At 72.0% G+C, this 54,374-nt stretch carries 57 protein-coding genes and 1 pseudogene (2 of these 58 only partly in view); 14 read left to right on the forward strand and 44 right to left on the reverse strand.

Translation table 11 applies throughout. The features are described 5' to 3' along the window. Positions 1–1,311 carry the 5' portion of an MFS transporter gene (locus ACIQ6R_RS15745; protein ID WP_404221719.1) on the reverse strand. Its footprint begins 159 nt before the window's first position, so 1,311 of the gene's 1,470 nt are visible here — the first part of the coding sequence; it begins with the start codon at positions 1,309–1,311; the stop codon falls past the left edge of the window. 229 nt (positions 1,312–1,540) lie between these two features. On the opposite strand from ACIQ6R_RS15745, the gene ACIQ6R_RS15750 reads away from it, so the two are divergent. Continuing rightward, entirely contained in the window at positions 1,541–2,905 is a 1,365-nt protein-coding gene (locus tag ACIQ6R_RS15750; RefSeq protein WP_404221721.1) for an FAD-dependent oxidoreductase, read from the forward strand. Positions 2,906–2,976: 71 nt separating this feature from the next. On the opposite strand, the gene ACIQ6R_RS15755 is transcribed toward ACIQ6R_RS15750, so the two are convergent. From ACIQ6R_RS15755 to ACIQ6R_RS15770, 4 genes are read right to left on the reverse strand one after another with little or no spacing between them, the layout of a single operon-like run. Further along, positions 2,977–3,351 (reverse strand): hypothetical protein, encoded by a 375-nt coding sequence (locus tag ACIQ6R_RS15755; protein WP_404221723.1) that lies wholly within the window; start codon positions 3,349–3,351, stop codon positions 2,977–2,979. A gap of 53 nt (positions 3,352–3,404) precedes the next feature. Continuing rightward, positions 3,405–3,929 (reverse strand): roadblock/LC7 domain-containing protein, encoded by a 525-nt coding sequence (locus ACIQ6R_RS15760; protein ID WP_404221725.1) that lies wholly within the window; start codon positions 3,927–3,929, stop codon positions 3,405–3,407. 38 nt (positions 3,930–3,967) lie between these two features. Continuing rightward, positions 3,968–4,753, reverse strand: coding sequence for a hypothetical protein (locus ACIQ6R_RS15765; protein ID WP_404221727.1), 786 nt, complete (start codon positions 4,751–4,753; stop codon positions 3,968–3,970). After that, positions 4,750–5,175, reverse strand: a complete 426-nt coding sequence (locus tag ACIQ6R_RS15770) for a hypothetical protein (RefSeq protein ID WP_404221729.1) — start codon at positions 5,173–5,175, stop codon at positions 4,750–4,752. Before ACIQ6R_RS15770 ends, ACIQ6R_RS15765 begins: the two co-directional genes overlap by 4 nt. Positions 5,176–5,518: 343 nt before the next feature. On the opposite strand from ACIQ6R_RS15770, the gene ACIQ6R_RS15775 reads away from it, so the two are divergent. Next, positions 5,519–6,577, forward strand: a complete 1,059-nt coding sequence (locus ACIQ6R_RS15775) for a YihY/virulence factor BrkB family protein (RefSeq protein WP_404221731.1) — start codon at positions 5,519–5,521, stop codon at positions 6,575–6,577. A gap of 20 nt (positions 6,578–6,597) precedes the next feature. Here ACIQ6R_RS15775 and ACIQ6R_RS15780 read toward each other — a convergent pair whose 3' ends face one another. Continuing rightward, positions 6,598–7,392 carry an SDR family NAD(P)-dependent oxidoreductase gene (locus tag ACIQ6R_RS15780; RefSeq protein ID WP_404221733.1) on the reverse strand — a complete coding sequence of 265 codons (795 nt, stop codon included), beginning with the start codon at positions 7,390–7,392 and terminating at the stop codon, positions 6,598–6,600. Positions 7,393–7,592: 200 nt separating this feature from the next. Between ACIQ6R_RS15780 and ACIQ6R_RS15785 the strand changes: the two genes are divergently transcribed. Beyond that, the gene (locus ACIQ6R_RS15785; RefSeq protein ID WP_404221735.1) at positions 7,593–8,750 is read left to right on the forward strand and encodes a hypothetical protein; all 1,158 of its coding nucleotides are present in this window, start codon (positions 7,593–7,595) and stop codon (positions 8,748–8,750) included. A 54-nt stretch (positions 8,751–8,804) separates the two neighbouring features. On the opposite strand, the gene ACIQ6R_RS15790 is transcribed toward ACIQ6R_RS15785, so the two are convergent. Next, positions 8,805–9,491, reverse strand: a complete 687-nt coding sequence (locus ACIQ6R_RS15790; protein ID WP_404221738.1) for a maleylpyruvate isomerase family mycothiol-dependent enzyme — start codon at positions 9,489–9,491, stop codon at positions 8,805–8,807. A 125-nt stretch (positions 9,492–9,616) separates the two neighbouring features. Here ACIQ6R_RS15790 and ACIQ6R_RS15795 point away from each other — a divergent pair, with 125 nt between their 5' ends. From ACIQ6R_RS15795 to ACIQ6R_RS15805, 3 genes are read left to right on the forward strand one after another with little or no spacing between them, the layout of a single operon-like run. Then, entirely contained in the window at positions 9,617–10,192 is a 576-nt protein-coding gene (locus tag ACIQ6R_RS15795) for a (2Fe-2S)-binding protein (protein WP_404221740.1), read from the forward strand. Then, positions 10,189–11,181, forward strand: a complete 993-nt coding sequence (locus ACIQ6R_RS15800; RefSeq protein WP_404221742.1) for an FAD binding domain-containing protein — start codon at positions 10,189–10,191, stop codon at positions 11,179–11,181. The genes ACIQ6R_RS15795 and ACIQ6R_RS15800 overlap by 4 nt, the downstream gene beginning before the upstream one ends. A 26-nt stretch (positions 11,182–11,207) precedes the next feature. Beyond that, entirely contained in the window at positions 11,208–13,334 is a 2,127-nt protein-coding gene (locus ACIQ6R_RS15805; protein WP_404221744.1) for a xanthine dehydrogenase family protein molybdopterin-binding subunit, read from the forward strand. Between the two features lie 80 nt (positions 13,335–13,414). Here the strand turns inward: ACIQ6R_RS15805 and ACIQ6R_RS15810 are convergent, their stop codons facing one another. Beyond that, positions 13,415–14,857 carry a hypothetical protein gene (locus tag ACIQ6R_RS15810; RefSeq protein ID WP_404221746.1) on the reverse strand — a complete coding sequence of 481 codons (1,443 nt, stop codon included), beginning with the start codon at positions 14,855–14,857 and terminating at the stop codon, positions 13,415–13,417. A gap of 219 nt (positions 14,858–15,076) precedes the next feature. On the opposite strand from ACIQ6R_RS15810, the gene ACIQ6R_RS15815 reads away from it, so the two are divergent. From ACIQ6R_RS15815 to tgmB, 3 genes are all read left to right on the forward strand, one after another. Continuing rightward, entirely contained in the window at positions 15,077–15,400 is a 324-nt protein-coding gene (locus ACIQ6R_RS15815; RefSeq protein WP_404221748.1) for a YkvA family protein, read from the forward strand. 119 nt (positions 15,401–15,519) lie between these two features. After that, complete coding sequence (gene tgmA / locus ACIQ6R_RS15820; protein ID WP_404178353.1) at positions 15,520–15,711, forward strand: putative ATP-grasp-modified RiPP; 192 nt, start codon at positions 15,520–15,522, stop codon at positions 15,709–15,711. A gap of 16 nt (positions 15,712–15,727) precedes the next feature. Next, the gene (gene tgmB / locus ACIQ6R_RS15825) at positions 15,728–16,714 is read left to right on the forward strand and encodes an ATP-grasp ribosomal peptide maturase (RefSeq protein ID WP_404178350.1); all 987 of its coding nucleotides are present in this window, start codon (positions 15,728–15,730) and stop codon (positions 16,712–16,714) included. A 27-nt stretch (positions 16,715–16,741) separates the two neighbouring features. On the opposite strand, the gene ACIQ6R_RS15830 is transcribed toward tgmB, so the two are convergent. Both ACIQ6R_RS15830 and ACIQ6R_RS15835 read right to left on the reverse strand, forming a co-directional pair. Beyond that, the gene (locus ACIQ6R_RS15830) at positions 16,742–16,957 is read right to left on the reverse strand and encodes a hypothetical protein (RefSeq protein WP_404178348.1); all 216 of its coding nucleotides are present in this window, start codon (positions 16,955–16,957) and stop codon (positions 16,742–16,744) included. A gap of 108 nt (positions 16,958–17,065) precedes the next feature. Further along, positions 17,066–17,563 (reverse strand): hypothetical protein, encoded by a 498-nt coding sequence (locus ACIQ6R_RS15835; RefSeq protein ID WP_404221750.1) that lies wholly within the window; start codon positions 17,561–17,563, stop codon positions 17,066–17,068. 203 nt (positions 17,564–17,766) lie between these two features. Between ACIQ6R_RS15835 and ACIQ6R_RS15840 the strand changes: the two genes are divergently transcribed. After that, positions 17,767–18,735, forward strand: a complete 969-nt coding sequence (locus ACIQ6R_RS15840; RefSeq protein WP_404178343.1) for a GlxA family transcriptional regulator — start codon at positions 17,767–17,769, stop codon at positions 18,733–18,735. 61 nt (positions 18,736–18,796) lie between these two features. Here the strand turns inward: ACIQ6R_RS15840 and ACIQ6R_RS15845 are convergent, their stop codons facing one another. From ACIQ6R_RS15845 to ACIQ6R_RS15865, 5 genes and pseudogenes are all read right to left on the reverse strand, one after another. Continuing rightward, on the reverse strand, positions 18,797–19,060 hold the full coding sequence (locus tag ACIQ6R_RS15845) for a DUF5133 domain-containing protein (protein WP_404178340.1): 264 nt from the start codon (positions 19,058–19,060) through the stop codon (positions 18,797–18,799). A 184-nt stretch (positions 19,061–19,244) separates the two neighbouring features. Further along, positions 19,245–19,397: pseudogene (locus tag ACIQ6R_RS15850) on the reverse strand (ergot alkaloid biosynthesis protein); the annotation flags it as partial. Positions 19,398–19,496: 99 nt separating this feature from the next. After that, positions 19,497–21,266: an ABC transporter ATP-binding protein gene (locus tag ACIQ6R_RS15855; RefSeq protein ID WP_404221753.1), complete on the reverse strand. Its 1,770-nt coding sequence runs from the start codon at positions 21,264–21,266 to the stop codon at positions 19,497–19,499. 168 nt (positions 21,267–21,434) lie between these two features. Next, on the reverse strand, positions 21,435–21,983 hold the full coding sequence (locus ACIQ6R_RS15860) for a hypothetical protein (protein ID WP_404178328.1): 549 nt from the start codon (positions 21,981–21,983) through the stop codon (positions 21,435–21,437). Between the two features lie 28 nt (positions 21,984–22,011). Beyond that, positions 22,012–22,590 carry an ATP-binding protein gene (locus ACIQ6R_RS15865; protein ID WP_404178325.1) on the reverse strand — a complete coding sequence of 193 codons (579 nt, stop codon included), beginning with the start codon at positions 22,588–22,590 and terminating at the stop codon, positions 22,012–22,014. Positions 22,591–22,770: 180 nt separating this feature from the next. Between ACIQ6R_RS15865 and ACIQ6R_RS15870 the strand changes: the two genes are divergently transcribed. Continuing rightward, the gene (locus ACIQ6R_RS15870) at positions 22,771–22,998 is read left to right on the forward strand and encodes a DUF397 domain-containing protein (protein ID WP_404178322.1); all 228 of its coding nucleotides are present in this window, start codon (positions 22,771–22,773) and stop codon (positions 22,996–22,998) included. A gap of 157 nt (positions 22,999–23,155) precedes the next feature. After that, positions 23,156–24,076 (forward strand): helix-turn-helix domain-containing protein, encoded by a 921-nt coding sequence (locus ACIQ6R_RS15875; protein WP_404221755.1) that lies wholly within the window; start codon positions 23,156–23,158, stop codon positions 24,074–24,076. 68 nt (positions 24,077–24,144) lie between these two features. On the opposite strand, the gene ACIQ6R_RS15880 is transcribed toward ACIQ6R_RS15875, so the two are convergent. The 9 genes from ACIQ6R_RS15880 to ACIQ6R_RS15920 all read right to left on the reverse strand — a co-directional run bounded on the left by ACIQ6R_RS15880 (position 24,145) and on the right by ACIQ6R_RS15920 (position 36,207). Continuing rightward, entirely contained in the window at positions 24,145–24,963 is an 819-nt protein-coding gene (locus ACIQ6R_RS15880; protein WP_404221757.1) for an SAM-dependent methyltransferase, read from the reverse strand. 146 nt (positions 24,964–25,109) lie between these two features. Next, on the reverse strand, positions 25,110–26,390 hold the full coding sequence (locus tag ACIQ6R_RS15885) for an ABC transporter substrate-binding protein (RefSeq protein WP_404221759.1): 1,281 nt from the start codon (positions 26,388–26,390) through the stop codon (positions 25,110–25,112). Then, positions 26,387–27,538, reverse strand: coding sequence for a branched-chain amino acid ABC transporter permease (locus tag ACIQ6R_RS15890; protein ID WP_404221761.1), 1,152 nt, complete (start codon positions 27,536–27,538; stop codon positions 26,387–26,389). Before ACIQ6R_RS15890 ends, ACIQ6R_RS15885 begins: the two co-directional genes overlap by 4 nt. Then, a complete protein-coding gene (locus ACIQ6R_RS15895) occupies positions 27,531–28,430 on the reverse strand; it encodes a branched-chain amino acid ABC transporter permease (RefSeq protein ID WP_404178307.1) in 900 nt (299 codons plus the stop codon). Before ACIQ6R_RS15895 ends, ACIQ6R_RS15890 begins: the two co-directional genes overlap by 8 nt. After that, positions 28,427–29,227, reverse strand: coding sequence for an ABC transporter ATP-binding protein (locus tag ACIQ6R_RS15900; RefSeq protein WP_404221763.1), 801 nt, complete (start codon positions 29,225–29,227; stop codon positions 28,427–28,429). Before ACIQ6R_RS15900 ends, ACIQ6R_RS15895 begins: the two co-directional genes overlap by 4 nt. Next, entirely contained in the window at positions 29,224–30,006 is a 783-nt protein-coding gene (locus ACIQ6R_RS15905) for an ABC transporter ATP-binding protein (RefSeq protein WP_404178302.1), read from the reverse strand. The genes ACIQ6R_RS15900 and ACIQ6R_RS15905 overlap by 4 nt, the downstream gene beginning before the upstream one ends. Before the next feature lie 771 nt (positions 30,007–30,777). Further along, positions 30,778–32,064 carry a PucR family transcriptional regulator gene (locus tag ACIQ6R_RS15910; RefSeq protein ID WP_404221765.1) on the reverse strand — a complete coding sequence of 429 codons (1,287 nt, stop codon included), beginning with the start codon at positions 32,062–32,064 and terminating at the stop codon, positions 30,778–30,780. 117 nt (positions 32,065–32,181) lie between these two features. Then, positions 32,182–35,052 carry a LuxR C-terminal-related transcriptional regulator gene (locus tag ACIQ6R_RS15915; protein WP_404221767.1) on the reverse strand — a complete coding sequence of 957 codons (2,871 nt, stop codon included), beginning with the start codon at positions 35,050–35,052 and terminating at the stop codon, positions 32,182–32,184. Positions 35,053–35,271: 219 nt separating this feature from the next. Beyond that, complete coding sequence (locus ACIQ6R_RS15920; RefSeq protein WP_404221769.1) at positions 35,272–36,207, reverse strand: alpha/beta hydrolase family protein; 936 nt, start codon at positions 36,205–36,207, stop codon at positions 35,272–35,274. A gap of 804 nt (positions 36,208–37,011) precedes the next feature. Between ACIQ6R_RS15920 and ACIQ6R_RS15925 the strand changes: the two genes are divergently transcribed. Then, positions 37,012–37,245, forward strand: coding sequence for a helix-turn-helix domain-containing protein (locus ACIQ6R_RS15925; RefSeq protein ID WP_404221771.1), 234 nt, complete (start codon positions 37,012–37,014; stop codon positions 37,243–37,245). 326 nt (positions 37,246–37,571) lie between these two features. On the opposite strand, the gene ACIQ6R_RS15930 is transcribed toward ACIQ6R_RS15925, so the two are convergent. The 4 genes from ACIQ6R_RS15930 to ACIQ6R_RS15945 form a co-directional block, all read right to left on the reverse strand. Next, positions 37,572–37,907: a hypothetical protein gene (locus ACIQ6R_RS15930; protein ID WP_404221773.1), complete on the reverse strand. Its 336-nt coding sequence runs from the start codon at positions 37,905–37,907 to the stop codon at positions 37,572–37,574. Then, positions 37,904–38,248 carry a hypothetical protein gene (locus tag ACIQ6R_RS15935; RefSeq protein WP_404221775.1) on the reverse strand — a complete coding sequence of 115 codons (345 nt, stop codon included), beginning with the start codon at positions 38,246–38,248 and terminating at the stop codon, positions 37,904–37,906. Before ACIQ6R_RS15935 ends, ACIQ6R_RS15930 begins: the two co-directional genes overlap by 4 nt. A 311-nt stretch (positions 38,249–38,559) precedes the next feature. Continuing rightward, positions 38,560–39,741, reverse strand: coding sequence for a helix-turn-helix domain-containing protein (locus tag ACIQ6R_RS15940; protein WP_404221777.1), 1,182 nt, complete (start codon positions 39,739–39,741; stop codon positions 38,560–38,562). 45 nt (positions 39,742–39,786) lie between these two features. Continuing rightward, complete coding sequence (locus ACIQ6R_RS15945) at positions 39,787–40,425, reverse strand: HAD family hydrolase (RefSeq protein ID WP_404221779.1); 639 nt, start codon at positions 40,423–40,425, stop codon at positions 39,787–39,789. Positions 40,426–40,461: 36 nt separating this feature from the next. On the opposite strand from ACIQ6R_RS15945, the gene ACIQ6R_RS15950 reads away from it, so the two are divergent. Next, complete coding sequence (locus ACIQ6R_RS15950; protein ID WP_404221781.1) at positions 40,462–40,635, forward strand: hypothetical protein; 174 nt, start codon at positions 40,462–40,464, stop codon at positions 40,633–40,635. A 1-nt stretch (position 40,636) separates the two neighbouring features. On the opposite strand, the gene ACIQ6R_RS15955 is transcribed toward ACIQ6R_RS15950, so the two are convergent. The 16 genes from ACIQ6R_RS15955 to ACIQ6R_RS16030 all read right to left on the reverse strand — a co-directional run. Further along, on the reverse strand, positions 40,637–40,996 hold the full coding sequence (locus ACIQ6R_RS15955) for a hypothetical protein (RefSeq protein WP_404221783.1): 360 nt from the start codon (positions 40,994–40,996) through the stop codon (positions 40,637–40,639). A gap of 62 nt (positions 40,997–41,058) precedes the next feature. Beyond that, positions 41,059–41,265: a hypothetical protein gene (locus tag ACIQ6R_RS15960; protein WP_404221785.1), complete on the reverse strand. Its 207-nt coding sequence runs from the start codon at positions 41,263–41,265 to the stop codon at positions 41,059–41,061. Further along, positions 41,262–41,525, reverse strand: a complete 264-nt coding sequence (locus ACIQ6R_RS15965; protein WP_404221787.1) for a hypothetical protein — start codon at positions 41,523–41,525, stop codon at positions 41,262–41,264. Before ACIQ6R_RS15965 ends, ACIQ6R_RS15960 begins: the two co-directional genes overlap by 4 nt. Then, a complete protein-coding gene (locus ACIQ6R_RS15970; protein WP_404221790.1) occupies positions 41,522–41,713 on the reverse strand; it encodes a hypothetical protein in 192 nt (63 codons plus the stop codon). Before ACIQ6R_RS15970 ends, ACIQ6R_RS15965 begins: the two co-directional genes overlap by 4 nt. Positions 41,714–41,715: 2 nt before the next feature. After that, positions 41,716–42,465, reverse strand: a complete 750-nt coding sequence (locus ACIQ6R_RS15975) for a peptidoglycan recognition family protein (RefSeq protein ID WP_404221792.1) — start codon at positions 42,463–42,465, stop codon at positions 41,716–41,718. Between the two features lie 3 nt (positions 42,466–42,468). Further along, the gene (locus ACIQ6R_RS15980; protein WP_404221794.1) at positions 42,469–42,678 is read right to left on the reverse strand and encodes a hypothetical protein; all 210 of its coding nucleotides are present in this window, start codon (positions 42,676–42,678) and stop codon (positions 42,469–42,471) included. A 33-nt stretch (positions 42,679–42,711) separates the two neighbouring features. Next, entirely contained in the window at positions 42,712–43,224 is a 513-nt protein-coding gene (locus ACIQ6R_RS15985; RefSeq protein ID WP_404221796.1) for a hypothetical protein, read from the reverse strand. 9 nt (positions 43,225–43,233) lie between these two features. Then, positions 43,234–47,127: a carbohydrate binding domain-containing protein gene (locus tag ACIQ6R_RS15990; protein WP_404221798.1), complete on the reverse strand. Its 3,894-nt coding sequence runs from the start codon at positions 47,125–47,127 to the stop codon at positions 43,234–43,236. Between the two features lies 1 nt (position 47,128). Beyond that, a complete protein-coding gene (locus ACIQ6R_RS15995; RefSeq protein WP_404221800.1) occupies positions 47,129–50,329 on the reverse strand; it encodes a hypothetical protein in 3,201 nt (1,066 codons plus the stop codon). Between the two features lie 123 nt (positions 50,330–50,452). Continuing rightward, positions 50,453–50,860, reverse strand: coding sequence for a hypothetical protein (locus ACIQ6R_RS16000; RefSeq protein ID WP_404221802.1), 408 nt, complete (start codon positions 50,858–50,860; stop codon positions 50,453–50,455). Between the two features lie 15 nt (positions 50,861–50,875). Further along, a complete protein-coding gene (locus ACIQ6R_RS16005) occupies positions 50,876–51,289 on the reverse strand; it encodes a hypothetical protein (protein ID WP_404221804.1) in 414 nt (137 codons plus the stop codon). A 5-nt stretch (positions 51,290–51,294) separates the two neighbouring features. After that, positions 51,295–51,729 carry a hypothetical protein gene (locus ACIQ6R_RS16010; protein ID WP_404221806.1) on the reverse strand — a complete coding sequence of 145 codons (435 nt, stop codon included), beginning with the start codon at positions 51,727–51,729 and terminating at the stop codon, positions 51,295–51,297. Continuing rightward, positions 51,729–52,478 carry a hypothetical protein gene (locus ACIQ6R_RS16015; protein ID WP_404221808.1) on the reverse strand — a complete coding sequence of 250 codons (750 nt, stop codon included), beginning with the start codon at positions 52,476–52,478 and terminating at the stop codon, positions 51,729–51,731. The genes ACIQ6R_RS16010 and ACIQ6R_RS16015 overlap by 1 nt, the downstream gene beginning before the upstream one ends. Before the next feature lie 2 nt (positions 52,479–52,480). Beyond that, positions 52,481–52,939 carry a hypothetical protein gene (locus ACIQ6R_RS16020; protein ID WP_404221810.1) on the reverse strand — a complete coding sequence of 153 codons (459 nt, stop codon included), beginning with the start codon at positions 52,937–52,939 and terminating at the stop codon, positions 52,481–52,483. A gap of 1 nt (position 52,940) precedes the next feature. Next, positions 52,941–53,342 (reverse strand): hypothetical protein, encoded by a 402-nt coding sequence (locus ACIQ6R_RS16025; protein WP_404221812.1) that lies wholly within the window; start codon positions 53,340–53,342, stop codon positions 52,941–52,943. A gap of 3 nt (positions 53,343–53,345) precedes the next feature. Next, on the reverse strand, positions 53,346–54,374 hold the 3' portion of the coding sequence (locus ACIQ6R_RS16030) for a hypothetical protein (protein ID WP_404221814.1). It continues 357 nt past the right edge of the window; 1,029 of the gene's 1,386 nt are visible here — the last part of the coding sequence; the start codon falls outside the window, past its right edge; it ends in the stop codon at positions 53,346–53,348.

Consider the following 54,374-nt stretch of genomic DNA (forward strand, 5'->3'; position numbering starts at 1 on the left):
GTCGCCGCGGGTGGCGTTGAGCGTCAGGTAGAACAGCCCCGGCAGCGCGGCGGTGCCCACGGCGCCGCCGAGGCGCTGCCCCGTCTGCAGCGCGCCCCCGGCGGCGCCCGCCATCCGCACCGGGACGTCCCGCAGCGTCATCGTGATGTTCGGGGAGATCACACAGCCACTGCCGAGCCCGCCGACCAGCAGCGCCGGGGCCGCGATCCAGGCCGCCCGGTCGGCGGGCGCGAGCCAGAGCACCATCGCGGTCGCGCCGAGTCCCAGCATGACGGCGACGAGCCCCCAGACCGTCAGCGACCGCCCCAGCCGGTCGACCAGCCGCCCCGCCACGGCCGCGGCCAGGGCGGAGCCCACGGCGAACGGGGTCACCGCCAGGCCGGACATGAGGGGTGAGAAGCCCAGCCCGTTCTGGAAGAAGAGCGCGAACACGAGCCACACGCCGCTGAACCCGACGAAGTACAGAGCGGCCAGGCCCGCGCCCGTGACGTAGCCGCGGGTCTCGGTGAACAGCCCGGGTTCCAGCAGCGGCTGCCCGTCGCGACGGGCGACGCGGCGCTCCCACCGTACGAAGACGAACAGGACGAGCACGCCCACCGGGAACAGCCACCACACCCTGCCCACCCCGCCACCCTCGGCGAGGACCAGCGGCAGCATGAGGGCCAGGATCCCGGCCCCGAGGAGCGCCACCCCGATCGGGTCCAGCCGCCCCCGGCCGCCGGGGGCCGCCCGGGGCAGCAGGCGGAAGCCGAGCAGGAGGGCGAGAACGCCGACCGGCACGTTCACGTAGAAGATCCATCGCCAGCCCTCGGGGCCCGCCAGCGCCAGGATCACCCCTCCGATGATCGGCCCCACGGCGCTGGACACCCCCACGGTGGCTCCGAACAGCCCGAACGCGCGCCCGCGCTCCGCGCCGCGGAACATCTGCTGGATCAGTGCCGAGTTCTGCGGTGCGAGGCTGCCGGCGGCGACCCCCTGGGCGAGCCGGGCGACCACCAGCAGTTCGATGCCCGGCGCGGCCCCCGCCGCGGCGCTGCAGAGCACGAAGGCGGCCAGCGCGACGAGGAAGACGCGGCGCCTGCCGAACGTGTCACCGATCCGGCCGGCCGTCACCAGGGTCAGGGCGAAGGCGAGGGCGTAGCCGGACACGACCCACTGCACGGACGCCGCCGAGGCGTGCAGCCCTCGCTGCATGGAGGGCAGGGCGACGGCGACGATCGTCACGTCCAGCAGGGTCATGAATCCGGCGACCAGGGTCACCCAGAGGGCCCGCCACCGGTTCGGATCCGGGTGGCCGTCCGGACGGTGCACGCGGGCTCCCCTCGTGAGGCTGGACGCGGTACGCGTTCGCCGCGCCTCACGCCTGCGTCACCCGTCCCCCGGGGTTCAAACCCGGGCCGCCGGGGTCGCAAAGTCGAACCATGAGAACCCATAAGCCGCCCTTATGGCCTCATAGACCGGACCCGCGTACCGACTTAGGCTTCCCTTAGCTTAGGCTTCCCGGAGAGTCGATCTGTTGCCGCTCGAAGGGAACCTGAACATGCCCCGCCCCCTGCGGGTAGCCATCGTCGGATCCGGCCCCGCCGGAATCTACGCGGCCGACGCCCTGCTCAAGTCCGAGGTGGCCGCCGACCCCGGTGTCTCCATCGACATCTTCGAGCGCATGCCCGCCCCGTTCGGCCTGATCCGGTACGGCGTCGCCCCCGACCACCCGCGGATCAAGGGCATCATCACGGCCCTGCACCAGGTGCTCGACAAGCCGCAGATCCGTCTCTTCGGCAACGTGGACTACCCGACCGACGTCAGCCTGGACGATCTGCGCGCCTTCTACGACGGTGTGATCTTCGCCACGGGCGCCACGGCGGACCGGGCGCTCTCCGTCCCCGGCATCGAGCTCGACGGCTCGTACGGGGCCGCCGACTTCGTCGCCTGGTACGACGGCCACCCCGACTTCCCGCGCACCTGGCCGCTGGAGGCGGAGAAGGTCGCCGTGCTCGGCGTCGGCAACGTCGCCCTGGACATCGCGCGCGTCCTCGCCAAGACGGCGGACGAGCTGCTGCCGACCGAGATCCCGCCGAACGTCTACGAGGGCCTCAAGGCCAACAAGGCGCTGGAGGTCCACGTCTTCGGCCGCCGCGGCCCGGCGCAGGCGAAGTTCAGCCCGATGGAGCTGCGGGAGCTGGACCACTCCCCCAACATCGAGGTCATCGTCGACCCCGAGGACATCGACTACGACGAGGGCTCGATCGCCACCCGGCGCGGCAACAAGCAGGCCGACATGGTCGCCAAGACCCTGGAGAACTGGGCGATCCGCGACGTCGGCGACCGGCCGCACAAGCTGTTCCTGCACTTCTTCGAGTCGCCCTCGGAGATCCTCGGCGAGGACGGCAAGGTCGTCGGCCTGCGCACCGAGCGCACCGAGCTGGACGGCACCGGCAACGTCAAGGGCACCGGCGAGTTCAAGGACTGGGATGTCCAGGCGGTCTACCGGGCCGTCGGCTACCTGTCCGACCAGCTCCCCAAGCTGCCCTGGGACATCGACTCGGGCACGGTCCCGGACGAGGGCGGCCGGGTGATCCAGGAGTCCGGCGAGCACCTGCAGTCGACCTACGTCACCGGCTGGATCCGGCGCGGCCCGGTCGGTCTGATCGGCCACACCAAGGGCGACGCCAACGAGACGGTGTCCAACCTGCTGGACGACTTCGCCAACGGACGGCTGCAGACTCCCGTCTCGCCCGCTCCGGAGGCCGTGGACGCCTTCCTCGCCGAGCGGAACGTCCGCTTCACCACCTGGGACGGCTGGTACAAGCTCGACGCCGCGGAGAAGGCGCTGGGCGAGCCGCAGGGACGCGAGCGCGTGAAGCTGGTCGAGCGCGAGGACATGCTCCGGGAGAGCGGCGCCTGAGCCTCGGTGACCGGCGCGGGCCCGGCGGGAGCAACTCCCGCCGGGCCCGCGCCGGTTGTGCGGTGGCCGGTTCAGACCTCCAGCTCGGTCTCGATCCGGCGCAGTTGGTGGCGGGCCATCGCCAGGTTGGCGCGGCTCGCGTCGAGCACGAGGTAGAGGAAGAGCCCGTTGCTGCCACGGCCCTTGAGCAGGCGGATCATGTGGTACTGGGTGCTCAGGGTGATCAGGATGTCCTCGATCTCCTCCTTCAGGCCGAGGTGCTCCATCGTGCGCAGCTTGGACCGCACGACGTCGGTGTTGCCGGCGGCGGCGACTTCCAGATTGAAGTCCTTGGTGCCGCCCAGCGTGCCGAGGGCCATCCCGCTGGTGTAGTCGACCAGCGCGGCGGCTTTCGCTCCGTCGATGGAGCTGAGGCATTCCTTGAGTGAGGTCTCCAGGTTGGCCATGCGTGGGTTCCTTTCCGGACGTGATCGGTACGTGATCGGTAGTGCTCGGTTGATCAGGTCGGCCGGCGTTGGCCGCCGATCTGGGGACTCGGTCGGTGTGTGGGCCGCTGCGGGGTGCGCACCGGCAGGGTGCCGATCGGGCGGGCCGCTTCCCCGAGAGGCGTCGTGTCGTGTTCGGCGGCCGAGGGGCGGCCCCGGTCCTGGCCGATGCGGTCGACGACCAGCTCCCCGATCCGGGCGCCGCTGCGCCGGCCCTCCAGGTGCAGCCGGCCCACGTTGACCCGGCCGTCGGCGAGCAGGGTGAGCACGGCGGCCGGACCGGCCGCGTAGGTCGCGACGTAGCCGTCGGTCCCGCGCAGCAGCAGTTCCCGGAACCCGCCGCGCGAGGTGGCGTCGGCCATGCGCTGGGCGACGCCGAGGGCGGCGGCGGTGAGCGCGGCGAGGCCCTCGGGTTCGGTGCCCGGTGCGTCGTGGGCCAGCACGAGCCCGTCGACGGTGGCCGCGAGCGATCCGGTCAACTGGGGCACGCGGTTGCGCAGTCGGTGCAGTTCGTCCAGGACGTCGCTCTCGACGGCCATGAGCAGTCTCCTTTCGGCACGCTGTCGACGCGCGCGTATCACAGGGCCTCCAAGGCGTCTCGAAGCCGTCGCAGCAGGGCCGTGTCCGGGTCGTCCCACACCACGTCGCGGGGGCCCGGGCCCGGCGCGACGGGGACGTGGGCGGGCGGCGTGGCGGCGACGAGGCCGTCGGCGGCCAGGCGGCGCAGTTCGACGAGGGTGTGGTACGTGCGGCAGGCGAGCGCCGAGGCGATCTCCGCCGCGGTGCGGACACCGTCGACCTGGGTGAGGGTCCGGCTGCGCCGTACCGGCAGGCCGGCGGCGCCCGCGTCGGGCACCCGTGTGAGGGGGACGGTGTCGATGTCGGGGTCCGGCCAGATGCGGTCCAGCAGGGCGCGCCGGCGTCCGCACTCGCGGACGACGACGTCCACCGGTACGGACCGGACCGCGCCGAGCCAGTGCACCGCGCCGGGCCGGAAGCGGTGGGCGCGCGTGTCGTGGGCGAGGACGAAGTACGCGGCGTCGAACAGGGCGCCCAGGTGGCAGACCTCCAGCGCCCCGGCGGCGAGCCGGCCGCTGTCCACGAGCCGGTGTCCGACCCGGGCCTGCGTGCCGCCGCGGTCGACCGCGTCCCACCAGCCGTCCGGCGCGACGGCGCCGCTGCGGGTGAGCAGCGCGCCGAGGTCCGGGGTGAAGGCGGACTCCACGTGCACGACCCGGCCCGCCGCGAGGTAGACGATGCCCCGCTCGCCCGACAGGGCGCCGGTCGCCCCCTCTGCCGCGAGCGCGCCCAGGGCCGCCGACGTCGTCTCGTGCGTGGTCCAGGTGGTCGTCACCCTGGTCATCCGAGCACCAGACGATCCGCCATCTCGGACAGCCGGATGCGCGCCAGGGCGAGGTTTCCGTCGTTGCGGTCCAGCCACAGGTGGAGGAAGACGGTGCTGTCGAACGGAGTGCTGACGAACCTGAGCAGGTGATAGGCGTCGGCGGTGGTGGCGATCATGTCCTCGACCGGCGGTTCCTTCTCCGGCGCGACGGCGGGTCGGGGGGCGCCCGCGGTGCCGGGCGCGCCGACCGCTGCGAGGGAGCCGCTCTCCGCGACGTACCGGGCCAGTTCCGCGGTCTCCGCCGCGGTCGCCTCCCAGTCGCCGCCCGGCGCCTCGCCGACGGCGCCCAGGGCGAGCCCGCTGATCCAGTCGACCAGGGACGCGCCCCGTGCGCCGGGCAGCCGCATGGCTTCCAGCAGACTCTCGTCGATTCCGGGCACGCCGGATCCCCTCTCCCCGCACGGCTGTACCGCGAACGTGACGCCGAGACTACGGAAAGTGCACGCATCTGGTGAGCGCTTTGGCATTTTCCAGAGGAACGTGCGCGCGCTCCGGCATACTGCTGTATTTCGACCGTGCGCGGGCCCGTCGGGCGAGAGGTTGGCGCGGGCAGGCCCGCCCCGACGCGGATGGCGGGCGGGACCTGTCCGCGCCGACCAGTGTGGGGACGGCGCGCCGCCCCGGACCACGAGTGAACGGCGCGGTCTCGGGTGGCGGCCGCACACCGGGCGCGCTTCCCGCGCACGGGTGCGTGGGTACGCCGAGACGGGCAACCCGGGGTCCATGGCCCGACTGCATCTTCCCCATCGCGGGAAGCACCCGAAGGACGACACCACGGACGAGACGGCGCCCGGGGAGTACGGACCGGACGCCTCCACCGAGAGCGCCGCTCCGGACTCCCCCACCGAGTTGCCGAAGCGCTCGTGGTTCTCGCTGCTGCGGCGCGTGATCGCCGAGTTCAAGGACGACGAGCTGACCGACCGCGCCGCCGCCCTCACCTACTACGGGATCCTGTCGCTGTTCCCGGCCCTGCTGGTGCTGGTCTCCCTGCTGGGGATCGCCGGGCAGTCCGCCACCCAGCAGGTGCTCGACAACATCCAGAAGCTGGCGCCCGGGGCCGCACGGGACGTCATCACCAACGCGGTCGAACAGTTGCAGGCCAAGTCCGGGCTGGGTTCCGTGCTGGCGGTGGTCGGCCTGGTCGGCGCGATCTGGTCGGCGTCCGGCTATGTGGCCGCGTTCATCCGCGCGGCGAACGCGGTCTACGACGTGCCCGAGGGGCGCCCGGTGTGGAAGGTGCTGCCGTTGCGGGTGGCCCTGACCGTGGTGCTGCTGGTGCTCGCCGTGGTCAGCGCGCTGATCGTCGTGTTCACCGGCAGCCTGGCCCAGCAGGTGGGCACCGCGCTCGGCGTCGGTGACACCGCGCTGACCGTGTGGTCGATCGCCAAGTGGCCGGTGCTGGTCGTGCTCGTCACGTCCATGATCGCGATCCTGTACTGGGCCACCCCGAACGCCCGGGTCAAGGGCTTCAAGTGGATCTCGCCGGGCAGCTTCCTCGCCCTGCTGATCTGGCTGGTCGCCTCGGCCGGCTTCGCGTTCTACGTGGCCAATTTCGGCTCGTACAACAAGACGTACGGCACCCTGGCCGGTGTCATCATCTTCCTGGTGTGGCTGTGGGTGACGAACCTGGCCATCCTGCTAGGCCTCGAGTTCGACGCCGAACTCGCCCGCCAGCGTGTGATCGACGGCGGCCACCCGCCCGAGGACGAGCCGTACGTGGAGCCGCGCGACACCCGGGCCTGGGACGAGGCGGACCGGCGGCGCGCGGCGCCGGGAGAGTGACCACGAGCCCGGGAGAGTGACTACGGGAGAATCGAGTCCACGTACCCGCCGTCGACGCGGACGGCCGCGCCGGTCGTGGCGGACGCCTGGGGCGAACTCAGGTACACCACGAGATTGGCGATCTCCTCGGGCTCGATCAGCCGCTGGAGCAGCGACTGCGGGCGGTGTTCGCGCATGAAGGCGCGCTGTGCCTCGTCCCAGGGCAGGTCGCGGTCGACCAGCTGGTACACGAAGTCCTCGACGCCCTCGGTGTGGGTGGGTCCGGCGATGACGGAGTTCACCGTGACGCCGCTGCCCGCCGCCTCCTTGGCGAAGCCGCGGCTCACGGCGAGCAGTGCCGTCTTGGAGACGCCGTAGTGGATCATCTCGACCGGCACGACGACGGCCGAGTCACTCGCGATGTACAGCACCCGGCCCCAGCCCCGTTCCCTCATCCGAGGGAGATGGGCGCGCGTCAGCCTGACGCCCGCGAGGACGTTGATCTCGAAGTAGCGGCGCCACTCGTCGTCGCTGATCTCCAGCGCGGGCACCGCGCCGAACACGCCGAGGTTGTTCACGAGGATGTCCACGTCGGGCAGCGTCTCCAAGGCCCGCTCGGCGCCCTCCGCGGTGCCGAGGTCGGCGGCGACCGGCACGAACGCCCCGGCCGGCACCTCGGCCCGCAGTTTCCCGACGCTCTCCTCCAGGCGGTCGGCGTCGCGTCCGTTGACGCCCACCGTGGCGCCGGCCCTGGCCAGTCCGGCGGCGATCGCCGCTCCGATGCCCTGTGAGGATCCGGTCACCAGCGCGGTTCGTCCGCCGAGGTCGAGGTTCATCGGTCGCTCCTTCTCGTGCCGTACGGTCGGTCGCCGTGCTCCTGTCCACCCTCGCCCACGGCGCACCTCGTACGCCGCCCGGCCGCACCGCGAACCGTGCCGCGGCACGCCCGGTCGGCGGACCCCGGGTGCTCTCCGCTGACCTGCGGCGACGATACTTGCGTCTGTCCGTGCCCCCGCCTCTGCCTCCCGATGGACTCATGCCGACCTCTGCCACCGCACGCCCCACGACTCCGCCCACGGTGTGGGCCGCCCGCGGCCGCCACGTCGGTTCCGCGGCGGAGGACACCGTCCGGCACACCCTGCAGCGGCTGAAGGACAGCCGCGTCATCGACGACTTCCTGGAACTGCCCGCCGAGGAGCAGCCGGGCGACGAGGCCACCGCCCACCGGATCTTCGAGGCGCGCTGGAAGGCCGCAGGGGCCGTCACCGTGCGGGCCAGACTGGTCCTGGCGGCCGGTTCGGCCGGCGGGCAGGAGTGGACCCTGCTCGCGGAGGCCGAGGAGGCCTGGGATCCCGCCTGGCCCTCCCCCGCCACGATGTTCTGGCCCGACGACCCGGACGTCACCTGGGACCGCGACGCCGCCACGGGGCTGCGGCTGCGGGGCATCAACACCCTGCCCGACGACGACAAGACCCTGCGCCGGCTGCTGAAGGAGGCCGGGCGCGGCCCGTGGAACATCCACGTCGTGGTGCACGAGGCGATGACCCCCGACCATCGCGGCCGGGTGCCGCTGGCGGACCGGCTGCCTCCCGGCCTGCGGCACCGTGTGGTCGAGCACCGCGCCGCGCCGCAGCAGCTGCGGGTGGTCAACTGGGCCCTGGAAGACTTCGGCGTCCAGGTGCCGCGCGGCGGCGCCGTGGTGCTGCCCGGCTCCCCGCCCCCGGCCGGTTACGACGCATCGGACTTCTCCGTCCGCTCCGTGTTCCTGGACGGCTCCGAGCCCACCGCCCTGATCGCGGCGGTGACGGCCTTCGCCGCGCTGCCGAGGCCGCTGCCGGACGGAGCGGAGGAGGCCCTCACCGCGCTGCGGGAGGACTGGCGGCTGCTGACCATGGCGGAGGAACTGGACCGCGAGCGCAGGCTGGTGGCCATGTACGCCGAGGCGCTGGAGGCCATGACGCGGTCCCGGGACCTGTACCGGGAGGCGGCCGAACGCGCGGGCGAGGCCCTGGCCGCGTACCGGGAGTCCGCCGCGTCCGCCCCGGCCGGCCTCCCGCCCGCCGCGGCGCCACAGGTGTCGCCGCTGCGGAGTCTGACCCGCACGCTGGAGAGGTTCAGGAGCCCGGGCCGGACACCACGTCCCGAGGCCGACGGCCCGGGCACCGCTCGACAGACCGCCGCACACGACGACTGACCGCCGCCGGGCCCGGCGAGCGGCGCCGTCCGGACCGTCGGCCGGGCGGCTCGGTCAGCCGAAGAGCGGGAGGCGGTCCGCGTCGGATCCCAGGACGTGCCGTTCCCTCTCGGTGAGCGGTGTGCGGCCGGTGGCGGCGCGGGCGTAGTGCTCGTCGCTCCAGTCCAGCGGCACCGGGCGCCCCAGGAGTCCGTCGAGTGTGGCGCGGACCGCGGTCAGCCCGGCGCGTGACGGTCCCGGTGCGGTGGGCAGCGCCACGGTCAGATCGAGGTGGTGGACGGTCGCCTCGACGCCGAGGGTGGTGAGCAGGTCGGCGACGGTCAGGACGTGACCCTGGGTGCCCACTCGGCTCCGGGGCTCGGCCGTCGACGCGGCCGCGACCGTGGCCGCCGCCGTCTCCAGGTACAGGTCTTTCAGCCGGCCGAAGTCGGAGAACATGGCGGCGCAGGCCCGGTTCCAGCGCCGTCCCTGGGCCGCGCCGTCGGTATCGGGCGTCCAGTCCCGCCAGTAGGTGACGGCGTCCCGATCAGGGAGGTCGCCGGCGGGCGTGTGCAGGGCCACCAGGGCCCGCTGGGCGTCCGCGAGCAGGTGGAACACCAGATCGCGCACCGCCCATCCGGTGCAGTCGGTCGGCAGCCACGAATCGTCCTCCCCCAGCGGACGGACCACCGCCGCCAGGGCTTCGTAGGCGTCGCGCACGACGTGAGCCGGGTGTGTGCGTTCCTCGGATCCCGTGGTCATGGCGCCACCCTAGGGCGGGCCCGGCGACGGTCCGCCGACTGAGGGCACCCTCACGTGTCAGCCGGCCCGACCTGGATACGCGGACGGCACGGCAGCACGGCCCGTCCCGGAAGGTCATCGACGCCATGGACAGCCAGTACGACGAGGGCACCACCCCCGCTCCCCCACCCCAGACGTCCCAGACGTCCCGTTCGGAGACGACGCTCCGCGTCAACGGCAAACCGCACACCCTCACCGTCGACCACCGCCGGGTCCTGCTGGACCTCCTGAGGGAGGATCTCGGGCTCGCGGGCGCCAAGAAGGGCTGCGACCACGGGCAGTGCGGCGCCTGTACGGTCCTGGTCGACGGGCGGCGGGTCAACAGCTGCCTGCTGTTCGCCGTCGCCCTGGACGGCTGCGAGATCACCACCGTCGAGGGCCTCGCCGGCGACGGGGAGGAACTGCATCCGATGCAGCGGGCCTTCCTGGAGCGCGACGCCTTCCAGTGCGGGTACTGCACCCCGGGCCAGATCTGCTCCGCGGTCGGCGTGCTCGCCGAGGCCGCGGCCGGACACCCGTCCCACGTCACCGACCCGGCGACCCCCTCCGGTGAGCCCGTTCCGCTGGTCCGGGAGGAGATCCGCGAGCGGCTGAGCGGAAACATCTGCCGGTGCGGTGCGTATCCGCGCATCGCCGACGCCGTCGAGGACGTGATCCCGTGAAGCCCTTCGCCTACGTACGGGCCGGCAGCGTCGAGGAGGCCACCGACGCGTTCGCCGCCCATCCCGGCGCCCGTTACCTCGGCGGCGGCACCAACCTGGTCGACCTGATGAAGCTCGGCGTGGAGACGCCCGCCGCCCTCGTCGACGTCACCCGCCTCCCGCTGGACACGGTGGAGGAACTGCCCGACGGCGCGCTGCGGGTCGGCGCGATGGTCCGCAACAGCGACCTCGCGGCGCACCCCGCCGTCCGCGACCGCTACCCCGCGCTGTCCCAGGCCCTGCTGGCGGGCGCCTCGGGACAGCTGCGCAACGCCGCCACCACGGGCGGCAACCTGCTCCAGCGCACCCGCTGCCCCTACTTCCAGGACCTGTCCAAGCCCTGCAACAAGCGCGAGCCCGGCACCGGCTGCGGCGCGCTGGAGGGCGTGCACCGCGACCACGCGGTGCTCGGCCACTCCGAGCAGTGCATCGCCACCCACCCCTCGGACATGGCGGTGGCGCTCGCCGCCCTGGACGCGCGCGTCGAGCTGCACGGCCCCGAGGGGACGCGGAACGTACCCGCCGCCGACTTCCACCGGCTGCCGGGGCAGCACCCGGAGCGGGATACGGAGATCCACCCCGGCGAGCTGATCACCGCGGTGGTGCTGCCGTCCGCCACGGCCGGGCTGCCGTCGGCGTACCGCAAGGCCCGCGACCGGGCCTCGTACGCCTTCGCCCTGGCCTCCGTCGCCGTCGTCCTGCACCTGCGGGACGGGGTGGTGGACCGCGCCGGCATCGCCTTCGGGGCGCTGGCGCACCGGCCCTGGCGGGCGCGGCGGGCCGAGGACGCGCTGGTGGGCGCGGCGCCCACCACGGCGGCGTTCGAGCACGCCGTCGACCTGGAGCTGGCCGCCGCCGAGCCGCTGCGGGACAACGCCTACAAGGTGCCGCTGGCCCGCCGGCTGGCCCTGGACGTACTGGGCCGCCTCGCGCCGCCCGCCACCACCTGAAATCGGCGTCCACGAGGAGGACCCCCATGACCGGCACCGAAACCGTCCTGGGCGCTCCGGTCGAGCGCCGGGAGGGGCGGGAGAAGGTCACCGGCACCGCCCGGTACGCCGCCGAGTACGACGCCCCCCGCGCCCAGGCCTGGCCCGTGCCCGCGGCGGTCGCGCGGGGCCGGGTGACCGGCGTCGACCCGGCCCCCGCGCTCGCCCTGCCCGGCGTACTCGCGGTGCTCACGCACGAGAACGCGCCCCGGCTCGGGGACCCGGACGACCCCACCCTCGCCCTGCTGCAGAGCCCGCACGTCCCGCACCGGGGCTGGTTCGTGGGCCTGGTGGTGGCGGAGACCCTGGAGGCGGCGCGGGCCGGTGCCGCCGCCGTCCGCGTCACGTACGAGGCGGAGGACCACGACGTGACGCTCACCGCCTCTCATCCGCAGGCGTACGTCCCCGAGTCCGCCAACGGAGGGTTTCCGGCCGTCACCGAACACGGTGACCCCGACGGTGCCTTCGCCTCGTCGGCGACGCGGCTCGACGTCGAGTACCGGGTACCTCCGCTGCACAACCACCCGATGGAGCCGCACACCAGCACGGCGCGGTGGGACGGCGACCGGCTGACCGTGCACTCCTCCAGCCAGGGCACCAGTGCCGTGCGTGCGGAGCTGGCCAGGATGTTCGAGATGCCCGAGGACCGCATCACGGTCCTCGCCGAGCACGTGGGCGGCGGCTTCGGGTCGAAGGGTACGCCCCGCCCCGACGTGGTGCTGGCCGCGATGGCGGCACGCGAGACCGGCAGGCCGGTCACCGTCGCGCTGCCGCGCCGCTACCTGCCCGCCGTCGTCGGCCACCGCGCGCCGACCCTGCACCGGCTGCGCCTCGGCGCCGACGCGGGCGGCCGGCTCACGTCCCTCGTGCACGAGGTGACGACACACACCTCCCGGGTGAAGGAGTTCGTGGAACAGGCGGCGGTCCCCGCGCGCGTCATGTACGCCACCCCCGCCCTGCGCACGCTCCACCGCGTGGCCCGGCTCGATGTGCCCACACCGTCCTGGATGCGCGCCCCCGGCGAGTGCCCCGGCATGTACGCCCTGGAGTCCGCGGTGGACGAACTGGCCGTCGAACTGGGTATGGACCCGGTGGAGCTGCGGATCCGCAACGAGCCGGAGACCGAGCCCGACAGCGGCAAGCCGTTCAGCAGCAGGCATCTGGTGGAGTGTTTGCGCGAGGGGGCTCGCCGCTTCGGGTGGGAGGGCCGTGATCCGCGGCCGGGACCCCGCGGCACCGGTCCCCTGCTGGTCGGCAGCGGGGTGGCCGCGGCCACGTATCCGGTACTGGTGTCGCCGTGCGCGGCGTCCGCGCGGGCCCTGCCGGACGGCGGCTTCCTGGTGCGAGTCAACGCCACCGACATCGGCACGGGCGCCCGCACGGTCTGCGCCCAGGTGGCGGCCGACGCCCTCGGGGTCCCGCTGGACCGGGTCCGTATCGAAGTCGCCGACAGCGACATCGGTTTCGCGCCCATGGCCGGCGGCTCCTCGGGTACCGCCTCCTGGGGATGGGCCGTGCACGAGGCGTGTGTGCGGCTGACCGGCCGGCTGGCCGAGCATGCGGGGCCGCTGCCCGACGAGGGGATCGCGGCCGGCGCGGACACCTCCGGCACCGCAGACGCCGAGAGCCCCTACGCACGCCACGCGTTCGGCGCGCACTTCGCCGAGGTCACCGTCGACACGGTCACCGGCGAGGTCCGGGTGACGCGGCTGCTCGGTGTCTTCGCCGCGGGGCGCATCCTCAACGCCCGTACGGCGCGCTCGCAGTTCATCGGGGGCATGACGATGGGCCTGGGCATGGCGCTGACCGAGGACAGCACGGTGGACCCGGCGTTCGGTGACTTCACCGAGTCCGACCTGGCCTCGTACCACGTGCCCGCGCACGCCGACGTCGCGACGGTGGAGGCGCACTGGGTCGACGAGGAGGACGCCCACCTCAACCCCATGGGCAGCAAGGGCATCGGCGAGATCGGCATCGTCGGCTCGGCCGCGGCCGTCGGGAACGCGGTCCACCACGCCACGGGCATCCGCTTCCGGGAACTCCCGCTCACCCCGGACCGGGTGCTCACCGGCCTGCTCGAACACGAGCATCCCGCGGGCATGTTGGGGACCTGAGCGCGCACGTGGCCCGCGCCGGCTGTCCGGCGCGGACCACGTGCCGCACGGGGCGGACCGGGTGATCGGTCCGGGAGTGGTCAGTCCGCGGCGCGGCTCGCCCCGGTCATCGGGCGGGCCGACCAGCGCCTGACGGGCGCCTGCGAGGCCACCCGTACGCACAGGGCCAGAAGCGCGACCAGCGACGCGAGTACGGCGACCGCGACGGCGATCCAGGTGGGCGCCAGGGCCAGGTCCACAACCGGGGACACCCGAGCCGACGGGGTCACGCTGCCGTAGAGCTTGGCCGCGGCCAGCACCGCCGGTGCCACGACCGCCAACGCGAGCAGCGGTACGGCGGGCCGCACGGTGAGCAGCAGGGCCAGCACCAGGCAGAACGCCGACAGGCCGAGGGCGACCCCGTAGGCGCGGGCGGAGGCGTCGTTCTGGTGCAGCGGGAAGTAGGCCACCCCGCATCCGGCCAGGAGGGCGACGGTGAGCCAGGCCGGCCAGGCCGCACCCCGGGCGGCCCGGCGCCCCGTACGGTCGCGGTCACGTGAGGCAGGGTCCCGGTCACGGTCACGCGAGGCATGGTTCTGATCCCGGTGACGCGACGCGGGGTCCTGGTCGCGGTCACGCGACGCCTGCTCCTGGTCGCGGTCACGGCCCCGGCGGCGCAGGCGCGGTGTCCTGCGGCGTTCGCGGCCACCGCGGTCCGTCGCGCCGAAGGCGCCGGCCAGTCCCGCCGGGCGGGCGGCGGAATCCGGTCCGTCGTCCTCGCCGACCCCGTCCAGTGCCGCCCGCAGGTGCCGGGCGTCGGGGCGGTCCGGGCGTACCCGCCCGTCCTCGGCCAGCCGACCGATCAGCTCGACCAGCTCCTCGACGGGCCGGCCGGTGGCGGCGGCCCGGACGGCCTCCTGTCCGCAGTGCGGTTCCAGGGGTGTGCGGTGCAGCATTTCCATCAGCCGGGTGACGTCCTCGACCGAGCGGCACTCCGCCGCGGCCCGGATCGCCTCGTCCGCGCTGTCCGAATGGCGCGGCGGCCGGGTCAGCAGGCCGACCAGCCGGGTGACGTCCTCCACGGAGCGGTTCACGCCGACCGCGCGCAGGGCGTCGATCGTGGCCTGCGCGTACCGGGGGGACTGCTCCAGCATCGTGATCAGGTCGACGACCTCCTCCAGCGGCCGGTCGGCCACGGCGGCACGCACCAGGTCGCCGACGGGATCGCCGTACTCACGCACCGCTCCGTCGTGGGTGGCGGGTTCCTGGACGGAGGTCTCCTGAACGAAGGGCTCCTGCGGGACGGGTGCCGGTTCGTGAGGGACGGGTGCCGGTTGCTGGAGGACGGACGGTTGGGGGTCGGGCGGCTGAGGGGCGGGCGAGCGGGCGGCCGAGGGGTGGACGGTCGGCATCTCGGCGTCGGCCTGTGCGGCCGACGGACGCACCGGGTGCGTGCCGGTGGCCGTGGTCGTCTCCCCCGTGGGCAGGTCCACGGCGGATATGGCGTACTCGGGCGAACGAGGTGATGAAGAGCCGGTAGTCATGATCTCTCCGTGTGGTGGGGGTGCGGCCGCCCTGCGTCCCCGACATGCGACTCGCGCTGTGTGCTGACCATTACTAAGCACGTCCACCGCACCGTGCCACTGGAGTGGGCCACAGGGATGAGAGACCCTTGCGTGCGGACTTGTCGCCGCCCCGAGCGGGCATCCGGGGAGAGACGGCGTGTGCCGCGCAGCACGAGCACGCACCATGAGGAGGGGCGGGTGGATACGACCACAGTGGTGATCGTCGCGGCGGTGTTGCTCGCGGCGGTCGTCCTCGCGACGGCGGTCGGCGTCCTGGTGCGGCTGGTCCGCACCCGACGGGATCTCAGGCGGGCCGGTCTCCCCACCGGTCCGAGGTGGGTCTTCTGGGGCGCCGTCCTCTACTTGGTACTGCCGACCGACCTGGTGCCCGATCCCGTCTACCTGGACGACATCGGTGTACTGCTGCTCGCCCTGCGTTCGGCGCGCGGCTCTCTCGGCGGGCGGCGTAGCGCCCTGGAGCGGCGGGAAAGCACCGGTCCGCCCCATGACTACGCTGCGTAAGGAAACCAATCACCCGTTCGATTCGTATAAGTCTCTGGAAGCCGAAGGCAGTCGGCGGACCAGGCGACGGCACAAAGGAACCATCGCCTGCTCGGCGCAGCACCGACCAGGGAGAGACGATGAAACCGTTCGCCCTCGACTACGCACGTCCGGCGGTGGAGTTGGAAGCCACGACTCCCTACGTCTACGACTCCGGGCTGCAGTTGAACGTGCTTCTGGACGGGCGGGCGGCCGCCTGTGACCACGCGCTGCTGAGAGAACTGGGGACCACGACCTCCACCGCGGGGTCGAAGACTCACTTCGACGACTGAACACGGGCCGTCGAAAATGACCGTCCTGATCCTGACCTGTGAAGAGGACGTCACCGCGGACATGGTGGTCGTACACCTGAACGCGTCGGGAGTCCCGGTGGTCCGCCTGGACCCCGCCGACCTGACCGACTCCGTCGCGCTCTCCGGTGAGTTCGCGCACGGCTCCTTCCGGGGCCATCTGTCCTCGGGGGGCCGCCTGGTGAGCATCGGCGGTCTGCGGTCCGTCTGGGTACGCAGGCCGGGCCGCGCGGCCGCGCGGGCCGCCGAGCCCTCCGCGTGGCTGACCGAGGAGTCCGGACAGGCGCTCTACGGCATGCTCCGCGGCTGCGGGGCACGCTGGATGAACCAGCCCGACGCGGCGCACCGCGCCCGGTACAAGCCCTGGCAGCTGCGTCTCGCCCAGCAGTGCGGGCTGCCCGTGCCGGCCACGCTCATCACGACGTTCCCACGGGCGGCACGCGAGTTCGCCGAGCGCTACCCGGACCTGGTGGTCAAGCCCGTCTCGGGCGCCCATCCGCAGGACCCGCCCCTGGCGGTGCCGACCAGCAGGGTTCCGCCCGAGGCCGACTTCTCCGCCGTCGCCCACGGCCCGACCCTGCTGCAACGCCGGGTCGCCAAGCGTGCCGACATCCGCCTCACGGCCGTCGGCGACGAGTTGCTGGCCGCGCGGAAGGCGACCCTCGCGGGCTCGGACCCCGACGAGGTGGACGTCCGCTTCACGGCGTCCGCCGAGCCCTGGCGGCCCGCCGAGGTGCCGCCGCGTGTCGCCGAGGCCGTACGCGCCTACCTCCGCGCGGCGGGACTGGCCTACGGCGCCCTCGACTTCGCCGAGGACGGCGACGGAACCTGGTGGTTCCTGGAGTGCAATCAGTCGGGGCAGTTCGGCTTCGTCGAGGTGGACACGGGCCAGCCCATCGCCCGCACCATCGCCGAGTGGCTGTCCCGGCCCGGCCCCGAGGATCCGGTGGACGCGGGAGGCCCCGGCACGATGGTCGCCGGTTGAGGTGCGGTGTGCCCTGGCCGCCGGCCCTCAGTGCGGGCGCGGGCCGGGCAGCAGGGCGGTACGTTGCCAGCCGGCGCCGGGGGACGGCGGCCGTTCGGCGCCGGGCAGGTGGCCGGGTGAGCGCAGCGGGCGCATGACGACCTCCAGCTCCCTGCTCACGCGCTCGGCGTCCCGCCGCACCTGCTCGGGGACGTCACCGCGTTCGGCGACGAGTCGGTCGTAGATGGGGGAATCCTGGAACACCCGTCAACGTGCCTTTCGTGTCGTCCGCCCCCGTACGGAGGCGCGACTGAGCAGTCTAGGCGCCCGTTCACCCGGTGGTGCGCATTCCACCCACAAGGTGACGACGGCTCACGCGCCGGTGGTGGAGCCGGGCCGGACGATCATGAGGACCGTGACCGTGGCCCACAGCAGGTTGAACAGGCCGGTGAACATGGCGAGCCGGGCGGTACGGGCGGGCTCGACGGGCTGCCGGTCGGTCAGCTGCTCCAGGAGTTCCTCCTGACGGGGCAGGACGAAGGCGATCAGGAGGCCGGCGGCGGCCGCGGTCAGCGCGATGGATGTGATGAGCCAAGCGTCTCCCAGGACGCCCATCGCCGCGGCGGTGGCGAAGCCGAGGACCGGCACCGCGATGCCGAGACCGGCGTAGACCCGGCAGATGCGGTGCAGCAGCCGGACGGTGCCCACGTCCTCGGCATCGGTTCCCTCCCCCGCCCCCGCACCCGCCCCCGCAGGCACCGGCACCGTCACCCGCCGGGCGGCAGGCGGGAACATGCTGGCCGCGACGGTGACGGGCCCGATGGCGATGATGGCGGCCAGGACGTGGAGGGACAGCAGGATCTTGGTCATCGGTCGGGGCTCCGGGAGGCGGTTCGGGCGATGCGGTCGGAGCCAGGCTAGAAAGACGGCGGGCGATCGCACAGAGGCGGAAACGACAGCTTCCAACGGAATCTCGCCAACGTCTTCACCAGGGGAGATCCGGCAGAGGTAGGGGAAGTGAGGGCTGCGCCAGGGGTTCTGCCCCCGGCGGGAATCCGTCTATCGTGGCGGCCATGCACTCGGTGGCGATCCTGGTCCTCGACGACGTGGTGCCGTTCGACATGGCGGCGCCCATGCAGACGTTCGACTGGACGCGGCTGCCCGACGGGCGCAGGCCGTACCGGGTCCGGCTGTGCGCGGAGTCGTCCGAGGTGCGCACGGAGGGGCTCGCCCTCCGTATCGACCGAGGCCTGGAGGCGCTGGAGTCCGCCGACACGATCATCGTGCCGGGCCGCTCCGAGGAGCACGGCCCTCCCTCGGAGCGCGTCCTCGCGGCGCTGCGGCGGGCGGCCGGTGCCGGTACGCGGATCGCCTCGGTGTGCGTGGGCGCCTTCGTGCTCGCGGAAGCCGGGCTGCTGGACGGGCTGCGGGCCACCACCCACTGGGTCGCCGCGGCGGAACTGGCCCGCCGCTACCCGCGCGTGGAGGTGCAGCCGGACGTGCTCTACGTCGACAACGGGCAGATCCTCACGTCCGCGGGCGCCGCCGCCGGTCTGGACATGTGCCTGCACATGATCCGCCGGGATCTGGGATCGGCCGTCGCCGCGCACGCCGCCCGGATGTGTGTCGTGCCGCTGGAACGGGAGGGCGGCCAGGCCCAGTTCATCGTGCACGAGCGCCCGCCCGTGCCGCGGGGCTCGGATCTGGAGCCGCTGCTGGAGTGGATCGAGGACAACCTGGCCGGGGAGGTCACCCTCGGGGCGATGGCGGCGCGCTCGGGCATGAGCGAGCGCACCTTCAGCCGACGGTTCCGCGAACAGACGGGCACCACGCCGCTGCAGTGGCTGCTGCGGGCACGGGTGCGGCGCGCCCAGTACCTGCTGGAGAACGGCGACCACTCGATCGAACGGATCGCGCGGCAGGCAGGATTCGGCTCACCCACCGCCTTCCGGGAGCGGTTCCGCCGGGTGGTCGGCACCACTCCGTACGCCTATCGCGCCGCGTTCCACGGGAAGCGGGCCGCGTCGGCGGGCCCCGCGTAGGGCCCGCCTGGCGGATCGTCCCGGCGCCTTCGGCCCGACGCGGGCACCGGCTCGGACGGGGTCACACGGCCAGCGACAGGCCGCTCTCCCCGTCCGGGTCCGCCGCGCGGACGGCGTCCGGAGTCCGTCCCTTGGCGAGCAGCAGCGCGTCCGCCTTGGCCACCGCGTCGTGGATGCTGGTCGTCGCCGTCATCACGCAGAGCGTGTAGCTGACGTCCGCCAGCTCCCGAGCCGTCGCCGGACTCCCCCTCTCCGCCTGAGCGATCCGCAGCGACGCGTACCGCGTCAGCAACTCCCTGACGACCTTCGGGTCCGGTTCGAGCACGAAGCGCCCCTCTCTCGAGTTTCGCTGCGTATGCCCGAACCCGTCCGGAGCAATCACACCGTGCGTTCTCCTGCTCGCAATTGACGAAAATCCATCGCTTCGTGTCCGACCGTCATCGCGTGCGGGCGACGACTTGGTTGAAAAGAGACAGAACGGGAGCGCGCCCTGCCCGTTCACATGTCACTCACCGCGCACCGAACTCCCGTCCCAGCACCTCCCGAAACCCGCGCGGCGCTCGGCCGGTGACGCGCTGCACAGTGTCGGTGGTGCGGTCCTCGGCCCCCCGGGCGATGGCGCGGTCCATGTCGGCCAGCATCGCGGCGAATTCCGGCGGCACCAGTGTCCTGACACCCCGTCCGCGCCCGACACCCCGACGGTGGCCTGATGCCCCCGACCGGAGCCTGACGCCCGGGGCGCGGCCCGCCGGGCCCCGGTATCAGGCGACCTGGCCGCTGTGCAGTGCCGCGTACGCCCCTCCCCTGCCCAGCAGTTCCTCGTGGGTACCGGTCTCCTGGATCCGGCCGTCGCCCATCACCACGATCCGGTCCGCACCCCGCACGGTGGACAGCCGGTGCGCGACGACGAACGTGGTGCGCCCGCGCAGCAGCCTGGCCAGCGCCTGCTGGACGAGCGCCTCCGATCGGGTGTCCAGCGCCGAGGTGGCCTCGTCCAGGATGAGCACCCTGGGGTCCCGGATCAGGGCGCGGGCGATGGCCAGGCGCTGCCGCTGGCCGCCGGACAGCCGTGCGCCGTGCTCCCCGACCAGGGCGTCGAGGCCGCGCGGCAGCCGGTCGACGAACTCCAGCGCGTTGGCGTCCCGCAGAGCGGCGCGCACCGTCTCCTCGTCGGCGTCGTCCATGCCGTAGGCGACGTTCTCCCGGATCGTGCCGTCGAAGAGGATGGACTCCTGCGGCACCACCGAGACGAAGCGCCGGTACGTGCGCAGGTCGAGGGTGCTGATGTCGGTGCCGTCGAGCAGCAGCCGGCCCGAGGTCGGACGCAGGAAGCCGATGACCAGGTTGAGGACGGTGGACTTGCCGGCGCCGGACGCGCCCACCAGGGCGATGGTCTCGCCGGGGCGGACCGCGAGCGTGAAGTCGCTCACCGCGGGCCGCCCGTCACTCTCGTAGACGTGCCCGACGCCCTCGAAGGTGACGGCCCCGCGCAGCGAGGTCAGCTCCGCCTTGCCCTCGTTGTCCTCCAGTTCGGGAGCCTGGAGGACCTCGCCGACCGAACGGACGGACTCCAGGCCCTTGGTGATCACCGGAGCCAGTCCTGCCAACGTTGTCGTGGAGTTGGTGAGGGTGGTCAGGAAGGCGCTGAGCATGACGACATCGCCGGCGGTGACGCCCCAGACGTCGTGGTACGAGATCAGCGCGGCGCCCGCGAGGACCAGTACGCCGACCACGTTGAGCACGACCCAGGACAGCGAGCCGAAGCGGCCGTTGACCAGGTCCAGGCGGTTGCCGGAGGTCAGCAGGCGGTCCAGGGTGCCGTCCATGCGGCGCAGCGCCTTGCCCTCCAGGCCGTGCGCACGGGTGACCGGGATGAGCCGGGTCATCTCCGTGACCCTGGAGGACAGGGTCTCGACCTCGTGACGGAAGTGCTCGTTGTGGCTGCGCAGCCGGGCGCGGAGGCGGGCCACGAGGAGGGAGGCGGCGGGCACGACGACGAGGAAGACCGGCAGGAACTCGGGTGTGCGCACGGCGATGATGACCAGGCCGCCGGTGAGGACGGTGAACGCGCCCAGCCCCGTCTCCGCGGTCTGTTGCACCATCTGCTCCACCGTCTCCACGTCCCGGACGACCTTGGCCTGCAGGACCCCGGCGCTGACGCGCGAGTGGTAGCCGATGGAGAGCTGCTGCATGCGGGTGCACAGCGCGGAGCGCAGGGCGGTGCCCATGCGGCGCACGCTGCCGTACAGGAGACGGACGTACAGAAGGTGCAGTGGGTAGTTGACCACCAGGATGAACATGATGATCCCGGTGGCGGCCCACAGGTCGCCGATCGGTCCGTGCTGGACGACGGTGTCGATGATCGACGCGGTGATGAGGGGCAGCAGCCAGACGGGGCTGTGCTTGACGGTGAAGACGGCGACCGCTCCCGCCAGACGGCGGCGGTCGGCGCGGAACAGGTAGACGAGCGTGCGTATCGGGTGTTCGCCCCGGTAGCGGTGATCGAGTGGCTTTTCGGGCGGCGACGCCATCGGCGTGGTCCTCCTGGTGACCGAGTGGGGCAAGCGCTTTCTCCCGCGCTTTCCTACCCCCTCGGCGAGGAGTACGCCACACCGTTCCGAAGGCCGGTACGCCGGTACGCGTGCACCTCGGCGAGTCGGAAGGAGACCCGCGCCTTCTCCCCCGCGGAGGGGCGGGCCTCAGTCTCCGAGTGTGCGGGCCAGTTCGGTGGTGGCCCGCGCGATCTCGCTGTCGCCCTCGGCCAGCAGCCGCTCCAGCCCGTCCCGCCGGGCGCGGACGGCCTGCCGCGCCGCGCGCTCCCACGCCACGGGGTTCTCCCGGTGGTTGAGCAGCTTGGGGTAGGCGGTGGCGGTGGTCTCCCACTGGCGGGCGTCGGCGATGTTCTTGAGCAGCTGGATGATCTGCGCCCGGCAGCTCACCTGGGGCCGCTGCGCCAGTTCCCACAGGAAGGGGACGGTCGCGGCGGTGGCCTGTTCGACGACGAAGCCGTACTGGCAGATGCGTTTCCGCAGATCGCCGAGGGCGGCACGGGCGGTCTCGGCGTCACCCCAGGCGACCTTGCGCAGCAGCCGGGGAATGGCCGCGGCGGAGCCGCTGGAGTCCTGGATCTCGCTCCAGGGCACACCGTCCAGCCCCGCGAGGGGGCCGGCGGCCCGGGGCGAGCCGGGCGGCTGCGTCTGACGGTCGGTGCGCCGGGTGCTCGGCTCGGGTGTCGGAGCGCTGCGCATGGTGTGGGGCCCTTCCGCGGCAGTCGGATCAGGTGAGGGGGCGGGTCGACAACTTGACCCAGACGGTCTTCCCCGCCGGAGGCCTCGGGGTCCAGCCCCATTCCTCCGCGAGGGCGTCGACGATGCACAGGCCGCGTCCGTGCTCCTGGAGAGCGGAGATTCCGGACGGGGCGAACACGGGCGCGTTGTCCCCGGGATCGGAGACGGTCAGCGTCAGGTGGTCGGAGTCCAGGGCGAGTCCCAGCCTGACCTCGGGTGCGCCGGCCGCCGCTGACGGCACCGCGTGCCGCACGGCGTTGGAGACGAGTTCGGTGATCACGAGGACCGCGTCGTCGGCGTGCCGGTCCAGGGACCAGCCGCTCAGCGTGTCCCGCGTGAAGCCCCGGGCCCGGGCGAACCCCTCGCCGCTGCACGCGACGCGCAGCACCGCGGAAGCGGGTCGGCCGCCTGGGGCCTGGTGCTTCGCGTGGTGAGCGAGGGACGGCCACTCGCCTCGGCGGGCGGCCGGTCGCGCCGTGCGCGGGAGCTCTCCGAACCGGCTCGCCGGGCCTGCCTCCGATACGGGCTCGCCGGGCGACCGGAGCGTTGGATGCGCAGGTGACGACACGGCATCTCCCTGATGCGACGTCAGAACGGGGCGCTAACCGAGGGGTTGACGCCACGGCTATTATCCACGCTGACAGCGCTCGTGTGCAATTGCACGAGAAATTGCGCGAAAAAAATCGGATGGGAGCGCACGGGGACCGACAGGGCTCGGTCCGCTCCCCCGAACGGCAAGGAGACCGCGGTGCCACCAGTGTGCAACGGAGTGCAGGCCAGCCTGTTGGACGCCTGTTGGAAGAAGAGTCGGCACAGCAACGCCGAGGGCAACTGCGTCGAGGTCGCCCTCGTGGACGGAGGCATCGCGATGCGCAACTCCCGCGATCCGGACGGTCCCGCGCTCGTCTACACCTCCGCGGAGGTGGCCGCCTTCCTGGCCGGGGCGAAGGAGGGCGAGTTCGACCATCTGCTGTGAAGCGGGCTGCTGGGCAGCGGGGCCGGGAGCGGCCGGCGACGCGGGCGGCCATCGTGAAGCGGAGGCCAACTACCCGTTTTCCACGGGCCGATGCGGCGGGCACATGCGGGATGAGATAGTGTGGTTTCTCAAGTCTGCCGGTCTGCTGGGAGTCAGGATGTCCGCCGCATCGCATCGCATCTCCCGTCTCGAACCTTATCTGGACCGGGCCGAGCCGGCTCCGACTCTCCTGAAGATGCTCGTCGGCGTTCAGCTGGCGGGCTTCCGCGAGGACGCCGGCCTCTCCCAGGAACAGGCGGCGCGCGACATCGGGTTCAGCCCGGCGAAGCTCTCCCGCATCGAGTCGGGCAAGGGCCGCAAACCTCCGTCGGAGACGGACGTCCGCGCGCTCCTGGAGCGGTACGGCACCGACGCCTACGAGGCCTCGGTCCTGGTCAAGCTGTTGCAGCGGGCCGGCGAACCGGGCTGGTGGCAGCGGTACGACAAGCGCCTCATGCCCGAGTGGTTCGACCGTCTGGTCGGACTCCAGGAGGCCGCGGCGACCATCCGGACCTTCGAGATCCAGTACGTCCCCGGCCTGCTCCAGACCGCGGACTACACCCGGGCCGTGGTCGAGCGGGGCCTGCCGAACGCTCCCGCCGGCGAGGTCCAGCGTCGTGTCGAACTGCGTATGCGGCGCGCCGAGTTGCTGGGCCGCGGTGACGCACCTCAGTTGTGGGCGATCATCGACGAGTCCGTGCTGCTGCGGGTACTGGGCAGCCGCGAGGTCATGCGCGCGCAGCTCGCCCACCTCGTCGAGATGGCCGGGAAGCCCCATGTGACGCTGCAGATCGTGCCGCTGGACGTGACGAACGCGTCGGCGCCCGCGATCCCGGTGACCTATCTGCGTTTCGGCGGCATCGACCTGCCCGACGTGGTCTACCTGGAGCACATCAAGAGCGCCAACTTCCTCGAGGACCGCGACGAGACCGAGGAGTACCGGGTCGCGCTGGACCGCCTGGCCGACGAGGCGCTCACTCCGCGCGAGTCCCGAGATCTGCTGCGCGAGACGATGGCGCAGCGCTACGCCGAGAAGTAGCGAGGCCACGACGCGAACGCGCCAGAGAAGGGCCGCACGCGTGGCGCGCGGCCCTGACGTTCTCCTCGCTAGCGGATGCGGCCCAGGCCGCCGAACTCGATCCACTCGTCGGTGAGCTGGCGCGGAGCCACCTCACTGTCCGGACGCCAGGTCGAGACCTCCACCAGGCCCGGCTCCAGGATGTCCATGCCCTCGAAGTAGGCCTCGACGTCCTTGGGCTCGCGGACCCGGCCCCAGTTCCCCTGCGTCGCCTGGTCCATGAAGGCCGTGACGGATTCCCGCACCTCGGCGTCCTCACTGACCAACTGGCACATCACGGCGTAACTCCCGGGCACCAGCCGCTCGGTGACGCGGCGGATCACGGCCATCGGACCGTCGGTGTCGCTGTCCGGGATGCAGTGGAAGACCGAGTTGAACAGCACGGCCACCGGCTGCGAGAAGTCGATCAGGCGCTGGGTGTCCGGGTGGGAGAAGATCTCCTCCGTCGCACGCATGTCGGCGTGGATGACGGCGGTCCGGTCGTTCTGGTCGAGCAGCGCGCGGCCGTGGACCAGCACCATCGGGTCGTTGTCCACGTAGACGACCCGGGAGTCGGGGGCGACACGCTGAGCGACCTGGTGGACGTTGTCCTGCGTGGGCAAGCCGGAACCGTGGTCCAGGAACTGGCGGATGCCGTAGTCCTCCGCGAGGGTCCTGACGACGCGCTGCAGGAAACGCCGGTTGTTCAGCGCGAGCCGACGGGTGCTGGGGACGACCTTGTCGAGCTCCCCGACCGCCGCCCGGTCGGCCGCGTAGTTGTCCTTGCCGCCCAGGTAGTAGTCGTACATACGTGCGGCCGTTGGCACGTTGGCGTCGATCTCCGTGGACAACCGCTTGTCGGCTTGCATCGTTCCCCCAGCTCTGTACCGCGCCAACTGCACTGGCATGACCGAGAGTACATCCTAGAGACCTGGTGGTCAGGGAAACCAGTACGCAGGTCAGGTGGCCGTCAAGACGACTGCTGTGCGGTCGAGTTGACGGCCACCCGTATCGGTCAGCCGCGTCCGGCCAGGTACGCGTCGACGCCGGGTGCCTTGTGGGCCTCCTCCACGCCGACCAGGCCGCCGGCCGCCTCGGCGTCGGGCTTCAGGACGTAGGTGGACCGGCTGGCCGGCTCGGTCACCAGGGTGAAGTTCTGCGGGGTGCCGAGGCCGGTGTCGGCGTTCTTCTGCGAGCGGTGCGCCTTGACCACGTCCTGCCGGGTGAGGCTGCCGCCCTCGCACGCCTTCTTCAGGTCGGCGCCCATTAGCTGGGCGGCGTTGTAGCCCGAGAGCACGCCGGAGTCGACCGGCTCGCCCGGGTACTTCTTGTTGTAGGAGGCGACCATCTTCTTGACGCCGGGCAGGTCGGAGCTGACCGCCGGTGCGGCGCTGACCACGTGGACCATGGCCTCCAGCGCCGGCGCCGCGGGCGTCTTCATCAGCTGCGGGGAGTACCCGGGAGCGCTGCTGACGATCGGCACCTTCAGGCCCCGGGCGGCGGCCACGCCGGCGAGGGAGGCGGTCTGGGCGGGGCCCGCGCTGATCAGGATCGCCTTCACCCCGGCCTTGCTCAGCGCCGACACCTGCGCGGTCAGATCGGTGTCCGTGGCCTTGATCTTCTGACCCACCACCTTCATCCCCGCCTGCTCCGCGGCCCACTCGGAGCCCTCCAGCGCGTTGGCGCCGTAGTCGCCCTCGAAGTACACGTGGCCGATCGTGTCGCCCTTGGCGATCTTCTTGGTGCGGGTGAGGAAGTCGACGGCGGCGATCATGTCGACGTCGTAGGTGGTGCCGAGGACCTGGACGGGGTCCATGCCGAGCAGGGAGGCGGCCCAGGCCTGCGGGAAGGTCAGCATGTGGTCCCGCTCGATGTCGTCGAGCAGCGCCGCGACCACCGGCGAGCCGATGACCTGCGGCAGGGCGACGACGTCCGGGGAGATGTCGGCGTAGGCGGTGACCGCCTTCTGCACGTCGTAGCCGTGGTCCTTGACGACGATCTCGACCTTGCGCCCGCAGATGCCGCCCGCGGCGTTGGTCTCGTCGGCCCACATCTGCTGGGCCTGCACGATGCTCTTGCCGAGGGTGGCGTAGGGGCCGGTGAGGTCGGTCAGCGCGCCCAGCTTGATGGCCTTGTCGCTGACTCCGGGGCCGGTCTTGACGCCGTCGGCGGCGTCGTCGGTGCTCCCGCCGTCCGCCTTGGAGCTGCATGCGGTGCCCGCGAGCAGCACGGCGGCCAGTGCCGCGGCCAGGGCGGCGGTCCGGGTGGTGCGGGGCCTGGGGTGCGTGACGTTCACGGGGTGTGCTCCTTGGTTCGTGCGGCGTTGGCGGTGGTGGCGGAGGGTCGGGGCGTGGGCCCGGCGTCGGGAGGGCCGGTGACGGGTGGCTTGCGGCGCAGGCGTGCGCGGGTCCGTCGGGCCAGTCCGTGCAGGCCGTCCGGGGCGTAGAGCAGGATCACGACGATCGCCGCGCCGTAGAGGTAGCGGGACGCCTCGGTCGGGCCGATGGAGCCGTCGCCGGAGCCCGGGGTCGCCACCAGCGGCAGCTGGTCGGCGTAGCGGGTCATCAGCAGGGGCAGGGCGGTGACGAAGACGGCACCGGCCGTGGCGCCCGCCACCGAGCCGAGGCCGCCGATGACGATCATGGCGAGGTAGTCGACGGAGAGGAGGAGGGAGAAGTAGTCGGGCACGACGCGGCGGAAGGAGAGCGCGAGGAGGACTCCGGCGAGGCCCGCGTACATCGAGGAGACGACGAACGCGGCCGAGCGGTACCGGGCCACGTGCACGCCCATCACGGACGCCGCGGTCTCGCTGTCGCGCAGCGCCACCAGGGCGCGTCCGGGGCGCCCGCGCAGCAGTCCCCGCGCGGTGAACCAGGTCAGCGCGAACAGGACGAGCCCCAGGTACCAGAGCCGTTCCTCGGCACCGAACGGCACGCCCATGACCGTCAGTTCCGGGTCGGTCTCGGCGAAGGTGAACCCGCCGATCTCCAGGGGCGGCACCGAGCGTCCGTTGAAGCCGCCGGTGACGGAGTCGGCGGTGAGCAGGACGTGGTGGCCCAGGAAGACCAGGGCGAGGGTGGCCACGCCGAGGTAGATGCCCTTCACCCGGCCCGCGACGGGGCTGAACAGGCCGCCCGCTGCTCCGGCGAGCAGCACGGCGAGGACGGCGGCGACGGCCGGCGGCAGCCCCGGTCCGGGCTCGCCCGCCAGCCATACGTACCCGTAGGCGCCTACGGCGAGGAAGAAGGCGTGCCCGAGGGAGAGCTGACCCGCGGTGCCGCTGAGCAGGCCGAGTCCGACGGCGCCGATGGCCGCGGCCATGGAGAACAGGCCGATGCGCAGCCAGAAGGCGTCCAGGTAGAAGGGCAGGGCGCACAGGAGGAGTGCCGGCAGCAGGAGTCCGCCACGCTTGAGGAGGGCACTGCCCTTGAGAAGGTCAGACACGTGCCGCTCCCTTCGCCGCGAAGAGCCCGGCGGGGCGTATCAGGAGGACCAGCACCATCACGGCGTACGGGGCCACATCGCCGAAGCCCTCGCCGAGGACGTGCAGGTCGGACTGGTAGCCCGCGACGAAGGCCTCGGTGAGGCCGATCAGCATGCTGCCGACCAGGGCGCCGACCGGGGAGGCCATGCCGCCGAGGATGGCGGCCGGGAAGGCCTTCAGGGCGATCTGCCCGGTCGTGCGCTCCAGTCCCGGTGCCGGGAAGGCGACCAGGAAGACCGCGGCGAGCGCGGCGAGTCCGCCGGCCAGGCACCAGGCGACGGTGCGTACCCGGGTCAGCCGTACGCCCATGAGGGCGGCGGCCTCGCCGTCCTCGGCCGCCGCGCGCAGCGACAGGCCCCACGGGGTGAACCGGAAGAGGGCGAAGGCGCCGCCGATGGCCACGGCGGACACCAGGATCGCGGCGATGCGGCTGTCGGCGACGGTCACCGGGCCCAGGTCGGTCACCGAGTTGCCCCAGGGGTCGCCGAGCGGCAGCAGGTCTCCGCCGATGCGCCGGGCCAGGTCGGTGACCAGGACGATGTCTATGCCGATGGTGACGATGGTCTGTACGTGAGCGGCGTGCGGGTCGGTCCCCCCGACCCGCTGGAGCACCAATCGGTCCAGCGCCCCCGCGACGGCGGCCGTCACGAGGACCGCGACGGCCAGCGCCCCGGCGAAGCCGATGTCGTCGTGGAGGACGGCGACGAGGTACCCGCCGAGCAGCAGGAGCGAGCCGTGAGTGAAGCTCAGCACGCCCGACGCCTTGAAGATGGTGACGAAGCCGAGGGCGATCAGGGCGTAGACGGACCCCAGGGCGAGGCCGTTGAGGAGGTTGTCGAGGAAGCCGGTCATGCCGCGTCCTCCCCCTTGGTGCCGGTACCGAGGTAGGCGCGCAGCACCTCGGGGTCGCGTCGGACCTCGGCCGGGGTGCCGTGGGCGATGGCCTTGCCGAAGTCGAGGACGGTGACCTCGTCGGCGAGCCGCATGACCAGTCCCATGTCGTGCTCGACCAGCACGACGGACAGGCCGAGTTCGGCGCGGATCTCCCGGACGACCTCGGTCATGCGGGTGCGTTCGGCGGCGTTCATGCCGGCCACGGGTTCGTCGAGCAGCAGTACACGGGGCTCCAGACAGAGGGCGCGGGCGAGTTCGACCCGCTTGCGGTCGCCGTAGGACAGCAGGGCGACGGGTGCGTCGAAGTGGGCGCCGAGGCCCGTGAGTTCGGCGATCTCACGGGCCTTGGCGAGGTGTTCGCGCTGTTCGCGCACGGCGCGCGGCAGACGCAGGGCGCTGGCGGCGAAACCGGCGTGGGACAGGGCGTGGCGGCCGAGCATCAGGTTGTCGGCGACGGTGCCCTGGGTGGTGACGATGTTCTGGAAGGTGCGGGCCACTCCGAGAGCGGCGATCTTGTGCGGCGCGAGCCGGGTCAGCTCGGCGTCGCCGAGCCGTACCGTGCCGGCGGTGGGCCGGTACAGCCCCGACAGGACGTTGAAGCAGGTGGACTTGCCCGCGCCGTTGGGGCCGATGACGGCGTGCACGGTGCCCGGGGCGACGGTGAAGGAGACGTCGTCGAGAGCGACGAGGCCGGCGAAGCGCACGGTCACGCTCCGGACCTCGAGCGCGGGGGGTGCGGAGGTGCGGGTGGTCACGCGGCCCCCTGACCGTCAGTGGTGTCGCCCAGGTAGAGGCGGCGTACGGCGTCCGTACGCGCGAGTTCGTCGGCGGCACCGGACAGCCCGATCTCACCGACCTCCAGGACGTAGGCGTGTTCGGCGAGGGACAGCGCCATGCCGGCGTTCTGTTCCACGAGGAGCACGGCGGTGCCCTGGGTGTTGATCTCGCGGACGACCTCGGCGATGCGGTCCACCATCAGGGGGGCGAGTCCGAGGGAGGGTTCGTCGAGGAGGAGCAGGCGGGGTGCGGCCATCAGGGCGCGGCCGATGGCCAGCATCTGCTGCTCGCCGCCGGACAGCAGGCCGGCGGCCTGGCGGGTGCGTTCGGCGAGCCGCGGGAAGAGGGTGAAGACCCGGTCCCGGGCCTCGCGGACCTGGGCCGGGGCGCGTCGGCCCAGGCCGAGCCCGCCGGCCCGCAGGTTCTCGTCGACGCTGAGTCCGGCGAACACCCGCCTGCCCTCGGGTACCTGCACGACTCCGGCGCGTACGGCGGCGACCGGGTCCCGGCCGTCCAGGGCCGTGTCGCCGTAGCGGACGCGGCCGGCCGTGATCGCGCCGCGGTGCAGGCGCAGTGTGCCCGACACGGCCCGCAGCAGCGTCGTCTTGCCGGCGCCGTTGGCGCCGAGCAGCGCGACCACGCCGCCGTGGGGGACGGTCAGGGACACGGAACGGAGGGCGGACAGTGCGCGCCCGTACGTCACGTCGAGGCTCTCGACGTGCAGGGCGGGCTCACCGTCCGGTGGTGCTGCGGGCATCGCGGCTCCTTGGGACCGTGCCGAGGCCGGCACGGTGACGGGAAAGGGGGAGCTCACGACAGCACGCATGCCGGTGCCGGTACAGAGCCCGCGGCCTGGGTCGCTGCGGCGTCCCAGTCCCGGGCCGGAGAGTCTGTGCGGATGCCCAGACCCGGGCTGCGGGGGCGCGCAGGGGGCGGCGGCGTGGATGCGGATGCCCATTCTGCCGGGGGGGTAGACCGTGGCGGGGGAGACGGCGCGGCCTTCGTAGGGGTGGGTCGCCGTGCTTGTGCCCATGCCCGTGCCCGTGCCCGTGCCTGCGCCCGCGCCTGTGCCTGTGCCCGCGCCCGCGCCTGTGCCTGTGCCCGGAGCCAGGCCGGCAGGACGACGCCCGACGTACCGCCAGGAGCCCGGAGGCCCGGAGGCCCGGGGGCTCCGGGGGCTCCGGGGGCTCCGGAGGCTCCGGAGGCTCCGGAGGCTCCGGAGGCCCCAGGGGTCGGAGACCCGGAGCCCCCGGAGACCTTGAATCGATACCGAACCGCGCAGCGCAAGGCCGCCGCCCAAGGGCGGATCACGCCGCGGCCGGGCACCAGGGGCGTCGCGCGACCGTCAGCGCACAGAACGCGCGAGGAGCAGCGCGGGTCCGCCACCCGGTATCCGATCCGACCCGAGGCCGGACACCCAGGACATCGCGCGACCGACAACCGCACAGAACGCGCGCCGGGCAGCGCGAGGCCGCCACCCGGCACCCGACCCGAACCGAGGCCGGGCACCAGGGGCGCCGTGTGTCCGTCAGTCGCGCAGGACGCGCCGGGCGGTGAGGGCCAGGCTCATTTCGACCACGTCGGCCGGGCGGGCCAGTGACCGGCCGGTCAGCTGCTCGCACCGGCGGAGGCGGTTGAGGACCGTGTTGCGGTGGCAGTAGAGGCGTTCGCCGGCCCGCTGCGCCGAGCCGTCGCAGTCGAGCCAGGTGGTGAGGGTGTCCAGCAGCACCTCACGGTCGGCCGGCTCCAGCCGCAGCAGGGAGCCGAGCACCTTGTCGGCGAGGGCCCGGCCCAGCTCGGGGCTGGCGACGACGAGGGCGGCGGGAAGGTGGTCGGCGAGCCGGACCGTGCCGCCGGTCTCGGGGCAGATGTCCAGGGCCGTGTCGGCGTGCCGGCGGGCGTCGCCGACGGAGGCGAGTCCGTCGACCGGGGTGCCGACGCCGATCCGGATGCCGGGAAGCACGGCACGCGGCCCGGACTCGGCGTCCTCCGGCCCCGGGAGTCCGTCGTCGCCGGTGCCGACCAGGACGATGCCGTAGTCGACCTCGTCCCCGGCGTGCCAGTGAACGCGTACACCCGGCGCCACGGCGGCGGCGCGGGCGGCGTCGGATCGCGCGGGGTGCCGGCCGTTGACGGCGACGACGACGTAGCAGCCCTGCTCCGGCAGCCCCAGCACCTGCGCGGCCTCGGGCAGGTCGGCGATGCGGGTGGTGCCGTCGAGCAGACCGGCCGCCAGCAGCCGGGCCCGGTTCTCGCGGCGCCGGGCGAGCTGCCACTCGGTCTGCCGGTAGGCGTCCGCGACGAGGGTGCAGTGCTCGTCGACGAAGTTCCACACGTCGGCGGCCACGTGCACGAGGAGACGCACGTCCTCCGGTGCGGTCCGGGAGGTCTCCTCGATCAACCGCTGCCACACCAGTGAGCCGCCGAGACGGAAGGCGTGCAGCAGCGCGTCCAGCGGAAGCCCCTGCTCGGCACGGGTGACGCCGATCCGCCAGGAGCAGCGGCGGGCCGCGTCCCGCGCGCCGCGCGGGTCGAGCAGCGAGGCCACGCTGTGCCGCAGCGAGCGGTGGGCCTCCTGCCAGGTGGCGGTCGGATCCCTCGTGATGACCGCGCGGTACGCCGGCTCCTGCTCCTGCAGCAGGGCCACCAGCCGGTCGGCCAGGTCGGGCAGGTCGTCGAGCAGGGCGTGGGCGGCCCGGTGCAGGACACGCAGGGCGTCGGCGTCCATCAACGACGCGACGCTCGGTGTCCGCGGGCGTGGTACGGGCGTCAGTCCGGTGCGGATCGCTGCTCGTGACCGTACGGCGTGCTGCATCGCGGTCCTCCCCAGGCCAGGGCTTGCGGAGGCGCCCCGCGGCGGGCTGTCCGCCCGCGCCGGGCCTGCCCCCTGACTCGTCCTGCCCCGAAGGATGGCATACCGTCCGGTCGGTCCCTAGGGTTGTGCACCGGTCTTTTCGCCCCGTCCGGCCCGTCCGGCGTGCTCGACCACGCGGGCCAGCTCCAGGCGGGACCGTACACCGAGCGCCGCGAAGACCTTGCGGAGGTGGTAGTCGACGGTGCGGGTGCTCACCGCGAGGGTCAGCGCGACCTCGCGGTTGGTGGCACCCTCGGCGACCTGCCGGGCGATGCGCAACTGCTGCGGCGTCAGGCGCGACAGCGCTCCGGCGCCTCCGTCGTGCGGGGCCGCTCCGAGCGCCCGCAGCTCGCCGCGCGCCTGGGCCGCCCAGACGCCGGCCCCGCAGCGGTCGAAGCCGGCCAGCGCGGTGCCCAGGCGGCCGCGGGCCTCGCGGGGCCTGCGCCGCCGGCGCAGCCACTTGCCGTACAGGAGCGCGGTACGGGCCCGTTCGAAGTCGCCGCCCGCCTCGTCGTGCCGGGCGAGCGCGCGCCGGTAGAGGTCGTCGGTGCGGTCCGGCGGGGCGAGGAGGGCGTGGCAGCGGGCCAGCTGCGCGGCGGCCTGCGGATCGGCGCCGAACGCCGCCCAGCCGGCGAAGTCCTTGAGGACCGCACGGGTCTCCTCATGACGTCCGGCGAGGACAGCGGCCTCGACGAAGCACGGCACGGCGAGCCGCCACACCGCGAAGTGTCCGCGCCCGGGTCCGGGCAGGACCAGGAGCCCGAGCCGGTCGGCGGCGTCGAAGGGGCGTCCCCGGCCGAGGTCGGCCCGGGCCGCCGCCCACTCCGCGAGGGTGGCCGCCTGTGCGAGTCCGTGGCGCCGGGCGGTGGTCAGCGCGGCCGTCACATGCCGGGCGACGACGTCCGGTTCCTCCTCGATCGACGCCGCGAGGGCCAGCACCGCCCGGTGGTGGGCCGCCGTGTTGCGCTGGCCGGCCCGCAGCGCGGTGCGCAGTCCCTCCTCCGCGTGGGTGCGGGCCTGCGGGTGCCGTCCGGCGCGCAGTTCGGCGTAGGCCAGGTACTCCAGGGCCTGCGGCACCAGCGCGTCCGCCCCCAGCTGCCGGGCTGCGGCCAGGGCCCGTGCCCCGGCCCGGCGCGCGGCGTCCACGTCACCGAGCAGCAGCGCGGCCGACGCCGACCGCAGCAGTCCCTGAGGCCGCTCCTCGGTCCTGGCCCGCTCCACCACCTGCCCGAGCGGTACGACGGCCCGGTCCAGTCGCCCTTCGAGCAGCGCCCGCATGCCGACCCGGTGGTCGCGCACGGCGCCGGCCACGTGCTCCGTGGGGCACCGGGCGTCGGCGCCCCGGGCAGCCGTGGTCTTCGCCTGGGGTCCGGGCGCGAGGGTGGCCAGGCACGCCGGCAGGTCTCCCGCCGCCCAGGCCGCGTCGGCGGCGGCCAGGGCGGCGGTCGCGGCGTCGCCGGGGGCATCCTCGGCGAGCAGGGACGCGGCCAGCAGCAGCGACTGGTGGGCGTCGCCCACGGGGCCGTCCCGGAGTTCCGTCAGGCCGCGTACCAGTTCGGCCCGTCCCCGTACGCCGGCGGGGGCGGCGCAGCCGCGGGCCGCGGCGAGCAGCGGGCGTGCCCGGTCGGGGCGGCCGGCGAGCAGGGCCTGCTCGGCCGCGGCCGTGTACCGCTCCGCGCGGGCGGGGCCGTCGGCCGTCAGCTCGGCGGCACGGGCGTACACCGTGGCGCGCAGCCGGGACGAGACCGGCACGGTGCCGTCGGCCGCGACCGCCGCGAGCCGGTCCGCGAGCGGTGGCGCGGGTGACGAGCCGGTCAGGGACCAGGAGCGGTGCAGCAGCGCCGGGAGCCGCCGGCCGCCTGCCTCCAGCACGTCGGCCAGCGCGCGGTGCGCGGCGCGGCGCCGGTCCGGCGCGGCGGTGGCGTGGACCGTTCGGCGGACCAGGGGGCCGTGGAAGCGGAGCCGGTCGTCGGCCAGGGCGAGAAGCGCGGGAAGCGGTCCCGGGAAAGGGGCGGTGGGCGGCGCGGAGGCCTGCCGCGGGCGCCGTACGGCGTCCGGGAGCGGCGCGGAGGCCTGCCGCGGGTGCCGTACGGCGTCCGGGAGCGGCGCGGAGGCCTGCCGCGGGTGCCGTACGGCGTCCGGGAGCGGCGCGGAGGCCTGCCGCAGGTGCCGTACGGCGTCGGCGACCAGGCCCGCATCGACGTCCGGTCCGTCCGAGGCGCGTACGGCCGCCGCCACCGTCAGCAGCAGGTCGTGTGCGTCCGGGGACAGCCCGGTCAGGGCCTCCCCCGCCACCTCCGCCAGGGTCGCGGCGTCGGCCAGGGGCCTGGGCGGGGGCCGGTGACCGCGCAGTTCGGCCGGTGAGAGCCGGCGGACGAGGGCGAGGAGCAGCGCCGGGTTCCCCTCCGCCTCGGCGAGCAGCTGCTCGCGGACGGCCGGGTCGGCGGCGCCGTCGGTCACGTCGTCGAGCAGGGCGTCGGCCTGCGGCGGCGTGAGCGGGTCCAGGCGTACGACGGGCAGGTGGGCGTACTCCGGGTCGACGGCGCGGTGTCCGGCGACGGAGAGGAGCACACCGACGCGGCCCGTGGGACCCAGGTGTTCGGCCGCGCGGCCCAGAGCGGTCCGGGCCGGGGCGTCCCACAGATGCGCGTCATCGACGCACACGAGCAGAGGTGCCTCGCCGGCCGCCGCCCGCAGGGTGCCGAGCAGTTCCCCGGCGGTGACGCGTGCGGTTCCGGCCCGGTCGGGCCCGAGGTGGAGTACGGGGCCGGACCGGAAGGAGCGGGCGGCCCAGTGGAGGAGGGTGGTCCGGCCGAGTCCCGGTTCGCCGGTCACGACGAGTTGGCCGCTGTGGGTGCGCAGGCCCTCCAAGAGGGCGCGCACCTCCTGCCGTTGTGCGCTCCGGCCGTGGATCCGCACGGCCGCGGGTACGGTCGTCTCTCCGGTCATTCCCGGGAGGTTACGCGCGCGTAACCTGACGCGGAAGCCATCGGTCCGCCGCGGCCCGCCGGGGCTTCGGCCGTGTCACCTGCGGTTGTGCACCGTGTGGCCGGGGCACGTACTGTGCCGCTGCCCAGCGGCGCCGGTCCGGGGTCGTGCGGCGGCACAACGCGCCGGCGGCGGCCGCGACGTGCTCGCGACCACCGCCGGATGGTGCCGTGAGGAGGGTCAGGAGCCGTGCGGGCAGTTGCCCCGGTACTCCTCGATGGTCAGGCTCGGCCGGGGCAGCGGGCACAGGAACTGCTCGTAACGGGTGTCGTTGTCGATGAACCGCTTGAGCCAGGAAATGCTGTACTTCGCGATCGTCGTGTTGGACGAGTTCGGCGAGAAGTGGGACGCGTTGTTCAGCTCCAGGTAGGCGCGGTCCGTTCGGGACGGCAGGCTGGAGTAGAACGGCTCGGCGTGCGAGGAGACCGGGGCGACGGTGTCGCCGTCGGCCCCCACGATCAGTGTCGGAGTGCTGACCTCGGGCCAGGTCTTGTCCGTGTTCCAGGGGGTGAGGGGGATCGCGGCCTGGAGGGACGGACGGGACTTCGCCGCCTCCAGAGAGCCGCCGCCGCCCATGGAGTGGCCCATGACGCCGAGTCGGCTGCTGTCGATCCGACCGCGGACGGAGCTGCGCTCGGTGAGGTAGTCCAGGGCCGCCAGCAGCTGCCGGCCGCGGGAGTCGGGCTGGTCCAGCGTGGTGTTGGTGTCGATCGTGAAGACGACGAAGCCCTGCGAGGCCAGCCGCGGACCGAGCCAGGCCATGGAGGACTGGTACGCGGTGAAGCCGGGCGAGATCACGACGGCGCCGAACGTGCCGTCGCTGGTGCTGGTCGGGTAGTAGATCGTGCCGCCGCCGAAGCCGCTGACCACGAGCGAGGAGACGCTGGTGTCCGCCACGGAGTACGGGCCGCGCAGTGCCTCGATGCTGGACTCGGTGGGCGCCGGGCCGCGCTCGTAGGGATTGTCGGCGGCGGCGTGGGCGCCGGGGCCGGTGAGGGTGCTGAGCGCGGCGACGGCGGCCACGGCCGCCGTGACGCCGGCGAGCCGCCGCCGCGCTCCGCGGAACGCCGGGCGTGCGGCCCGGGAGGCGGTGCGGGTGTGGGGATTCTGCTGCACGAGGGTGGTCCTCTCTGTCGTGGCGAGGGGGCCCGGCCGGTGATCGCACACGGTCCGGAACACGTGGGGTCGCGTCCCGGGACATCCGCCGGACGGGCGTCGCCGATGTGCTGGCGGTGCCACTGTCGGCGGGGGGTGCGGTCCGGGGGATCGGTAGAATCACCGGCCTCGTGCGACGCGTGGCTGTTCAGCGCGGTGACCTGCTGTCTCGCTTGAGAGGAGCTGACCCGGGTTGACCTTGGGTGACCCGGGTTGACCCTGGTGGGCAAGATCTGTCTCCCATGTGTCTCCCATGGGGGGACAGCGAGCGGCCCCCGACGCGCGTGGCGTCGGGGGCCGCTCGTGTAGACCAGGGTGGGGCGTGCCACCCGGGGAGGCGACGGTGCCCCACCCTGGCTGTCCTGATTTAACGCGTGTACTGTGCAATAGTCACGAGGTAATCGTTCACTCGTTCGAGTGAGTTTACTCGTCCTTTGCCAGGGGACGGAGTGGACCGCCCACCCGCCGACGAGGGGGTACTCACGACGAGTGGGCGGACCCATCGACGCGGGCCGGCTCAGGGTCCGCGTCGAGCCTCACGCGGGGGCGAATCTTCCACCCTCGCGGTCGTTCGCTCCGTGACGTAACCGGGTGCAGTACGCACGTTGGTGTGGCCGGTTCGCACGGGGCACGGAATGCTTACGCTCTGTTCAGCTATGGCGAGGGGTCTGCCCTCTGACCTGCGGGTCGGGTGCCCACCGTAGATCAGAAAATGTACGGTCGGCTATACAGACACAAGATCGAATCGGCGGAAGCGTTACCCGAGTGCCATCCGCTCCGCCGCCCGACTGGGTCATCGCCCGGCGCCGCCTCGTCGGAGACCGCATCCGCGCCACCCGGCGCGACCAGAAACTCACCCAGGAGATGCTCGCCGAGTTAGCCGGCCTTGACCGGCAAGCCATCAACCGGATCGAGCAGGCACACGCCTCGCCGCTGCTGGACAACCTGTTCCGGATCGCCGACGCCCTCGGTGTCCCCCTCGCCGACCTCGTGAGGTGAGCGGCCCGCCCCCGACGGGGAACGGCGACGGGCCACGCGGGAGCCACCGGCGCGATCGGCGACACACGTGCACGCCGGTGACGTTGGGCCCGCTGGTGCCCGTTCGCCCTGCGGCACCAGCGGGGGTCATTGGGCGGAGCGCTTTTCATGCGGGTGCTGGCGAATGATCACGTTGGCGTCCGATACGGCGGACGGGTCGTCCCGCCTCCGCGCTGCCTCCCGCTGCCGCGCCGCCCCATTGCACACCCGACAGTGGATGACGGGCTCCGGCTCGCCGAGCGGCATGCCCAGGTACACCGGGTCGTCCATGGTCTTCCGAGGGGCGGTCATCGTCGTGTCTCCAAGGCGATGCGTCGCAGGCCCTGCGAGGTGTCGCAGTGGTCGCCGCGGTTGCAGGTGAGGCAGGTGCGGGGGTGGGTGGCGTAGTCGCGGCGGGCGGCCTTGTTGGTGCAGGGGCGGCAGCCGATCGGGTGGAAGCTACTGGCGAGCGTGACGAGCGGCCGCTCCCCGAGGTCGACGGCCGTCTCGGGGCTGAGAGGCGTGTTGCACCAGGCGCAAGACTCGCCCTCGCGCTGCGCGTCGGTCATCAGCTGGTACATGCCCGCCAAGGAGATGAGCACCGCGCCGGTCTCGATCGGGCCCGGCACCTGCGTAGCGCTCACGAGGCGAGTTCCTTGCCGACCCGCGGCCCGAACGCATCCTCGATCGCGGCGACCAGCGCGGCCGGATCCGTGTGCCAGCTGCGGTCGCCCGGGCACATCCGCCAGTGCGGGCCCGGGCCGGACGTCCGCCGCTCCGGCGGGACCGGTACCCGCTCTCCACCAGCGATCGCGCGGGTGTTCTCCACCTCCCAGCCCTCGGCGGTGCCCACCGGCACGAAGAAGAACAGCGCGCCGGCCACCGGATCCTCGACGACCGCGCCGGCCCGCGCGCCGAGGATGCTCATCGCGGCGAGGCCGAGCTGACGGGGGACGCGGATGACGTCCCACTCGTCGTCCGACACGCTGGCCGGAAGGTGCTGCGAAGGAGAAGTCACCGGACGGCCCCCGCCTTCGCGTGGCAGCCGCACGAGACGACGTCCCACACCCGGGCGCGGCCCGCCCGCTGGACGCGCCCCACGACGGACAGGCCCCGTGCCACAGCACCGCAGTACCAGCACGCCCGCCCGTGAAGCCGAGCGATACTCACCGGGCCGGCCACCCGCAGTAACTCCGCACACCTGCGACTCATCCCCGTCTCCCATCTGCCTGTTTGCTGCGGACAGACAGATCATGGACCGCTACAAGGGGTGCAAGGGATACAGCGTGTATCCCGTCAGACGGCGCCGATCCACTCGGCGAAGCTGGTCAGGCTCTCGGCGTCCGCACGCTTCAGACGGCGGATCGTCGCCGCAGCCTCCCGTGCCCACGGATGCTCCCGCGTGTGCTGCGGGGCGATGAACCGGGCGACCTTCAGCGACTCGAACGCGTCGTCCGGGCGGCCGGCCCACACCTGCGCGCGGGCCAGCTCGATCCAGAATCCGGACTGCCGTTCCTGGGGCAGCGAGTCAGGGGGTGTCCACTCGTCGGCGATGTCGAGGGCCCGCTGCACGTGGTCCTGCCCGAGGCTGACCGCGACGGACACCTCGTGCGCGCGCACAGAGTCCGGCCCGAACTGGGTGCCGTCGTAAGCGGCTTCCGGGACCGCGTCGCCGAGGCCTCGGGCTTCGTCCAGGTGCATTGTGGCGGCGTCCTCATTTCCGCATCGTCCGGCGATGACGGCCGCGCGCATGTGCAGCGCACCGCGGGCGGCGGTCGACGCGCGGCCGATCGGGGCCGGGCTGGCGTCGATGGCCTGCTCCAGGGCACGGAGCCCGGGGACGTGCGCGCGGGCGGCAAAGAACGTTTCGGTGCGGACGTAGGCGGCGGTCGCCTCGGCGAGCGGGTTGTCGGTTTGTGCGGCGGCCCAGCGCATCAGCTCGACCAGGCGGGCGGAGAGGTCCCGGGCGCCGAATTTGTAGGCCACGGCGTCGGCTGAGCGGGCGGTGGTGGCGAGGAGGCGGGCGGCGTGCAGCTGCTCGGCGCCGGTCGCGTGGTGTAGCGCGGTCAGGGTGTCGGTGAGGAGCTGCGGGGCTCGTTCGGCGATGCGGGCGTACTGGGCGGCGAGGCGCCACTGCACCAGCGCGTCGGCGGCCGTGCGAAGTTCGTCGAGCGGGCGGGGTGGGGTGTCGGTGGGGATGTCGTAGGCGCTGATCGCGGCGGAGATGCCGGGGAGGGCGGCGTGGACGCGGCTGTCGGTGCGGGTGCTGCCGGTGATGATGCGGCTCGGGTCGACGTTGAGGGCGGCGGCGATCGAGTCGAGGGTGTCGTCGCTGGGTGAGCGTGCGCCGCGTTCGATGCCCTTGATGGTGGCGAGGGAGACGTAGGCGGTGCGGGCGAGGTCGGCCTGGGTCATCCGTCGTGCGCGGCGGATGGTGGCGATGTGCTGGCCTACTTCGCGCCTGCTGGCGGTGGGCATGCTGGCACCGTACCGATTTGTCCGTGCTACGGGGACGTGAACGAGCTAGGTCAGCAGTGGCACAAGGTCGGTGAGGCTGTCGATCCGCCAGTCCGCAGTCCCGACGACCTCCGGCGTGTCCGCCCAGAGATGCCCCCACGGCCCGCGCCGGAGGTGCGCGGTGCGGAGCCCGGCCGCCGCCGCGGGCAGGGTGTCGTTGGCGGGGTGGTCGCCGACGTACAGAGTCTCGCTTGGCGCAGCCTGCCCGGCCTCGACCGCGCGGCGGAAGAACTCGGGTTCGGGCTTGGCGACGCCCCACTCTCCGGACGTGGCGACCACGTCCGCCGACAGGTCGAGGGCGCGGAGGAGTTCACCCGCGCGGGCGGTCTGGTTCCCGGCGATGACGACGCGCAGGCCCAGGTCGCGCAGCGCGGCGAGGGCGGGCCGGACGTCGTCGTACAGGTCCGTCTCGTCCAGGTCTTCACCGCGGCCGGCGGTCTCGCGCGCGGCGTACTCGGTCGGGATGTCGATGCCGGGCCGGATGAGGCGCAGGGCGTCGGCGTTGTCTCGGCCCTGGGCGACGACGGCGCCGACTAGCGCGGAGACGGTGTGGCGTGGGGCGCCGAGCCAGTCGGCCCAGGCGGCCCAGTACCGGTCGTCGCGGACGAGGGTCTCGCCGACGTCGAAGATCACAGCGCGAATCATGCGGTTGAGCGTAGCCGGGGCTCGTACCCTTGATCTATGTCCCCCTCCCCTGCCGCTGCTGGCGTGCGTTCTGCCGCCGAGTTGAATGCGGCGATCCGCGCGTTGTGGTCGCATCCGCAGGTGCCGTTGACGGATGGGCAGCGGGAGGAGTACGCGCGGCTGTGCGCCGAACTCGCGGCCGTACAGCGGCGGACCGTTACGGCGGCGTGATTCAGCAGCCCCGGCATTCCTCCGGCGGGTGGAAGTCGCCACGGCACCCGCACGGGCATCCGTGCAGCAACTTCCTGCCGCAGAGCCGCCGCGCCTTTGCAAGGAACAGGTTGTACGGCACCGGGCCAACGACCGCCGCCAGCTCCGACTCAACCTTCCAGGACATGCGCCACGATCCCGGCTCTCCAGCGCGCCGGACCGCGTCGATGAAGGCCTCGTCGGGGATGTCCTTGCACTGCATACGGCGGTCGCCAACCATGCGGATCGTGACCGGAGGCTCCGGCTCGACGGCCACAGGCGCCTGCGGCGGCAGCCACAGCCCTCCCGTGCGCTGGAAGGCAGACATGGGTAGCAGGTCCATGGGGTCAGCATGCCAGAGGGCCCCGCCCGCGTGCTGCGGACAGGGCCCTCACGCGCGCCAGGTCAGTTCAGGACATGATCGAGGTACCAGGCCCCGAATCCCGTCCACGCGACGGCGAACACGATCGCGCCCGCCTTCGTGTTGACGCGGAACCAGCGGCGGGTCGCCGCCGAGAACGTCGCCTCCTGCCGGGCCGTGCGCAGCGCCCACGTCTCGAACACTGCACCCGCCAGGATCAGGCCGCCCCAGACGGCGTCGCCGGTACTCACCGGCCGACCGCCTGCCACAGCCCGAGCGCCAGCCCCGACGCGCCGACCAGCGCCGCGATCGACGGCAGCGGCCACCGGGACTTCTCCAGCGCCGCCACGCGCTGCTCCAACTCCCCGAGATCCTTCTCCGTCCGGTTCGACCGCTCGACGAGGACCGCACACGCGGTCTTGATCTCGCCGAGGTCCCGTCCGAATCCCGCAAAATCCCCCCTGAGATGCGCGAGTTCCGCAGTGAGCGCCGTAGTTTCCGGCGGCGTCACTCACGCACCGCCTCGACGACCTGCCGGTTCGGCACCGCCCACGTGAAGCCCAGAGCAGCCAGCACTGCGAGACCCGCAGCCCAGCCCTCTGCCGCGCTCACCGTGTCGTCGACCAGCGCGGTCGACAGCGTGCCCGCTCCGGCCACGACCGCCGCGACAACGGCCTTCCACGCCTTCGATACCTTCATGCTCAGCTCTCCTTCTTCAGCTCGGCGACCGCCGCGAGCAGCGCGTCGACCTTCTCTTCCGTGCGGACGGCCGCGTTGTAGATCGACCGCAGGTACGACTGCGGCGTCCAGTTGGGGTTCGTCTGAACGTCCGGCGCGTCCGTCGGGGCCTGGATGATGTCCGTGAACCAGGCCGCAGTCGCGACGTCGTGCTTGGTCAGGTCCGCCATGGGGGCTTCCTCCTGCTCGGTGTTGGTGCTCTTGGGGCGCGGCGCCCCTGCCTTGACCCAGGCGTAGACCGCGGTGCCGGGGCAGGATGTGGCGTAGCCGTCGCGGTGCCCGCCGAGCCAGGAGCCGGCCGGGCCCTCGCGGCGGACGTAGTCGATCGCGTCACGAGCGCCGTGCAGCTGCGCGTCGGTCGGCCGGGTCAGTCCGGACGATCCGACCAGCAGCAGGACGGCGTAGTCCTGGTTGTTCAGGGTGGTGTTGCCGTTCGCCGAGTTGCGGCGGCGCAGGCCACGCCCCTCGTACACGTAGCCGTGCGTGCAGACGACGAAGCTGTAGCCGATGTCCGACCAGCCGTTGCCGTCCATGTGCTGCGCCTGGATCTGCCGCACGTAGTCATCGCACTGGGCGTGCGGCCTGTCCGCGTAGGCCGTACCGAGGTAGTGCAGCTTGATGCCGCCCCGCTTGCCGCTGTACAGCGTGCCGCCGTTCGGCATGCGGTACGCGCGCGCTCCCCACTGGGACCGGGATACGAGCTTCAGGGCCATCTGCTATACCTCCTGCTCGGGGATGACGACGGGCGCAGCGTGCACGGTCAGGTACATGGCCGTCGTGACCGACGCACCCGCCGCCTTCATCGCATCGACGAGAACCTGCGCCACCTCGTCCGCCGTCGCCAGCCCCGGCAGCCCCCCGCCCGGCGCCACATCGATCCGCATCTCCACGTCGAAGCCGGCCTCGCCGATCTCGGAATGGACCATGTACCTCGGGTAATCCTGCATGCTGGTGTCCTCTCAGCCGATCCGCTTGGCGCGGCCATACGAGCCGGAGCACACCTGCACCCCGGTCAGTCCGCTGGTGGCCTGCGCCCACTGGAAGGCGACCGTCCCCGCCGCCGTGGTCTCGACCTGCCCCGTCTCGACGAGCATCGACTGGCTGGCGGAGGACCGGGTGCCGTAGGTGCAGGTCGTGGTGAACGCGTGGATGCCCCAACGTCCGTCACCGCTGGGGTCGGCGGAGACAACACCGGAGGCGACACCCCACGCGGACCGTAGGCCGATCGCACCGGACGGAACTGACCAAGTCGTTTTGATCAGCTCCGCGGAAGGGGCCTGGTAGTGGACGTAGAACTCGACGAAGTAGATCGCGTTCGCCTCCAACGTGAAGGCGAGGTCCGGGTCGTCGGCGGTGGTCGTCGTCGCCGTCCTCGTGGTGGTGACGCGCTTGTACGCCTCCGTCGGCAGCATCGACGAGAGCAGCCCCGTCTGGAGGCGCCGCCCGGCGTAGAGGACTGGGTACTGGGACAAGACGGCCTCCTACAGGGCAGTCACGGAGGGGTAGGCGAGCGCGACCGCGGTGCCCGCTGTGTGGGTTTTGGTGACGCCGTTCTGTGAGCGGGTGACGGTGTACGTCTGCGGGTTGGTCACGTCGAAGTCGTCGTAGCGGATCTCCGGGTTGACGTTCGTGTTCGTGCTGGCGGAGATCGACCGCAGCCCCACATAGGTGGACGTGGTGATCGACGTGTCCTCGACCTCGGCCTGCCACACGTTCGGCTCGAACCCGGTAGCTGGCCAGGCTTTCGCCCGAAGTGTGCTGCCTGACGCCTGGAATCGGAGGCGGTACAGGGTGCCTGCGGTGTAGCCGCCTTCAACGGTGTGCGAGTCGAGTTCGGTCTCCGTCCCGGTGACGCGTTTCCGGATGGTCAGCGTCAGCGACCCGGTGGAGTTGAATGCCAGCCTGGCCATGTACATGTTGTCGCTGTCGACGTACCGTCCAGCGAGCATCCCGGACAGGAACCCGCCCGTCGCCGTCGCAGATGGGGTGAGGGAGACGTAGGCGTCGAAGTCCGTGTACGGGAAGTCGGTGAAGCTGCGGCGGGAGACGTTGGCGCTGGCCAGTCGGTGCGCACCGTACCCGCCGGTCACGTTGAAGTCCGCCGAGGTGCCGCCGCTCGTCGACCACGCCGCACCTGATCCGGCGCGCCCCCAGCTGGATGCCGCAGTCCGGCCGAAGCGGTCGTACAGCACCGACGACGACACCCGAGTGATCCGGGCAGCCCACACGTAGTAGACGTCCGACGAGGACGGCGTGCCCCCGTGCCGGACCCGCGCCCGCGCCCGCCCTGCTGTCGCCGGGGCGGTGACGGTCTCCTCCATGTACGTCCACACCCCGGCCGCCGCCGACTGCGCGGCCGTGACCGCGGTCGAGTCGAAGGAGCCCGCGTTGGTGTACCAGTACGCCGACGGCCGGATGTCCGATGAGCCGCCGGGCGAGTACACCCACATCGACACCACGTACTGCGCGCCCGGCGTGATGCTGTCGACGCTGGTCATGTCACAGACGGCGCCACCCGTAGACGACGTCCCGTCCGGGGTGATGAGGAGCGAGCCGGCCGCCCGCGGGTGCGGGTTTACCTGGTCCTGCGACCAGGCGAGGGTGGCGTTCTCCCCGGTCCAGGACGTGATGTTGCTGTCGAAGAACGGATTGGCGTTGAGGAGGCCGCCGGGGGCGGTGACCGTCATGACCTCGCCGCCGACCCGCCAGTCCAGCGGGGTGTCGGCAACGTAGGGCGTCCACCGGTAGCCGCTGATGGTGTACACGTCGACGGCGGTTTCGGTGGTGTCCAGGGCTTCGGCGAGCTGGGAACCGTCGGTGTCCAGCCACGCGAACTCGACCGGGCTGGTGGCCGTGGCGGCGGCACCAGTCCAGGCCACGTCGAGCGGTCGGGCGGGCGTGCAGTTGTAGGTGATCTTCCATTCGAACTGGTCGAGGGTCTCCGTGTAGCCCTGCACCAGGAGATCGATTGTGTCCGGCGGCAGCCACGCCGGCGGGTTCGTGATCTGGATGCGCGAGCCGGTGTCCACGGCCGCCGCGTCCTCGATCATGTGGGGGGCGGTCGCCAGGTTCACCGTGACCTGCGGGAAGCGGGTCTCGTCCCACGTCCCCAGGTGCAGGCGCCAACCCGCGTGCTGCAACGGCTGGTCGTCGTCGAGCAAGTTGAGCGTGGCGGAGGTGTCGTACAGGCCGATCCCGTCCGGTGGCTGCTGCGTCGACAACGGGCCCGTGTCCTGCGTCAGCCGCGCCGACGAGCCGTTCGTCCGCGCGACGGTGACATCGTTGGTGACGGACTGGTCGTCGTCGACCGGCTCCAGCGGTGTGACGAGCCCATCATCCCCCGTGTAGTCCAAGACCAGCGTCGGCGGCTGGTTGTACATGCTGGCCCGGGTCACGTACCGGATGCCGAGGATGCTCCGCTGCTCCGCGAGGATCCCCTCGTCAACGTCGCCGGCGCCCCGCATCACGTCCAACGCGGTCCCGGCTGGCTGGGTGCCGCACTGCTCGTCGCCCGGGCCTGTGGCGTAGGAGTGGATGGACTCCTCGATCCCGAGGCGTGACACGCGGGAGGGGGCTTCCTCCCCGTTCCAGCCGACGAGGGCGCCGCCGGTGGCGTTGTAGGAGGTGAGGCGGCGGCCGATGGTGAGGTGGCCTATGGCCGTGCCGTTCATTCCGGCGTCTTCGCCCATGCGGACCTGGGTGATGATGCCCGGGGTGTAGCCGGTTACCGTGCCGTCGACCTCGGTTGCGGACGCGGTGTTGTCGGGGACGGCGGTCGGCAGCGACTTGGCGATGTCGACGATGAGGATCTCGTAGTCGCTGTCGCCGAGGTCTTGGACGGTCTGGACGATGATGTACACCTCGCGGCCGTTGATGGCCTGCGTCCCAAACCCAGAGTCGTGTACCTGGGTGGCGTCCTCGTCGTAGGCTCGCAAGGCGAGCGCGCCGGAGGTGTTGACGTACAGGGACCAGATCTCCGCCGTGCCGGTCGTCGACCAGGACACGAGGCGTTGCGTCGACACCGTGCCCGCCTCGGGGATCCGGCAGAAGAACCCGACCTGTGACGTCGACCCGATCCGCGTATACGGAGGCACGGACACGCGGAGGCTGCCGCTGGTGATCGTCGGAACCGGCTGGGAGGCCACCCAGCCGTCGTAGGCCGCGAGCGTCACCCCCGCCGTGTACGACATCGGAGGATGCCCCGACATCGCCGAGGCGAGCTTCGTCGCCTCCGTACCATCCTCCATCGGCCAGTACGCGTGAATCCCCGTCTCCATCCGGCCCGGGCTCGTGAACTCCCGGTACATCGGCGACTTGGTGGGAATGGACCCGACGCCGAGCCGGCGCAGCACGCCAGCCGCATCGACCTGGGTGACAACGTGGTCGCCGCCGGTGTCCCAGCGGGGTATCCAGGAGGCGACCTCCCCGACGAACCGCACCTTCCGGTTGGTGACCTCCGCGTTCCCGGCGATCGTCCAGGTGAGGCCAGCGCTGTCGGCGAAGCTGGTCGTGCCGCTCGTCTGGGCGGTGAAGTCGGGGTCGGTGACGATCGTGCCGTCAATACCGGAGCGGAGTTCGGCGGCGTGCACGAGGCCGGTGGCGCGGTTGTTGTCGAGGTACTTCGCGTCACCGATCCGGAGCGGGGCGGTGCCCGCGTGGATGCTGGTGCTGCCGCTGTCGGTGATGGAGTCGCCGAGCTGCGTCCAAGGCCCGTCGATCGTGGGCGCGGTGTAGAAGGTGACGGTGTGCCCGCCGGCCCCGTTGTCGGCGTCGATGGTGACGCGGATGGTGATCCGTCCCGACGTCGTCAGCGGCAGGTCAGCGGTGGCCAGGGCGCCGTTCGTCATGAACGAACCGTTGCTGGACCACTCCAGGTAGGGGCGGCTGCGGTATGTCGACATCACCCACGACCTGGCGGCGGAGTCGTCCTTGCCGATGAGGTTGGTCTGCGGGAACGCGGTCTCCCCGGCGCTGGGGTAGTCGGGCAGGCACCAGTTGACGAGGGTCGCGTCGACGCGGATGTCGATATCGCCGGTGATGTCGAGGGCGGCCGTGTCCGGGGTCGACGCGTAGTCGCCTTCCCCGCCCGGCAGGTCGAGGGCCACGCTGCCCGTGCTCACCGACACGCGGATCGGGGTGTTGCGGCCGATCTGCCCGTACAGGGGGCTCTCCGGGTTCTGCGGCGAGTACTTCCCGTCCCCGTTCTTGAACGCCAGCGAGCAGCGGCCGGCATCGACCTGCTGCCCCCAATCGCGGCGGCCCCGGGTGATCTGGATGCGGTCCTCGTACAGCACGTCGGAGGACACATCGGTCCAGGTGGCGCCGTCGAGAGACAGGTCGACCTGGAGTGGGAGGAGGGTCTCGGGGAACGCCATCTCAGTTGTCTCCCAGGGTTGCGCGGAGGCCGCCGCGGGTGGATACGGCACGGCGTCCGGTGTCGACCCAGATCTGTTCGAACTCGCGGCCGCCAACGGACAGGTTGATCACGATGGGCTTGTCCGGGCGCCCCACCGCCGGCGTCGCCGCCTGCCGCGCGCCAGCCCCGCGGGGGGTGTTGAGCATGGAGGTCCAGGCCTGCTGCTGCATGCGGCGGGTGTCCGGGCCGGAGTACACGCGGGAGCCGTAGGGGAGGCGGACGAGTTCGGGTTCGTGTTCGCCGACCATCGTCCACGAGCCGCGCGCCCCGCCTGTCGCGGCGCCGCCGATGATGCCGCCCGTGGCTTTCATGCCGAAGCCCTTCTCGATGGCCTTCTCCATCGCGGCGGTGAGCTTCTTCATCCGGTCACCGAGGATGTCGACGGTCCGCTCCCAGGCTTTCACCAGCTGCTCCTGGCCCTTGATCTGCGAGCCGTACACGGCGTCCGAGGTGGTCTTCCCCGCGCTGATCGCCCGGTCCTGGATCTGCCGTTGGAGCACGTTCATCATCGCGATGTCCTTCGCGGACGCCTTCAGCATCGCGGACGCCGTCTCCAGGCCCCCGCCGTCGATGCCGGCCTCGGCGATCTGCTCGATGAGGTCGCTGCGGACGCCCTTCTTCTGGAGCTGCTGGAGAGCGGACGCGAACGCGCCCGCCTTGTCGCGGCTCCCGATCAGATTCGCCATGATCGACTGGGGGGTGACCGGGCCATCCCCACGGTTCTTCGTGATGTTCGCCGACGCCAGGACACCGTTCATGATGGACTCGCGCAGCTGCGACGCCGCGCGCCGCAGCTCATCGAGACGGTCCTTCGACTTCTGCAGCGACGACGACGCCTTCGTCAGCTGCCGCTCGTAGGTCATGAGCTTCTTGCCGGTGGAGTCCAGCTGCTTGAGCAGCCGCGATTCTGTCTTCCCGCTCGTCGCCTTCTGGATGATCGACCGCCATTGATTCAGCGCCGACACCAGCGACGAGATGCTGTCGGGGTTGCTGAGGGCGTTTCCGAACTCCGACGACCGCCAGCCGGCCATCCACCCGAACCGCGACAGAGTGAGGTCGGAACGGGCCTTGTTCCGCGCGTCCCGCTGCCCCTTCGTCGCCCCGCCCCCGGCCAACTTGAGCGTGCCCCTGTTCAGGGCGTCGAGGAGCGGGAGCCCGTACTTCTTCACCGCGGAGGACTGGACGACGTACTCGGTGTCCGACACCATGGCGGTCGCCCCAGACGCGAACGTCGCGAGGATGCTGTCCGAGCGGGGGCCGCCCGGGCCCTCGATGAGGCCGCCGTTCGGGAAGTGCTGCAGCGCGCCACCGTCGGCGCGGCGCTGCACCGGACCGCCGGCAGACCGGAATGGCTTCGCTGCCTGGTTGTCGATGTACCGGTTGTAGACGTTGACGTAAGCCGAAGCGATGGTACGGCCGTTGAGCCCTCCCGCGACAGCCCAGAACGGGGACGCGTTGGCCCTGATCTGCCCCGTCTTTGCAGGGATCTTGATGGCGCGGACCTGCCCGAGGGCGCCCATGAAGTGCGAAATGTTGCCCTTGAACTTGCCGGTGGCCGTCTGTCCGTCGAAGGTCTTCAGTGCCGCCTTGGCCTCAGCGAGCGCCCGCTCCGCGTCCTTCTTGTCGGCCTTCAGCTTCGCCTCGCGCGTGGCCGTCAGGCTCGGGTCCTGCAGCTTCGCCTTGATGTCGGCCAGGTTCGCCTTGGCCTGGTCGACGTTCATCTTCAGCTTCGCCCGGTTCAGACGCGGCACGGCCTCATCGACGAAGCTGTTGATGCCTGCGCCGACCGCAGCGAGATTTTCCTGCGCGTTCCCCGAGAACTCGTCCCACCGCGCGTTGGCTTCCTGCAGCCAGCCCATGCCGGGCAGGTGACCGAACGTGTTCGCCAGGGCGGAGATGAGGCCATCGATCGCCGTCATCACGCCCCGCGCCATGAGGTTGAAGACGGTGTAGAGCTTCGGCGCCCACTCGATGCCCGTGGTCACCATGTCGATGATCCCGCGGGACATCGCGAAGAACGCGGCCCGGATGATCTCGCGGTTGCGGTCCACCCAGTCGCTCAGCTTGGTGAAGCCGCCCGCCATGTCGTCGATCTTCGACGTGTCGATTCCGGTGACAGCCAGCAGCGAGTCGAAGAGGGCGCCGCCCAGATTCGAAGCCAGCGACCAGGCAGCATCCGCGCCGATGGTCAGGATCTCGGAGAACGCCCGCCAGGCATCCGCCGCGATCAGGGCCAGTGGCTCTATGCCCTCCATGGCCCCTTCGAAAATGGTGCCGATGCGGAGCATCTGCTCCCCGGCTGTTTCCAGCATCGCCCCGAGCAGCGGCCCGAACGCCTCCGCGAACGATCCGGCGACCTTGCCCAGCCCGGGCAGCAGGCCCTCATTCAAGAACGACGCCAGGCCCTCGATGACCTTCGCCGATCCGCCGATGCCCTGCTCCAGCTCCTCGAACATGCCGGGCAGTCCCGTGTCGAGGAACCCTCCGAGGAGCTCTTGCATGGCGTCCAGCGACGGCTGGGACTTCGCGCCGAACTCGAAGAACGCCTGCGTGAACTTGCCGACGCTCTCGGCGAACTGTTCGACGAAGACGACGCCCATCTGCGCGTTCTTCTGGAACGTCGACTGGAATGCTGGGCTGGCGGCGAACGCACTCGCGCGCTCGGTGATCGTCCCGAAGGTTTCCGCACCCAGGACGAGCGACGGCTCAAGATCCTTCATGGCGGACTTGAGGGACTTCACCGCGCGTTCCGTGTGCGGAGCGACCGCCTTCTCCGCCGCCTTCTTCCAGTCCTCGAACGCCGGCTTGAGCTCCTTCGCCTTCTTCTTCAAGTCGTCCATCGCGAGCGCGGCGCCGCCACCGACGACGGACAGGCCGGCGATCATGGGTGCGAGGGAGCCGATGGCGGGGAGCAGCGACGTGCCGATGGCCGCGCCCACCCCGATGAGCTGGCCTGTCAGCCCGCCGCCGCTCTTACCCAGGCTTCGGCCGGCGTCCTGGGCGGATGAGGCAACGTCGTCGAGGTCTCCGCCGACGATGCGCAGCGACCCTCCGAGCGCGGCGGCGCTGCGCTGCAGCTGGTTGATGTTCCGGGACACGGACTGGAAGCCGGGGCCCGTCAGGTCCCGGACGTGCACGGTGATCGTTACGTCGTCAGCCATCAGGGGCCCCTCCCTCCGTGTCAGGTGTGCCGAGTTCTTCGATGGTGATCAGTTGCAGCAGCTCCGCCGGCTCATCCATGAGCTGCGACGGCAGGCAGTGGAATCGTTCGCAGAGCTGCAGGATCAGGCGGGCACGGCTGAGTTCTCCGGGCTCTCGGAGTGGGGCGCCATGGGAATCGGTACCGCCGGGGACGGCTCGCCATCGGGCGAGCTCTGCGGCAAAGGGTCGGACACTCCGGAGGCCGCCTTCTGTCCGGCGTCAAGGATCGCGGAGACCATCGCCGTGTCCTGGCTGCACACGCCCTCGAACGTGCAGGGCACCGGCTGGCCCTCGTCGTCCTCGACGTTCCAGGAGACGAGGAGCCGGGTGAGAAGGGTGAAGAATTCGGGCCCGGAGCCTTCCTTGTTGCGCAGCTGGTAGAACTCCAGTTCCTCGCCGACGGTGAGGCCGCGCATGCTGGCCTCCAGCCCTTCCCACTCGGTGCCGGTGAAGTCGAGCTCGAAGATGCGGCGCTTGGGTCGGTATCCCATGAGTGGTCTCCTTTCTTAGGCTGCGGTCCACTGGGGGACAGTTCCGTCGCTGAGGACTCCTGGCACCGAGAACGTGAGTTCGCCGCTGTCGGCGCGGGTGAGGGGGTAGTCCGTGTACAGGCACTCGTTGGCGAGGGTCTGCCCGGACACCGTGAGCGTCGTGGTGCGCGCCACCGAGGTGGACGGCACCGTCTTGAACACGTCGTGCGACATGTTCGCGGCGTCGTTGAAGACCCCGTTGAGCGTCACGCTGAAGTCGGCGAGGAGGAGGATCCGCTCGTAAGCGGACTTGTCGATGCCGGTCGCGTCCTGAACGCCGCGGGGGGTGGCGAACTGGACGTTCGTGATGTCGTTGACGATGGCGCGGGCGGTGCCTGCTGCATCGTCAACGGAGCAGACAGACCATCCCAATCCGGACTCTTTGGCCATGACAGCTATCCCTTCTTCTGCTGGTCGACGAGCCGGAGCTGGTTCTCGCCGAAGTCCTCCACCCATTCGGCCGCGCGGGTATGCATGCGCTTACGGCCGGTGGGGTTCCCGCGCCAGTCCCCGTCGCGGACGAGATATAGCTCGGGGACGGTCTGGTGGTCCGCGAAGCAGCGCTGGCCGGACTCGAACCGGAAGACGGTCAGGCCCTCGCCGGTCTTCGTCTCGCGGAAGGTGCGCCGCGACTGGCCCCGGATGTACGCGGCCTGCGCCTTACCCAGCTCGGTCCGCTCGTCGATCACGGAGTCCCAGCCCTGGCGCCACTGCGGGCAGTCGACCTGCTCGCACACGGCGCGCACCGTCGTGTCCCGGCGGCGGGTGATCTGGTACGTCTGGTACGCGCCGACCGGCAGATTCGGGTCGATCCTTGTCACGGGTCGCATCAGTAGGTGACCTCCACATCGTTTCGGATCACCGACACCGCGAAGATCGCCTCGGTGAACGTGCCGCTGGTGACCACCCGCAGATACCGCTCCACCGTCTGATCCCGCGCCGTCTGCAGTCGCTGCGCCCCCACACCAGTCGCCGCAGTGAACCCGCCGCCGGTGACGTCCGCCCACGCATCCGCGGCAGCGTCGTCCGACGACTCCTGGAGCTTCACGGTGATGTCCGTGCCGGTGAGGCTGAAGACGTGCAGGTACGCCTGCAGACCGAAGCTCGTCGACCCGGTACCGAAGTCCACCGACGCGCCGTTCGTGCCAGTCGTATCCGTCCGCAGCCCTGCCGTCAGGAGCCGGCCCCACTCCAGCGTGTAGGTGTTGGACTGGGCTTCGACGGTGAAGGTGAAGGCGCCGTCGTCGCCGCGGGTGCCGTCGTAGCCGATCTGCTTGGCGATCAGGTTCGCCGACGGCGCACCGAGGGTGGTGCCGCGGCAGTACATGCCGGTCACGTCCGTGCGGGGCAGGACGGACAGCACCGCGTGCGCAGCGTCCGCCGCCGGGCCCGGGTTGAAGAAGGTCGTGACCTGCATGCGCCCGTCCTTCTTGCCGCCCTTCCGCTCGTGCGCGGACTTGTTGATCGCGGTGAAGTCCAAGGGCGACGGTCCGCCGCCGATGTTGCCGACGGTCTGAATGTCGCCGGAGAGGTCGTAGCCGGAGATGAACAGCGCATCTCCGAGACCAGCTTGTTTCACGGCTACGCCTCCTGGTTCCAGAGATCGTCAACGATGAGGGGCAGCAGGATCGTCATGCAGCGGTACTCCGCGTCGGACTCCTGCAAGTAGCCGGCGCGTGCCGAGAGCGGTTCGCCGTAGGCGCCGAGCAGGTCGACGTGGCGGACGAGACCGTCGAGGGTGAAGTCGCCGGAGTAGGCGGCCATCAGCCAGTCCAGGGCGTCCATCAGATCGGGGTCGATGCTGTCGGGGACCTTGCCGTTGATCGGCGCGTACAGGCGGACGAACAGGGCGAGGCGCGCCGACGTCTTGCCGAGGCCGGAGCCGCCGCGTGCGGGCCCGATCTGCTCAACCCAGACGGCACACGTGAGGCCGGAGACCGGCGGGGACTTCGGCTCGTGGCCGTTGACGGCGGCGAAGTAGCCGGACGCCAGGGCGTGGGACTGTGCGGCGTCGAGGACCGTGGTCGCGTTGAGGGCCATGTCAGATCAGCCCCCTCGATCGGTAGCGGGCGAGGAGGTCGCGGGCGATCTGCGGGGCCTTGCGGTCCAGCAGCGGCTTGGTCCGCCGGAACGTGAAGTACCCAGGGAAGATCGTGACGGGCGAGTTCCGGGAGCCGGTGCCCTCAAGCCACGGCCCGTAGATGACGCGCTGGTCGTGGACCTGGTACCGGCCCGTCGACGTGCGGTCCACCGAGATCTTCGACTGGTAGTAGCCCGTCGGCTGACGCAGCACCTGCCGCAGACGCTGGTGCACCATCCGCTCGCCCTCGATGGCGACCTGGTACTCGACGTCGTCCGCGTAGTCGTGCAGGGCGCGCCCCGCCCGGCCCGTAGCCCACGGGCCCGAGGCGTTGCTGTTGACGCGTACATCGAAGCCAGGCATCGCTCACACTCCCCTGTGGCGGGCTTTACGCCCGTGCGCGTCGTAGGTCTGGGTACGCAGCGACTCCAGCGACAGCGTCTCCACCGACACGGACTTCGCGCCCGAGCTGGTCTTGCTCGTGCGGGCGTAGCCGGCCTGCTCCTGCAGGAGTCGGTTCATGGCGTTGGCGATGACCAGGTCCCGGACGAGGCCGGGCGGTTCCCATCGGTGGACGGTGGTGCTGGTGGTGTGGGTGGCTGCGGTGGTGCCGAGGGCGCCGCGGGTGACGGTGAGGGTGCGGGCCGCGTAGATGGTGGCGCCGGTGGTGTGGGCGGCGAGGGTGCTGCCGTCCACTGACCGCTCGACGACGAGGGTGCTGCCGGCGATGTCGGTGATGAGCATGCGTTCGCCGTCGATGAGGAGGGTCTCGTCGACCGCGAAGCCGGACGCGTCGGCCACCGCGACGGTGGTGCCGTTCTTCTGCACGGTCAGGTCCGTGGCGAGGGTCTGCCCGGTCGCGGCCATGGTGCGGCCGGTGACGATCAGGCGTTCGGAGTCGATGCGGAGCAGGGAGCCGACGCCCACGCTGGCGGACGTGTCGCCGTCCACTGTGAGCGTGGTGGCCGTCGTGGTGGCCAGGGCCGTCGTGGTGGCGCCGAGGGTGGTCTCGGTGTTGCGGTAGCCCCACAGGCCGGTGATGGCGATGTCCCGTTGGTGGGTGTCGCCGCCGCCGTAGGTCGCGCTGGTGCCGATGTTGATCTCAACCCTGCTGTAGGGCGGGCCGGACCGGTTGGGTTCCAGGAGCACGTCGGCAGGGTCGATCGCTGCGCCGCCCGACGTGATCGCGGTGAGGGAGATCAGTTCGTTGTCGTCCAGCCAGATCCGCCACGACGGCCGGTACTGGCTGGCGGGCCAGTCGAAGAACCTCGTCGCCTGCACCGGGTAAAAGCGGCGGTGGCACAGGCCCTCGGCGTCCCGGGACGCGGACTCCAGCGCGCGATCGATCTGCCGGGAGGACCGGGCCGACGGCTGCACGTCCAAGGCCCGCTGCAC

Origin of the sequence: Streptomyces sp. NPDC096048 (assembly GCF_044763415.1) — a bacterium.
GTDB lineage: Bacteria > Actinomycetota > Actinomycetes > Streptomycetales > Streptomycetaceae > Streptomyces.

Excerpts from the sequence above, each read along its gene's own strand:
- ACIQ6R_RS15995 (WP_404221800.1), bottom strand. The coding sequence starts at position 50,329 with ATGGCTGACGACGTAACGATCACCGTGCACGTCCGGGACCTGACGGGC.
- ACIQ6R_RS15795 (WP_404221740.1), top strand. The coding sequence starts at position 9,617 with ATGGACAGCCAGTACGACGAGGGCACCACCCCCGCTCCCCCACCCCAG.
- ACIQ6R_RS15880 (WP_404221757.1), bottom strand. The coding sequence starts at position 24,963 with ATGCAAGCCGACAAGCGGTTGTCCACGGAGATCGACGCCAACGTGCCA.
- ACIQ6R_RS16005 (WP_404221804.1), bottom strand. The coding sequence starts at position 51,289 with ATGGCCAAAGAGTCCGGATTGGGATGGTCTGTCTGCTCCGTTGACGAT.
- ACIQ6R_RS15785 (WP_404221735.1), top strand. The coding sequence starts at position 7,593 with ATGCCGACCTCTGCCACCGCACGCCCCACGACTCCGCCCACGGTGTGG.
- ACIQ6R_RS15835 (WP_404221750.1), bottom strand. The coding sequence starts at position 17,563 with ATGACCAAGATCCTGCTGTCCCTCCACGTCCTGGCCGCCATCATCGCC.
- ACIQ6R_RS15950 (WP_404221781.1), top strand. The coding sequence starts at position 40,462 with ATGTCCCCCTCCCCTGCCGCTGCTGGCGTGCGTTCTGCCGCCGAGTTG.
- ACIQ6R_RS15765 (WP_404221727.1), bottom strand. The coding sequence starts at position 4,753 with ATGACCAGGGTGACGACCACCTGGACCACGCACGAGACGACGTCGGCG.
- ACIQ6R_RS15780 (WP_404221733.1), bottom strand. The coding sequence starts at position 7,392 with ATGAACCTCGACCTCGGCGGACGAACCGCGCTGGTGACCGGATCCTCA.
- ACIQ6R_RS15840 (WP_404178343.1), top strand. The coding sequence starts at position 17,767 with ATGCACTCGGTGGCGATCCTGGTCCTCGACGACGTGGTGCCGTTCGAC.
- ACIQ6R_RS15855 (WP_404221753.1), bottom strand. The coding sequence starts at position 21,266 with ATGGCGTCGCCGCCCGAAAAGCCACTCGATCACCGCTACCGGGGCGAA.
- ACIQ6R_RS15910 (WP_404221765.1), bottom strand. The coding sequence starts at position 32,064 with ATGCAGCACGCCGTACGGTCACGAGCAGCGATCCGCACCGGACTGACG.
- ACIQ6R_RS15775 (WP_404221731.1), top strand. The coding sequence starts at position 5,519 with ATGGCCCGACTGCATCTTCCCCATCGCGGGAAGCACCCGAAGGACGAC.
- ACIQ6R_RS15940 (WP_404221777.1), bottom strand. The coding sequence starts at position 39,741 with ATGCCCACCGCCAGCAGGCGCGAAGTAGGCCAGCACATCGCCACCATC.
- ACIQ6R_RS16020 (WP_404221810.1), bottom strand. The coding sequence starts at position 52,939 with ATGGCCCTCAACGCGACCACGGTCCTCGACGCCGCACAGTCCCACGCC.
- ACIQ6R_RS15755 (WP_404221723.1), bottom strand. The coding sequence starts at position 3,351 with ATGGCCAACCTGGAGACCTCACTCAAGGAATGCCTCAGCTCCATCGAC.
- tgmA (WP_404178353.1), top strand. The coding sequence starts at position 15,520 with ATGAAACCGTTCGCCCTCGACTACGCACGTCCGGCGGTGGAGTTGGAA.
- ACIQ6R_RS15990 (WP_404221798.1), bottom strand. The coding sequence starts at position 47,127 with ATGGCGTTCCCCGAGACCCTCCTCCCACTCCAGGTCGACCTGTCTCTC.
- ACIQ6R_RS15945 (WP_404221779.1), bottom strand. The coding sequence starts at position 40,425 with ATGATTCGCGCTGTGATCTTCGACGTCGGCGAGACCCTCGTCCGCGAC.
- ACIQ6R_RS15810 (WP_404221746.1), bottom strand. The coding sequence starts at position 14,857 with ATGACTACCGGCTCTTCATCACCTCGTTCGCCCGAGTACGCCATATCC.
- ACIQ6R_RS15975 (WP_404221792.1), bottom strand. The coding sequence starts at position 42,465 with ATGGCCCTGAAGCTCGTATCCCGGTCCCAGTGGGGAGCGCGCGCGTAC.
- ACIQ6R_RS15805 (WP_404221744.1), top strand. The coding sequence starts at position 11,208 with ATGACCGGCACCGAAACCGTCCTGGGCGCTCCGGTCGAGCGCCGGGAG.
- ACIQ6R_RS15905 (WP_404178302.1), bottom strand. The coding sequence starts at position 30,006 with ATGCCCGCAGCACCACCGGACGGTGAGCCCGCCCTGCACGTCGAGAGC.
- ACIQ6R_RS16010 (WP_404221806.1), bottom strand. The coding sequence starts at position 51,729 with ATGCGACCCGTGACAAGGATCGACCCGAATCTGCCGGTCGGCGCGTAC.
- ACIQ6R_RS16025 (WP_404221812.1), bottom strand. The coding sequence starts at position 53,342 with ATGCCTGGCTTCGATGTACGCGTCAACAGCAACGCCTCGGGCCCGTGG.
- ACIQ6R_RS15955 (WP_404221783.1), bottom strand. The coding sequence starts at position 40,996 with ATGGACCTGCTACCCATGTCTGCCTTCCAGCGCACGGGAGGGCTGTGG.
- ACIQ6R_RS15750 (WP_404221721.1), top strand. The coding sequence starts at position 1,541 with ATGCCCCGCCCCCTGCGGGTAGCCATCGTCGGATCCGGCCCCGCCGGA.
- ACIQ6R_RS15915 (WP_404221767.1), bottom strand. The coding sequence starts at position 35,052 with ATGACCGGAGAGACGACCGTACCCGCGGCCGTGCGGATCCACGGCCGG.
- ACIQ6R_RS15895 (WP_404178307.1), bottom strand. The coding sequence starts at position 28,430 with ATGACCGGCTTCCTCGACAACCTCCTCAACGGCCTCGCCCTGGGGTCC.
- ACIQ6R_RS15875 (WP_404221755.1), top strand. The coding sequence starts at position 23,156 with ATGTCCGCCGCATCGCATCGCATCTCCCGTCTCGAACCTTATCTGGAC.
- ACIQ6R_RS15760 (WP_404221725.1), bottom strand. The coding sequence starts at position 3,929 with ATGGCCGTCGAGAGCGACGTCCTGGACGAACTGCACCGACTGCGCAAC.
- ACIQ6R_RS15790 (WP_404221738.1), bottom strand. The coding sequence starts at position 9,491 with ATGACCACGGGATCCGAGGAACGCACACACCCGGCTCACGTCGTGCGC.
- tgmB (WP_404178350.1), top strand. The coding sequence starts at position 15,728 with ATGACCGTCCTGATCCTGACCTGTGAAGAGGACGTCACCGCGGACATG.
- ACIQ6R_RS15980 (WP_404221794.1), bottom strand. The coding sequence starts at position 42,678 with ATGGTCCATTCCGAGATCGGCGAGGCCGGCTTCGACGTGGAGATGCGG.
- ACIQ6R_RS16000 (WP_404221802.1), bottom strand. The coding sequence starts at position 50,860 with ATGGGATACCGACCCAAGCGCCGCATCTTCGAGCTCGACTTCACCGGC.
- ACIQ6R_RS15860 (WP_404178328.1), bottom strand. The coding sequence starts at position 21,983 with ATGCGCAGCGCTCCGACACCCGAGCCGAGCACCCGGCGCACCGACCGT.
- ACIQ6R_RS15970 (WP_404221790.1), bottom strand. The coding sequence starts at position 41,713 with ATGAAGGTATCGAAGGCGTGGAAGGCCGTTGTCGCGGCGGTCGTGGCC.